The 57,671-nt window shown below is 41.9% G+C and carries 59 protein-coding genes, 4 tRNA genes and 1 other annotated feature (1 of these 64 cut by a window edge); of the genes, 47 read left to right on the top strand and 16 right to left on the bottom strand.

Going from position 1 to position 57,671, the window contains the following annotated elements:
- From mnmG to V7L95_RS07215, 6 genes are all read left to right on the top strand, one after another.
- Positions 1–727, top strand: partial view of a tRNA uridine-5-carboxymethylaminomethyl(34) synthesis enzyme MnmG gene (gene mnmG / locus V7L95_RS07240; RefSeq protein WP_017359869.1) — the final stretch only. Its footprint begins 1,160 nt before the window's first position; the window shows 727 of its 1,887 coding nt (coding positions 1,161–1,887); the start codon falls outside the window, past its left edge; the stop codon is at positions 725–727.
- Between the two features lie 13 nt (positions 728–740).
- The gene (gene rsmG / locus V7L95_RS07235) at positions 741–1,460 is read left to right on the top strand and encodes a 16S rRNA (guanine(527)-N(7))-methyltransferase RsmG (protein ID WP_007497477.1); all 720 of its coding nucleotides are present in this window, start codon (positions 741–743) and stop codon (positions 1,458–1,460) included.
- Positions 1,461–1,565: 105 nt separating this feature from the next.
- Positions 1,566–2,441 carry a nucleoid occlusion protein gene (gene noc, locus V7L95_RS07230; RefSeq protein ID WP_024718432.1) on the top strand — a complete coding sequence of 292 codons (876 nt, stop codon included), beginning with the start codon at positions 1,566–1,568 and terminating at the stop codon, positions 2,439–2,441.
- 128 nt (positions 2,442–2,569) lie between these two features.
- Entirely contained in the window at positions 2,570–3,406 is an 837-nt protein-coding gene (locus tag V7L95_RS07225) for a YiiX/YebB-like N1pC/P60 family cysteine hydrolase (RefSeq protein ID WP_156061472.1), read from the top strand.
- A 238-nt stretch (positions 3,407–3,644) separates the two neighbouring features.
- Positions 3,645–4,406, top strand: coding sequence for a sporulation initiation inhibitor protein Soj (soj, locus tag V7L95_RS07220; RefSeq protein ID WP_008360890.1), 762 nt, complete (start codon positions 3,645–3,647; stop codon positions 4,404–4,406).
- Positions 4,399–5,253: a ParB/RepB/Spo0J family partition protein gene (locus V7L95_RS07215; protein ID WP_048001991.1), complete on the top strand. Its 855-nt coding sequence runs from the start codon at positions 4,399–4,401 to the stop codon at positions 5,251–5,253. The genes soj and V7L95_RS07215 overlap by 8 nt, the downstream gene beginning before the upstream one ends.
- Positions 5,254–5,278: 25 nt before the next feature.
- Here V7L95_RS07215 and yyaC read toward each other — a convergent pair whose 3' ends face one another.
- Positions 5,279–5,905 carry a spore protease YyaC gene (gene yyaC / locus V7L95_RS07210; protein WP_025208343.1) on the bottom strand — a complete coding sequence of 209 codons (627 nt, stop codon included), beginning with the start codon at positions 5,903–5,905 and terminating at the stop codon, positions 5,279–5,281.
- A 72-nt stretch (positions 5,906–5,977) separates the two neighbouring features.
- Between yyaC and V7L95_RS07205 the strand changes: the two genes are divergently transcribed.
- A complete protein-coding gene (locus V7L95_RS07205; RefSeq protein WP_080589171.1) occupies positions 5,978–7,033 on the top strand; it encodes a hypothetical protein in 1,056 nt (351 codons plus the stop codon).
- 25 nt (positions 7,034–7,058) lie between these two features.
- Here V7L95_RS07205 and V7L95_RS07200 read toward each other — a convergent pair whose 3' ends face one another.
- Together V7L95_RS07200 and V7L95_RS07195 are read right to left on the bottom strand one after the other, a co-directional pair.
- Positions 7,059–7,469: a hypothetical protein gene (locus tag V7L95_RS07200; protein ID WP_041092136.1), complete on the bottom strand. Its 411-nt coding sequence runs from the start codon at positions 7,467–7,469 to the stop codon at positions 7,059–7,061.
- Positions 7,470–7,484: 15 nt separating this feature from the next.
- Complete coding sequence (locus tag V7L95_RS07195; RefSeq protein WP_035704112.1) at positions 7,485–8,804, bottom strand: phage hydrolase; 1,320 nt, start codon at positions 8,802–8,804, stop codon at positions 7,485–7,487.
- Positions 8,805–9,098: 294 nt separating this feature from the next.
- Between V7L95_RS07195 and V7L95_RS07190 the strand changes: the two genes are divergently transcribed.
- The 10 genes from V7L95_RS07190 to wrbA all read left to right on the top strand — a co-directional run bounded on the left by V7L95_RS07190 (position 9,099) and on the right by wrbA (position 17,005).
- Entirely contained in the window at positions 9,099–9,305 is a 207-nt protein-coding gene (locus tag V7L95_RS07190) for a DUF951 domain-containing protein (RefSeq protein WP_008347561.1), read from the top strand.
- A 215-nt stretch (positions 9,306–9,520) separates the two neighbouring features.
- Positions 9,521–10,621, top strand: coding sequence for a redox-regulated ATPase YchF (gene ychF, locus V7L95_RS07185; protein WP_007497458.1), 1,101 nt, complete (start codon positions 9,521–9,523; stop codon positions 10,619–10,621).
- Positions 10,622–10,729: 108 nt separating this feature from the next.
- Positions 10,730–11,017, top strand: coding sequence for a 30S ribosomal protein S6 (gene rpsF, locus V7L95_RS07180; RefSeq protein WP_008347557.1), 288 nt, complete (start codon positions 10,730–10,732; stop codon positions 11,015–11,017).
- 36 nt (positions 11,018–11,053) lie between these two features.
- On the top strand, positions 11,054–11,596 hold the full coding sequence (gene ssbA / locus V7L95_RS07175) for a single-stranded DNA-binding protein SsbA (protein WP_007497456.1): 543 nt from the start codon (positions 11,054–11,056) through the stop codon (positions 11,594–11,596).
- Positions 11,597–11,637: 41 nt separating this feature from the next.
- The gene (gene rpsR, locus V7L95_RS07170; RefSeq protein WP_008347556.1) at positions 11,638–11,877 is read left to right on the top strand and encodes a 30S ribosomal protein S18; all 240 of its coding nucleotides are present in this window, start codon (positions 11,638–11,640) and stop codon (positions 11,875–11,877) included.
- Between the two features lie 199 nt (positions 11,878–12,076).
- A complete protein-coding gene (locus tag V7L95_RS07165; protein WP_025208340.1) occupies positions 12,077–13,042 on the top strand; it encodes an ABC transporter ATP-binding protein in 966 nt (321 codons plus the stop codon).
- Positions 13,035–14,552, top strand: a complete 1,518-nt coding sequence (locus tag V7L95_RS07160; protein ID WP_340968666.1) for an ABC transporter permease/substrate-binding protein — start codon at positions 13,035–13,037, stop codon at positions 14,550–14,552. Before V7L95_RS07165 ends, V7L95_RS07160 begins: the two co-directional genes overlap by 8 nt.
- A 211-nt stretch (positions 14,553–14,763) precedes the next feature.
- Positions 14,764–15,714, top strand: coding sequence for a ring-cleaving dioxygenase (locus tag V7L95_RS07155; RefSeq protein ID WP_017359878.1), 951 nt, complete (start codon positions 14,764–14,766; stop codon positions 15,712–15,714).
- The gene (locus V7L95_RS07150) at positions 15,711–16,322 is read left to right on the top strand and encodes an alpha/beta hydrolase (RefSeq protein ID WP_050826815.1); all 612 of its coding nucleotides are present in this window, start codon (positions 15,711–15,713) and stop codon (positions 16,320–16,322) included. The genes V7L95_RS07155 and V7L95_RS07150 overlap by 4 nt, the downstream gene beginning before the upstream one ends.
- Before the next feature lie 59 nt (positions 16,323–16,381).
- Positions 16,382–17,005: an NAD(P)H:quinone oxidoreductase gene (gene wrbA, locus V7L95_RS07145; RefSeq protein WP_045034926.1), complete on the top strand. Its 624-nt coding sequence runs from the start codon at positions 16,382–16,384 to the stop codon at positions 17,003–17,005.
- 48 nt (positions 17,006–17,053) lie between these two features.
- Here the strand turns inward: wrbA and katX are convergent, their stop codons facing one another.
- Positions 17,054–18,643, bottom strand: coding sequence for a catalase KatX (gene katX / locus V7L95_RS07140; RefSeq protein ID WP_340968661.1), 1,590 nt, complete (start codon positions 18,641–18,643; stop codon positions 17,054–17,056).
- Between the two features lie 106 nt (positions 18,644–18,749).
- On the opposite strand from katX, the gene V7L95_RS07135 reads away from it, so the two are divergent.
- From V7L95_RS07135 to V7L95_RS07125, 3 genes are all read left to right on the top strand, one after another.
- On the top strand, positions 18,750–19,409 hold the full coding sequence (locus tag V7L95_RS07135; protein ID WP_017368458.1) for a hypothetical protein: 660 nt from the start codon (positions 18,750–18,752) through the stop codon (positions 19,407–19,409).
- Between the two features lie 149 nt (positions 19,410–19,558).
- Positions 19,559–20,053 carry an RNA polymerase sigma factor gene (locus V7L95_RS07130; protein ID WP_035704097.1) on the top strand — a complete coding sequence of 165 codons (495 nt, stop codon included), beginning with the start codon at positions 19,559–19,561 and terminating at the stop codon, positions 20,051–20,053.
- Positions 20,054–20,911: a DUF3298 and DUF4163 domain-containing protein gene (locus V7L95_RS07125; protein ID WP_156061482.1), complete on the top strand. Its 858-nt coding sequence runs from the start codon at positions 20,054–20,056 to the stop codon at positions 20,909–20,911.
- Between the two features lie 44 nt (positions 20,912–20,955).
- Here V7L95_RS07125 and V7L95_RS07120 read toward each other — a convergent pair whose 3' ends face one another.
- Positions 20,956–21,885, bottom strand: coding sequence for a manganese-dependent inorganic pyrophosphatase (locus V7L95_RS07120; protein ID WP_340968653.1), 930 nt, complete (start codon positions 21,883–21,885; stop codon positions 20,956–20,958).
- Between the two features lie 303 nt (positions 21,886–22,188).
- Here V7L95_RS07120 and V7L95_RS07115 point away from each other — a divergent pair, with 303 nt between their 5' ends.
- From V7L95_RS07115 to rplI, 3 genes are read left to right on the top strand one after another with little or no spacing between them, the layout of a single operon-like run.
- A complete protein-coding gene (locus V7L95_RS07115; RefSeq protein WP_236810167.1) occupies positions 22,189–23,136 on the top strand; it encodes a YybS family protein in 948 nt (315 codons plus the stop codon).
- Between the two features lie 20 nt (positions 23,137–23,156).
- A complete protein-coding gene (locus tag V7L95_RS07110; RefSeq protein WP_017359884.1) occupies positions 23,157–25,136 on the top strand; it encodes a DHH family phosphoesterase in 1,980 nt (659 codons plus the stop codon).
- Entirely contained in the window at positions 25,133–25,582 is a 450-nt protein-coding gene (gene rplI, locus V7L95_RS07105; protein ID WP_007497423.1) for a 50S ribosomal protein L9, read from the top strand. Before V7L95_RS07110 ends, rplI begins: the two co-directional genes overlap by 4 nt.
- Before the next feature lie 40 nt (positions 25,583–25,622).
- On the opposite strand, the gene V7L95_RS07100 is transcribed toward rplI, so the two are convergent.
- From V7L95_RS07100 to V7L95_RS07070, 7 genes are all read right to left on the bottom strand, one after another.
- Positions 25,623–26,837 (bottom strand): MFS transporter, encoded by a 1,215-nt coding sequence (locus V7L95_RS07100; RefSeq protein WP_017359885.1) that lies wholly within the window; start codon positions 26,835–26,837, stop codon positions 25,623–25,625.
- Between the two features lie 22 nt (positions 26,838–26,859).
- The gene (locus V7L95_RS07095) at positions 26,860–27,003 is read right to left on the bottom strand and encodes a YycC family protein (RefSeq protein WP_008347524.1); all 144 of its coding nucleotides are present in this window, start codon (positions 27,001–27,003) and stop codon (positions 26,860–26,862) included.
- 18 nt (positions 27,004–27,021) lie between these two features.
- Positions 27,022–27,810: an alpha/beta hydrolase-fold protein gene (locus V7L95_RS07090; protein ID WP_017359886.1), complete on the bottom strand. Its 789-nt coding sequence runs from the start codon at positions 27,808–27,810 to the stop codon at positions 27,022–27,024.
- 89 nt (positions 27,811–27,899) lie between these two features.
- The gene (locus V7L95_RS07085) at positions 27,900–28,865 is read right to left on the bottom strand and encodes an iron-hydroxamate ABC transporter substrate-binding protein (protein WP_017359887.1); all 966 of its coding nucleotides are present in this window, start codon (positions 28,863–28,865) and stop codon (positions 27,900–27,902) included.
- Between the two features lie 98 nt (positions 28,866–28,963).
- The gene (locus V7L95_RS07080; protein WP_017359888.1) at positions 28,964–30,589 is read right to left on the bottom strand and encodes an AraC family transcriptional regulator; all 1,626 of its coding nucleotides are present in this window, start codon (positions 30,587–30,589) and stop codon (positions 28,964–28,966) included.
- Positions 30,590–30,798: 209 nt separating this feature from the next.
- The gene (locus V7L95_RS07075) at positions 30,799–31,680 is read right to left on the bottom strand and encodes an alpha/beta hydrolase-fold protein (RefSeq protein ID WP_206115897.1); all 882 of its coding nucleotides are present in this window, start codon (positions 31,678–31,680) and stop codon (positions 30,799–30,801) included.
- 498 nt (positions 31,681–32,178) lie between these two features.
- Positions 32,179–33,036: a hypothetical protein gene (locus V7L95_RS07070; RefSeq protein ID WP_019743428.1), complete on the bottom strand. Its 858-nt coding sequence runs from the start codon at positions 33,034–33,036 to the stop codon at positions 32,179–32,181.
- 109 nt (positions 33,037–33,145) lie between these two features.
- Here V7L95_RS07070 and V7L95_RS07065 point away from each other — a divergent pair, with 109 nt between their 5' ends.
- The 3 genes from V7L95_RS07065 (at position 33,146) to V7L95_RS07055 (ending at position 36,293) form a co-directional block, all read left to right on the top strand.
- Positions 33,146–34,102 carry a DUF4885 family protein gene (locus V7L95_RS07065; RefSeq protein ID WP_206115896.1) on the top strand — a complete coding sequence of 319 codons (957 nt, stop codon included), beginning with the start codon at positions 33,146–33,148 and terminating at the stop codon, positions 34,100–34,102.
- Positions 34,103–34,384: 282 nt separating this feature from the next.
- Positions 34,385–35,749: a replicative DNA helicase gene (gene dnaB / locus V7L95_RS07060; protein WP_003214779.1), complete on the top strand. Its 1,365-nt coding sequence runs from the start codon at positions 34,385–34,387 to the stop codon at positions 35,747–35,749.
- A 130-nt stretch (positions 35,750–35,879) separates the two neighbouring features.
- Positions 35,880–36,293, top strand: coding sequence for a VOC family protein (locus tag V7L95_RS07055; protein WP_017359894.1), 414 nt, complete (start codon positions 35,880–35,882; stop codon positions 36,291–36,293).
- 32 nt (positions 36,294–36,325) lie between these two features.
- Here the strand turns inward: V7L95_RS07055 and V7L95_RS07050 are convergent, their stop codons facing one another.
- Positions 36,326–37,531: a cytochrome P450 gene (locus V7L95_RS07050; RefSeq protein WP_017359895.1), complete on the bottom strand. Its 1,206-nt coding sequence runs from the start codon at positions 37,529–37,531 to the stop codon at positions 36,326–36,328.
- A 116-nt stretch (positions 37,532–37,647) separates the two neighbouring features.
- Between V7L95_RS07050 and V7L95_RS07045 the strand changes: the two genes are divergently transcribed.
- The 4 genes from V7L95_RS07045 to V7L95_RS07030 all read left to right on the top strand — a co-directional run bounded on the left by V7L95_RS07045 (position 37,648) and on the right by V7L95_RS07030 (position 41,253).
- A complete protein-coding gene (locus V7L95_RS07045) occupies positions 37,648–38,250 on the top strand; it encodes a TetR/AcrR family transcriptional regulator (RefSeq protein ID WP_282706817.1) in 603 nt (200 codons plus the stop codon).
- A 216-nt stretch (positions 38,251–38,466) separates the two neighbouring features.
- The gene (locus V7L95_RS07040; protein ID WP_007497400.1) at positions 38,467–39,762 is read left to right on the top strand and encodes an adenylosuccinate synthase; all 1,296 of its coding nucleotides are present in this window, start codon (positions 38,467–38,469) and stop codon (positions 39,760–39,762) included.
- Between the two features lie 132 nt (positions 39,763–39,894).
- Complete coding sequence (locus V7L95_RS07035) at positions 39,895–41,028, top strand: DUF418 domain-containing protein (RefSeq protein WP_017359897.1); 1,134 nt, start codon at positions 39,895–39,897, stop codon at positions 41,026–41,028.
- A gap of 15 nt (positions 41,029–41,043) precedes the next feature.
- Positions 41,044–41,253 carry a hypothetical protein gene (locus tag V7L95_RS07030; protein ID WP_017359898.1) on the top strand — a complete coding sequence of 70 codons (210 nt, stop codon included), beginning with the start codon at positions 41,044–41,046 and terminating at the stop codon, positions 41,251–41,253.
- Between the two features lie 230 nt (positions 41,254–41,483).
- On the opposite strand, the gene V7L95_RS07025 is transcribed toward V7L95_RS07030, so the two are convergent.
- The gene (locus tag V7L95_RS07025; protein ID WP_017359899.1) at positions 41,484–42,008 is read right to left on the bottom strand and encodes a redoxin domain-containing protein; all 525 of its coding nucleotides are present in this window, start codon (positions 42,006–42,008) and stop codon (positions 41,484–41,486) included.
- A 332-nt stretch (positions 42,009–42,340) separates the two neighbouring features.
- Between V7L95_RS07025 and V7L95_RS07020 the strand changes: the two genes are divergently transcribed.
- The 11 genes from V7L95_RS07020 (at position 42,341) to V7L95_RS06970 (ending at position 50,475) form a co-directional block, all read left to right on the top strand.
- Positions 42,341–42,416, top strand: a tRNA-Lys gene (locus tag V7L95_RS07020).
- Positions 42,417–42,422: 6 nt separating this feature from the next.
- Positions 42,423–42,494 (top strand) — tRNA-Glu (locus tag V7L95_RS07015).
- An 81-nt stretch (positions 42,495–42,575) separates the two neighbouring features.
- Positions 42,576–42,652 (top strand) — tRNA-Asp (locus tag V7L95_RS07010).
- A gap of 26 nt (positions 42,653–42,678) precedes the next feature.
- Positions 42,679–42,751, top strand: a tRNA-Phe gene (locus tag V7L95_RS07005).
- Between the two features lie 348 nt (positions 42,752–43,099).
- Positions 43,100–43,807 (top strand): response regulator YycF, encoded by a 708-nt coding sequence (gene yycF / locus V7L95_RS07000; RefSeq protein ID WP_017359978.1) that lies wholly within the window; start codon positions 43,100–43,102, stop codon positions 43,805–43,807.
- 7 nt (positions 43,808–43,814) lie between these two features.
- On the top strand, positions 43,815–45,653 hold the full coding sequence (walK, locus tag V7L95_RS06995) for a cell wall metabolism sensor histidine kinase WalK (protein WP_017359977.1): 1,839 nt from the start codon (positions 43,815–43,817) through the stop codon (positions 45,651–45,653).
- Positions 45,643–47,022 (top strand): two-component system activity regulator YycH, encoded by a 1,380-nt coding sequence (yycH, locus tag V7L95_RS06990; protein WP_340968635.1) that lies wholly within the window; start codon positions 45,643–45,645, stop codon positions 47,020–47,022. The genes walK and yycH overlap by 11 nt, the downstream gene beginning before the upstream one ends.
- Positions 47,009–47,872, top strand: a complete 864-nt coding sequence (gene yycI, locus V7L95_RS06985) for a two-component system regulatory protein YycI (protein WP_017368442.1) — start codon at positions 47,009–47,011, stop codon at positions 47,870–47,872. The genes yycH and yycI overlap by 14 nt, the downstream gene beginning before the upstream one ends.
- A 6-nt stretch (positions 47,873–47,878) precedes the next feature.
- The gene (locus tag V7L95_RS06980; RefSeq protein WP_007497388.1) at positions 47,879–48,673 is read left to right on the top strand and encodes an MBL fold metallo-hydrolase; all 795 of its coding nucleotides are present in this window, start codon (positions 47,879–47,881) and stop codon (positions 48,671–48,673) included.
- 81 nt (positions 48,674–48,754) lie between these two features.
- Entirely contained in the window at positions 48,755–49,942 is a 1,188-nt protein-coding gene (locus V7L95_RS06975; protein WP_058214371.1) for a S1C family serine protease, read from the top strand.
- Positions 49,943–50,010: 68 nt separating this feature from the next.
- Positions 50,011–50,475: a GNAT family N-acetyltransferase gene (locus tag V7L95_RS06970; RefSeq protein ID WP_058214372.1), complete on the top strand. Its 465-nt coding sequence runs from the start codon at positions 50,011–50,013 to the stop codon at positions 50,473–50,475.
- A gap of 38 nt (positions 50,476–50,513) precedes the next feature.
- On the opposite strand, the gene V7L95_RS06965 is transcribed toward V7L95_RS06970, so the two are convergent.
- Positions 50,514–51,395 (bottom strand): ABC transporter ATP-binding protein, encoded by an 882-nt coding sequence (locus V7L95_RS06965; RefSeq protein WP_206115894.1) that lies wholly within the window; start codon positions 51,393–51,395, stop codon positions 50,514–50,516.
- Entirely contained in the window at positions 51,396–52,085 is a 690-nt protein-coding gene (locus V7L95_RS06960) for an ABC transporter permease subunit (protein ID WP_008347476.1), read from the bottom strand.
- A 192-nt stretch (positions 52,086–52,277) separates the two neighbouring features.
- Positions 52,278–52,548: a binding site (T-box leader), on the top strand.
- Positions 52,549–52,659: 111 nt separating this feature from the next.
- Here V7L95_RS06960 and V7L95_RS06955 point away from each other — a divergent pair.
- The 6 genes from V7L95_RS06955 to rlmH all read left to right on the top strand — a co-directional run bounded on the left by V7L95_RS06955 (position 52,660) and on the right by rlmH (position 57,540).
- Entirely contained in the window at positions 52,660–53,520 is an 861-nt protein-coding gene (locus tag V7L95_RS06955) for an S-adenosyl-l-methionine hydroxide adenosyltransferase family protein (RefSeq protein ID WP_017368438.1), read from the top strand.
- A 14-nt stretch (positions 53,521–53,534) separates the two neighbouring features.
- Positions 53,535–54,092 (top strand): ECF-type riboflavin transporter substrate-binding protein, encoded by a 558-nt coding sequence (locus V7L95_RS06950; protein ID WP_340968626.1) that lies wholly within the window; start codon positions 53,535–53,537, stop codon positions 54,090–54,092.
- Positions 54,093–54,111: 19 nt separating this feature from the next.
- Positions 54,112–55,827, top strand: a complete 1,716-nt coding sequence (locus V7L95_RS06945) for an ABC transporter ATP-binding protein (protein ID WP_340968623.1) — start codon at positions 54,112–54,114, stop codon at positions 55,825–55,827.
- Positions 55,818–56,645: an energy-coupling factor transporter transmembrane component T gene (locus V7L95_RS06940; protein ID WP_041092085.1), complete on the top strand. Its 828-nt coding sequence runs from the start codon at positions 55,818–55,820 to the stop codon at positions 56,643–56,645. The genes V7L95_RS06945 and V7L95_RS06940 overlap by 10 nt, the downstream gene beginning before the upstream one ends.
- Positions 56,646–56,809: 164 nt before the next feature.
- Positions 56,810–56,980 carry a CxxH/CxxC protein gene (locus V7L95_RS06935; protein ID WP_008360116.1) on the top strand — a complete coding sequence of 57 codons (171 nt, stop codon included), beginning with the start codon at positions 56,810–56,812 and terminating at the stop codon, positions 56,978–56,980.
- Between the two features lie 80 nt (positions 56,981–57,060).
- The gene (gene rlmH / locus V7L95_RS06930; RefSeq protein WP_025208313.1) at positions 57,061–57,540 is read left to right on the top strand and encodes a 23S rRNA (pseudouridine(1915)-N(3))-methyltransferase RlmH; all 480 of its coding nucleotides are present in this window, start codon (positions 57,061–57,063) and stop codon (positions 57,538–57,540) included.
- Positions 57,541–57,671 lie beyond the last annotated feature (131 nt).

Here is a 57,671-nt window from a genome sequence, read left to right as displayed (position 1 = left end):
AGGTATCAATGCAGGAAGAAAAGCATTGGGTAAAGAAGAAGTCATTTTAAGCCGATCTGATGCATATATCGGTGTTCTCATTGATGATCTTGTCACGAAGGGTACAAATGAACCTTACCGTCTTTTAACTTCTCGTGCAGAGTACCGCTTACTTCTGCGTCATGACAATGCTGATTTAAGATTAACGGAACTTGGATATAACATTGGTTTAATTTCTGAAGAGAGATTCCAAGCATTCACACAGAAAAAAGAGGCTATTGAAGCAGAGAAAAAACGTTTATATTCTGTCATTATTAAACCTACAGCAGAGACACAGGAATATATCCGTTCTCTTGGTGGAAGTGAATTGAAGGACGGTATTCGCGCTAGTGATCTGATGAAGCGTCCAGAGATGAACTATGAATCTGTTGTGAAACTAGCTCCTGCTGACACACAGCTTCCTGCTGATGTGTGTGAACAGGTAGAGATTCAAATTAAATATGAAGGTTATATTGAAAAGTCGCTCCAACAAGTTGAAAAGCTGAAAAAGATGGAAAACAAAAAGATTCCGGATCGAATCGATTATGATGCCATCAAAGGGATTGCAACTGAAGCGAAGCAAAAGCTAAAAGAAGTCCGACCGCTTTCTGTTGCACAGGCTTCTCGTATTTCAGGCGTTAACCCTGCTGATATTTCTATCCTTTTAGTGTATTTGGAGCAGGGACGTATTGCGAAGATAGCAGAGTAGAAAGGATGTCGGCATGAACATTGAACAATTTACAGCAGCACTAGAGGAGAAAGGGATCACTCTTTCTCCAGTGCAGCTTGAACAATTTGAAACTTACTTCCATATGCTTGTAGAATGGAACGAGAAGATGAATTTAACGTCCATTACAGAAAAGGAAGAAGTATATTTAAAGCATTTTTATGACTCGATATCAGCAGCATTTTTTATTGATTTTCACAATGTGACAACAATTTGTGATATTGGAGCTGGTGCTGGTTTTCCAAGCATTCCTCTTAAAATTTGTTTCCCTCATCTACATGTGACCATTGTTGATTCTCTCCAGAAACGCATTACGTTTCTCAATGAGTTAGCAAAAGGGTTAAACTTACAAGATACTACTTTTTATCATGATCGTGCGGAGACCTTTGGACAACGTAAAGATCAACGTGAAAGCTATGACCTTGTCACCGCTAGAGCAGTTGCGCGCTTATCTGTCTTGAGCGAACTATGCCTGCCTCTTGTGAAAAAGGAAGGTTTGTTTGTTGCATTAAAAGCATCTGCTGCAGATGAAGAGATGCAAGCAGGAAAAAAAGCCGTTACTGTCCTCGGAGGAGAGGTTGTTGAAAAGCATTCCTTTGTTCTTCCTTTAGAAGAAAGCGAACGGAACATCATTGTCATTGAAAAGAAAAAACAAACACCAAAAAAATATCCTAGAAAACCAGGAACACCTAATAAATCGCCAATAGAGGGTTGATCATGTAAAAGGTCGGTTTTTCTTCAATATTTATGATTTTACAGAAGGAAAAAACATGAGAAAATAGAATTATAAAAAGGTAGTTTTTAAAGGTGGTGTAGGTTCATGAAGCATTCACTCTCACGCTTCTTCGGGCTTGGTGACAAAGAACATCCTGAGCGTGATACCGAAATAGAGGCAGAGATTGCTGAGCATGAAACATTAAAGGAAGAGATACAGGAGCTCCCGGTCGACACAATTATGCCTAACCGTTTTCAGCCACGCACCATTTTTTCAGAAGAAAAGATACAAGAGCTGGCCACAACCATTCATACCCATGGCATTATTCAACCGATTGTTGTTAGACCAACAGAAGAAGAAGGAAAATATGAACTGATCGCCGGCGAAAGACGTTGGAGAGCGGTACAAACTCTTCAATGGGAGAAGATCCCCGCTATTATAAAAGATTTTACTGATACGGAAACGGCATCTGTGGCATTGATTGAAAATTTGCAAAGAGAAGAGCTGTCTGCAATTGAAGAGGCTCATGCTTATGCACGTCTTTTAGAGCTTCATGATTTAACGCAAGAAGCGCTTGCTCAGCGTTTAGGTAAGGGACAATCGACTGTTGCAAACAAACTAAGACTTTTAAAGTTGCCTGAAGAGGTACAGCAAGCCATTTTGGAGAAAAAAATCTCTGAGAGGCATGCCCGTTCACTTGTACCTCTAAAGCTGCCAGAATTACAGATCACGCTGTTGCAGGAAATCATCGAAAAGCAGCTGAATGTGAAACAGACTGAAGAGCGTGTAGTGAAGATGCTTGAACAAAAAACAGATCGCAAACCGAAGCCGAAACGTAAGGCGTTTAGCCGAGATACGCGAATTGCGATGAATACCATTCGTCAGTCTCTCCACATGGTAGAAGACAGCGGACTTAAAATAAATACCGAGGAAGAAGAATTTGAGGAATATATCCAATTAACGATTCGAATTCCTAAATAGAAAGAAGCTGATGAGCATTACTCGTCAGCTTTTTTGTCTTTCTCTCCCTTCAATTCATGATATTTACTTATTATTAATTAATTGGTAAAATATGATTTTCATAGTAGAAGGGAGGTGACATGTAACCGATGAAAATGAAAAAGACTATTTTTGCTATTATCTGTTATTTACTATTCTCTTTTTCTCTTTTTTCAAATGAAACGACTGTATTTGCTGTGAGCACGTCAACGAATCATAATACTCATTCAGCGGAAGAAGAAACGATTACGAAAGAAGAACTGAGTACTCTGAAGAAACAAGGTGTGGTTTCGACAGATGTAACGGTTCAACAATTAAATCAAGAGCAAGCGTCTCAGGACGATGCGATCGATGTGATCACAGCTGATGATGATTTGGAGAACTATGGCTTACGGCAAAACAAACAGGATGAAATGGTAACAGATGAAAGGCCGAATACCATTCGCCATCTTTTTGGTAAACCGTATCCTGGAACCGATATTATGCCTCAAAAAGGGGATATATTGGTGACGAGCACTGGTGCTTTGAATGGTTTAATTGGTCATGCAGGCATCGTCATTAATGAGAAAAGCTATGCATCTATTCCTGGGTTCCGGCAGCATCCAAATATTGATTCCATTCAAAGCTGGTTTCGCTATAGTGCCAATACAAAGGTGATTCGGATTAATCATCAGGAAAAGGCAGATTTAGCTGGGGATTGGGCGCACGATTACGTGAAAGACCATCCGAAGGCTCGATATTCGATCACTATGTCTATTCAATCCTTGGACCCTACATATTGTTCAAAGATTGTATGGCAGGCTTACGCAAAAACCGGGGACGCTGTTGGACATGCGACATTTACCATTAAAGCACCCTATGGGTTTTTGAAAAAGAAGAACTATAAAACAGTGACACCTAAAGTCATTGTGAGCGAAGGCCGTAAAATTGGCGGGTTAAACTTTTGATTGTATCTCCCTCACTTTTCAGGAAAAGTGGGGGTTTTTTGTCTCGTTATTTTCTTCAAAAAGATATATTAATATATCTTCGAAGCGCATTTTTATGCATCTATCCATGTACGGAAACACAGATTCATTCACGAATTTATAATGGAGAAACAAAAAAAGCAAACGTTTCATACTTTTTTTGATAGAATAGGAAGTATGAATGAATGAGAAACTTGTTAAGTTGAAAGTGGGTGACATCGTGGGGAAAATCATAGCGATTACCAACCAGAAGGGCGGCGTTGGGAAGACGACAACTTCTGTTAATTTGGGTGCGTGTTTAGCATACATAGGAAAACGAGTGTTGTTAGTTGATATTGATCCGCAGGGAAATGCCACGAGTGGTATTGGGATTGAGAAGGCCGATGTAGAGAAGTGCGTGTACGATATTTTAGTAGACGATGCAGATGTACTTGATGTGATTAAGACGACAGAGGTCGAAAATCTTGATGTCATTCCTGCGACGATACAGCTTGCAGGGGCGGAAATTGAGCTTGTGCCTACGATCTCACGTGAAGTGAGGCTGAAAAGAGCACTTGAATCTGTGAAGCAAAATTATGATTATATGATTATTGACTGCCCGCCATCACTTGGGTTACTGACGATTAATGCGTTAACTGCATCCGATTCTGTTTTAATACCGGTTCAGTGTGAATATTATGCACTTGAAGGATTGAGTCAATTGTTGAATACGGTTCGTCTTGTGCAGAAACATCTAAATACCGACCTTGCCATTGAAGGTGTCTTACTGACAATGCTTGATGCAAGAACAAATCTTGGAATCCAAGTCATCGAAGAAGTAAAAAAATACTTTAGAGATAAAGTCTATCAGACTGTGATTCCGAGGAATGTGAGACTAAGTGAAGCGCCTAGTCATGGGAAACCTATTATCTTGTATGATCCACGTTCAAGAGGTGCAGATGTCTATTTAGACTTAGCAAAGGAAGTGGACGCGAATGGCTAAAGGTCTTGGAAAGGGTATTAATGCGCTATTTAACAATGTGGATTCCAATGAAGAAACTGTCGAAGAAATTAAGTTGAAGGATTTGCGCCCAAACCCTTATCAGCCAAGGAAAACGTTTGATGATGATGCATTGTCTGATCTCAAAGAATCAATTCAGCAGCACGGTGTTTTACAGCCGATTATTGTTCGTAAATCGATTAAAGGATATGACATTGTCGCAGGAGAACGCCGTTTCCGTGCAGCACAACAAGCTGGTTTGACAACGATTCCTGCGATCGTCAGGGAATTTTCAGAAACACTGATGAGGGAGATCGCTCTTTTAGAAAACTTACAGCGCGAGGATTTATCTCCATTAGAGGAAGCGGAAGCCTATGCCTCCTTACTAGATCACTTAAGTGTGACTCAGGAGGAATTAGCCAAGCGATTAGGCAAAAGCAGACCGCATATTGCGAACCACCTTCGTTTATTAACATTACCGGATGAAGTACAGAAGCTGATTGCAGATGGAACATTATCCATGGGACATGGACGCACGCTGCTTAGTTTGAAAAACAAAAAGAAGCTGGCGCCATTGGTAAAGAAGGTCGTGGACGAAGGATTAAATGTCCGTCAGGTTGAGAAACTTGTTCAGCAATTAAATGAAAATGTTCCACGTGAAACAAAGAAAAAAGAAGCACCAAAGGATCGCATGTTGAAAGAAAGAGAATCTTTCTTACAAAATTACTTTGGTACTTCAGTGACGATCAAGAAACAGAAGAAAAAAGGGAAAATTGAGATTGAATTTCTCTCAAATGAAGATTTAGAAAGAATCCTTGAATTGCTTTCTACGAGAGAATTATCGGAATGACCATCTTGATATGAGATGGTCTTTTTTATATTCTTCCCGTGATATTTTGAATAGGGGTGAAGAGAGAACGGCTTTTTTCTCTCGTCCAATCCATTTGATCAATGTGGGATAGACTTTCAGACAGTGTATTGGCCATAGACATCACAAGATGGAGACGTGTGTTTTGGAGAACGAAGTATTCCATAAAACCGCTCACGTTGACGATTCCATTAATATGAATATTGCCTACTTCTGGAAGCTCTTTTTGGACACCTGCACCGGGCTTTAACGGTCCTTCTCCAATTTGAAACGATCCTACACTTTTCACTCTCCCTAAACAGGCATCAACGGCTACGATAAATGGATGTTTATGAGCTTGTTCAATTTCAGCGAGCTTTTCCTTTAAATTGACCGCATGCACTGGGTCAGAGAGAGTGCCGTATACATGCAGCTTTTTTAAATCAAGACTTGAAAGCTTTGTTCCTACAAGTGGACCTAGAGAGTCACCGGTTGAGCGGTCTGTTCCTATGCAGACGATGGCAACGGGTCTTTTTCCTGCTTTCTGAAGATGCGAGAATAAAATACTTTTAAGCTGCTGAATGGCATTTGTATCCGTATGGGACACGTATTCTTTCACCCTATTTCTTAAAAAAAGACCGTTCTTGCTATTCATAGGTCTCACTTCCTTGTCATAGTAGTTAGTATCAGTATACGGAAACAAGCTTAATTCTATACCTATGAGGTGATGATTGTGTGGAAGGCTGGTTCAAGGTGGACGCTTTTAATTTTAGGAAGCTTGATAGGAGCGGGATATGCCTCCGGTCAAGAAATTTGGCAGTTTTTTGGCCTTGATAGCGGACTAGCCATTCTACTGTTTACGCTCATGTTTATGCTGTCGACCTATGTGGTGTTAAAAATCAGTTATGAGGTTCGTGCCGATCATTTTGTGCCGGTGTTAGAGCGTCTTGTAGGTCCTTGGCTGGCCAAGGTGTATGATATTTTAATTGTTCTTTATCTATTCACGACAACAACAGTCATGATTGCCGGTGGCGGGGTGACACTTGAGATGTATCATGTGCCATTTTGGGTTGGAATCGGTGCATTTTGTTTATTTTCATTTATGATTTTTTTCTGGGATGTGAAAGGTCTCTTATCTGTGAATGCTTTCATTATACCAATTTTGGTGGTGGGGCTCATCTATGCGTTTGTTTTTTATTATATGAATCATGATCATATATGGAGAATTGATTTTGGCCAGCAATACAATTGGCCTGCCAGTATCGTCTTTGCTTCTTTGAATATATTATCTGTTGTGGCGGTGCTTTCTTCAGTGGGGAAAGAAATGAAGGGGCTTGGAGAGGCCAAGGTTGCGAGTATATTAAGCGGCTTGATTTTTGGTGTCATTTCTTATGTGTATAACGAAATACTAGTTGATATTTCTGGGAGTCTTTCAGCAGAGGGGATTCCTTTGTTTACAGTATTAGAGGGGGCACCAACATCATTGTTTGTGTTTATGACCATTGTTCTTTGTTTAGCGATTTATACAACAACCGCTGCGGGATTATTTGGTTTATCCAGCCGCATGCTCTCTTTTGTACGAATGCCCCGCTGGTTCATTGTATTCATCATGCTTCTTTTGATGGCACCTTTAACCTCTCTTGGATTTGCTGATTTGATTGCTTTCTTGTATCCGATTTACAGCTTGCTCAATCTTTATTTGCTTGTCTGTTTAATGCTGTATCCGATTTTAAGTAAAAAGATATTTTTCCGTTCTAAAAATTATACTGATAAAATAAAATAAACACCTCTCTTTCAAAGAGAAGTGTTTATTTTATCCGAATGGACTCAATCGCTTCCTTGATATCGTCATATACAGGCATGTGCTGAAGACGCTGCATGCGTTCCTCTATTTCTGAGATGGCTTGTCCCTTTAAATGCTGGGATACATGCTGTTTGACAATGGTTGTCTGGTTCATCATGTCTTCTGTTTTGGATAATTGGTACTCCAAGTGCATGCGGGTATTTGCCAATTCGTCGTGAAGCCGCATTTTCAGCAATCGCTTTAAATCTTTTCGTTGTCCTTCTCTGCGCATGGCCTGAATAGCGGCAATTTCTTCAGGTGATTGAGATTGTGTTTGTGGTGCAGATTGACTTTCGAATACAGACATGGAGCGGCGGGCACTCACATTTTGCAAGAAACGCTGGGCGTCACTAGGAGGTTTATTTTGATTGATCATATGGCGACTCCTTTCTTAACGAATACCCATTTGCATCGCAAGGCGTCTATCTGCCTTGGCATAGTCATCACCCATTGTGTACATATGTCTTGAAAGGGTGGAAAGTTCTTGTTCGTAGTCTCTCAAGGTGTACAAGGCATTCAGTTGTTTTTCATGAGAATAAAAGGTTGATTGCGGCTGCTCCATCCTTACTTCCTCTAACAGTGCTTCTACATCGCTATGGGTTAATAAATCATAGTGACCGAAGCCGACAAGTCCTTTCAGTTCTTGTTTTACATGATGGACGGCATCTTTTACACTATCATCAATTCCATCTATTTTCTCAAATACAGTGTGTACTTCATGTTCAATAATACTTTGTAGATCATATGATGAATTTTTTAGTAAATGGGATTTTATGATAATTTCAAGCCCGCTTTGTGCATATGCACGGCCTGAATGGATTTCTTGTAAAAGCATCGCTGTAAAACTTGTATTGTGATCAAGCTGTTCATCTAAAATACGAGCGGTTCCATTCGAATGGAATGAATACCCATTTACTTTGAATTCTCCTGAAACGAGAGCTAAAAATGCATTTGTATCAAATGATTCGTTCCACTCTATATTCATTGATGCAAAAGCTGATCTTAAAAAGGTGTCAATTTCTCTTGGTTTATATTTTATGGATTCTTGGACCGATCCCTGCTCCCGGGGTGGTACGGTGTACTTGACTTGTCCAACTCCATGATCATGGCGATTGAGTAAACCTACATAATGATTGGGTTGAATATATTCCGTGAGAACATGGGTATATTTTCCTTCTACTGCTTTTTGCTGAATGGAAGGTGCCAGGCTGCTCCATATATTTGGGCTATCGAATGTGATGGCTTTTTTGACAGCTGGCTGTTCTGTCGCAATGTAAGCACAAACAGCACCGGCAAGCGCTTGTCCAGTGAGATAGATGGTTGCATTCGGGTGCTTCTGACAGACGTCCTCGATGTATTCCTTCCCTTTAAAAAAGACATGATCTTGTTTCCCGGCTAAGGATTTTCTTTCAATGGGGTAGGCATAATCCGTTTTTAACAATGATTGGGTAGCCGTTTGAACATCTTGTGTCGATGTCACCGTCATTTGTTTTGGCAGAGGACAGTGAAACGCGACAATGAACTCATCTGACTGTTCCTGCTGCATCGTTAAACCATATAATTGATGATCTATTTTTAGAAAATCGTTGACAGTGAGCGTATGCTGACCTACTTCTATCGTATGGTTCTGCTGGTAATTCTCTGCGTTTCCAGCGTGATCGGATATGATTTTATAATCTTTGTCGGTTAATCTATCCTTTCGATTGACCATCGTACCTGCTCCCTCACATAACATTTATGCAGATATCATAAATCAAAAAATATGGAAAAACCACAGCGTTCTACCAATAAAAACCTTTTGACCTACAGTGTTTGTGACAATATTGAAAAAAAGCGGAGTTTAAGTAACTATTGGTCACAAATAAAATGATCTAAAAGAAGGGTTTTTTCTATAAAAAAGAAAGGGATTGATACATGACAGCGGCTCTTTATTTTGTGCATTGCTCTCTATCGTCGTTTTTTTGTACAATAGATTTAATGAAGTGAGCAAGAGAGGTGAATGCTGATGGCAGACAAAGCATTTGGGTTACATGACGTCGTTGAAATGAAAAAGCCCCATCCATGTGGTGCCAATCGGTGGAAAGTCATTCGTTTGGGCATGGATATTCGTATTAAATGCGAAGGGTGCGGGCACAGCGTGATGATCCCAAGAAGAGATTTTGAACGAAAAATGAAGAAAATTCTCGTCAAGCATGAGGAGCCAACTGCTTAAGTAGGCCTCATGCTTTTTTGATGAAATTTGTCTTTTGTTCAGAGAAACAGCTGCAATTTCTCATTTTAAAGCTCCGATTTAGTCTTTTTGGTAATGTTTCTTCTATTGAAAATGCATGATGGTTAGCTTGTCTTTTCATGTAAACCTACTTATAATTGCTCTAGGTTCATATTACGCAGTATAACGAGCACGTTTCATATAGAGGAGATGAAAGAATGGCTTTAACAGCTGGTATTGTTGGCTTACCTAACGTCGGGAAGTCAACGCTATTTAATGCAATTACACAGGCTGGAGCGGAGTCTGCTAACTATCCGTTCTGTACCATTGATCCAAACGTCGGAATTGTAGAAGTTCCAGACGAGCGTTTGCAAAAACTGACAGAATTAGTGCAGCCCAAAAAGACAGTTCCGACTGCTTTCGAATTCACTGATATTGCTGGTATTGTGAAAGGTGCATCTAAAGGAGAAGGTTTAGGAAATAAATTCCTTTCTCACATTCGTCAAGTAGATGCGATCTGTCACGTGGTGAGAGCTTTTGCTGATGATAACATTACACATGTGTCAGGTAAGGTTGACCCAGTGTCAGATATTGAAACGATTAATTTAGAATTGATTTTGGCTGATCTAGAAACGGTTGAAAAGCGTTTAACTCGTGTGAGTAAGCTTGCGAAACAAAAAGATAAGGAAGCGGTAGCTGAATTTGATATTTTGGAAAAGCTGAAGGACGCATTTGAAGCTGGAAAATCTGCAAGATCGGTTGAATTTACAGATGAGCAGCAGAAGCTTGTGAAGCAGCTTCATTTACTCACGTCAAAACCTATTCTGTATGTAGCAAATGTGAGTGAGGACGAAGTAGCAGATCAGGACGGAAACGAATATGTACAGCAAATTCGTGAGTTTGCATCTGGCGAAAACGCTGAAGTCATCGTCGTTTGTGCGAAGATTGAGTCTGAAATTGCAGAGCTTGAAGGAGAAGAGAAGCAAATGTTCCTTGAAGAGCTAGGCATCAAAGAATCAGGTTTAGATCAGTTGATTAAAGCATCTTATTCACTTCTTGGCTTAGCTACGTATTTCACAGCAGGTGAGCAAGAAGTGCGCGCTTGGACATTTAAAAAAGGAATGAAGGCACCAGAATGTGCTGGAATCATTCATACGGACTTCGAGCGTGGATTTATTCGTGCTGAAACGGTTGCTTATGAAGATTTACTAGCTGGCGGAAGTATGTCTGCTGCAAAAGAAGCAGGTAAAGTTCGTTTAGAAGGTAAAGAATATATAGTGAAAGATGGAGACGTCATTCATTTCCGTTTTAACGTATAGGTTCTTGTCATAGGCCAAGTAATTTGTTATAATATACAATTGTGAGTAATATAATTTATTGCTCCTTGCCCGTATAGGGCCGCTTAGACCAAAAGGAGGTGCAATCAGATGAGAAAGTACGAAGTTATGTACATCATCCGCCCAACAGTTGACGATGAGGCTAAAAAAGCAGTTATCGACCGTTTTAATAACGTGTTAACTTCTAACGGTGCGGAGATCACTGGAACAAAGGATTGGGGTAAACGTCGTCTTGCATACGAAATCAACGATTTCCGTGAAGGCTTCTACCAAATCGTAAACGTTCAATCTGACGCTGCAGCAGTTCAAGAATTTGACCGCTTAGCTAAGATCAGTGACGATATCATTCGTCACATTGTTGTTAAAGAAGAAGAATAAATCATTGAAATATATATTTAAAGGTGGTCTTTCAATATGCTAAACCGTGTTGTATTGGTCGGAAGACTAACAAAAGACCCTGAGCTTCGCTACACGCCTAATGGTGCGGCTGTAGCCACGTTTACTCTAGCTGTGAATCGTACGTTTACGAATCAATCTGGAGAGCGTGAAGCCGATTTCATTAACTGTGTTACTTGGAGAAGACAAGCCGAGAACGTGGCTAATTTCTTGAAAAAAGGAAGTCTTGCCGGTGTAGACGGTCGCTTGCAGACAAGAAACTATGAAAACCAGCAAGGACAGCGTGTCTTCGTGACAGAAGTTCAAGCTGAAAGTGTTCAATTTCTTGAGCCTAAAAGCGGCGGTGCTGGTTCAGGTGGATACAGCGGCGGTGGCAATAGCGGAGGCCAGTATTATGGCGGTAGCCAAAATGATCAGAATCCATTTGGAAATGAACCAAGTCAAAATCCATATGGCAATCAAAACAACCAAAATCGTAATCAGGGAAATAGCTTCAATGATGACCCATTTGCGAATGATGGTAAACCGATTGACATCTCCGATGATGATTTGCCATTCTAATTGATCTGAAAAAAATGACCAAAGGAAAGGTGTGAAAACAAATGGCAGGTGGACGCAGAGGCGGTCGTGCGAAACGTCGTAAAGTATGTTTCTTTACTTCTAACGGAATCACGCACATCGATTACAAAGATGTTGATCTTCTTAGAAAGTTTGTTTCTGAGCGTGGTAAAATTTTACCTCGTCGTGTAACAGGAACTAGCGCTAAGTATCAACGTAAATTGACATTAGCGATTAAAAAATCACGTCAAATGGCATTACTTCCATACGTTACTGGTGAGTAAGTCGTTGACTTAAAAGCGAAGGGCCTTGAGCTCTTCGCTTTTTTTATTTGTCTCACTTTTATGAGAAAGTCGTTTCTGGCAGTCTAACTAGGGGAAGTATGTAAAAAGAGAGTCAACGTGACAGTTTGTTCTATACAAATACTAGGTTAATCTGTCATATTGGTATTTTAAAATATACTTGCAGTCAGGGCGTGGGAAGATGATTGAATTTAAGAATGTATCGATGCAGTTTTCTGATGACCGGTATGCCGTTCAATCTGTTGATTTGGAGATTCAGAAAGGTGAATTTTTTGTATTGATTGGACCTAGTGGGAGCGGGAAAACGACGACTTTGAAAATGATCAATCGTCTCATCTCTTCTACAGAAGGTGAGATTTACATAAAGGGTCGAACCATCAGCGATTATGATATTTATGAGCTGCGCTGGGATATTGGTTATGTGCTTCAGCAAATAGCGTTGTTCCCTCATATGACCATAGAAGAGAATATTGCTGTAGTGCCAGAGCTGAAACAATGGAAGCGGACTGAGACGAATCAGCGTGTTGATGAGTTGATGTTCATGGTGGGGCTTGAGCCTTCTACCTATCGACATCGAAAGCCAGCAGAGCTTTCAGGAGGACAGCAGCAGCGAGTCGGCGTAGCACGGGCACTTGCTGCTGATCCTGAGATTGTCCTGATGGATGAACCTTTTAGTGCGTTAGATCCACTGACGAGAGAGAAATTACAAGATGATCTGCTTGAGTTACAGCGCCGTATTCAAAAGACCATCGTTTTTGTGACACATGATATGCAGGAAGCCATGAAGCTTGGAGATCGGATATGTGTGATGAATGAAGGAAAAGTGGTGCAGGTTGGACGCCCAGAGGAATTGATTCAGCATCCAGTGAATCCATTTGTGCGGGAGTTTGTTTCAGGAGCTGCCCGTCATGTAGACCATCAAGCATTTGAGCTGACAACTATTTCTCAGCCCATGCCTCAAGATGATCTGTTAGGCGATGAGGCGGTCTCCATCCATGCGACGCTGGAAGAGGTTCTATCTCGACTGGCAGAGCATGAAGAGCTTGTTGTTGAGAAGGATGGGGAACGGATCGGGCTCATCACTCGTCAAGCGGTGATTCAGTATTTAGCCGGTACTTCTGCTGAGAGGGGCGAGACACATGAATGAATGGACTAGTGTGCTATGGGCTCGAAAAGATCAGCTCGGACACGCCTTACTTGAGCATATTCAAATTTCCTTCATTGCGTTATTTCTAGCGATTTTGATTGCCATTCCTTTAGGGATTTATTTAACGAGAGTCCCTAAGATAGCAGAGTGGATCATTGGGGTGACGGCTGTCTTGCAGACAATTCCGTCTTTGGCGCTGCTTGGACTGCTGATTCCTCTCGTTGGGATTGGTCAAGTGCCCGCAATTATCGCTCTTGTCGTCTATGCTCTGCTCCCTATTTTAAGAAACACATATACAGGCATTCGTGAGGTCGATCCGTCGCTGCGGGAAGCGGCGTTTGCTATGGGAATGAATCACCGCAAACGCTTATTAAAAGTAGAACTCCCTCTTGCTATGCCTGTGATCATGGCAGGTATCCGAACAGGGATGGTTCTTATTGTAGGGACAGCCACTCTTGCAGCTCTTATTGGGGCAGGTGGATTAGGGAGTCTGATTCTGCTTGGAATTGATCGAAATGATATGTCTTTGATCATCATTGGTGCTATTCCAGCTGCATTACTTGCGCTCTTATTTGATGTGGTCTTGCGGACACTTGAGAAAATCTCCTTTAAAAAAACCGTGATCTCTGTAACGGTCTTTGCTGTAATAGCAGGAGCAGTTGTCGCTGCCCCATTGCTGTTTCAACAAGAAAAGAAAGAGATCACCATTGGAGGGAAGCTGGGGTCAGAGCCTGAAATTTTGATCTCCATGTATAAGCTTTTAATTGAGCAGGATACAGATATCCAAGTCAATCTTAAGCCTGGTCTTGGTAAGACGTCCTTTGTTTTTCAAGCACTGCGGTCTGGTGATATTGACATCTATCCTGAATTTACAGGGACAGCGATTTCTGAATTTCTGAAAGAAACAGCGAAAAGCACGGATAAGGAAAAAGTGTATGAGCAAGCGCGCCAAGGTTTGGCGTCATCCTTTCAGCTTCAGCTTCTTCAGCCGATGGCTTATAACAATACATATGCTTTAGCCGTGCCTCAATCACTAGCGGATCAATATGATTTATCAAAGATTTCAGATCTGGGTCAAATCAAGAATCGTATACGTGCTGGCTTTACTTTAGAGTTTTCTGATCGTCAGGATGGATATTTAGGCATTCAAAAAGCTTATCAGTTTTCTTTTGACGATGTGGTCACGATGGAACCGAAACTTCGATATCGAGCCATTCAAAAAGGGAATATTCAGTTGGTCGATGCGTATTCGACAGACAGTGAATTGAGACAATACAAGTTGAAGGTGCTTGATGATGACAAGCATGTTTTCCCGCCCTATCAAGGAGCGCCCTTGCTAAGACAGGAGACATTAAAAGAGTATCCTGAGATTGAGGCCTCTCTCAACAAGCTCGCTGGTCAAATCACAGATGATGAGATGAGAGAAATGAATTACGAAGTCAATGTGAAGGGGAAAGATGCATTTCAAGTAGCCGAAGCCTATTTAAAAAAGAAAAAATTGCTTCAATAATCAAGGGGAAGCAGGTCTGCTATATACAAAGCGGCCTGCTTTTGAAAAGAAAAAAACAAAAATCATTGACATCTATTTCAAAAAAGAATATCCTTAATTCGAGATAAATATATTTTTTGATCATATATCTCGAATTCGAGATAATATAAAAGCATCAGTCAAGACATAATGAGTAGGGACATGTTACGTCATGAAGAGGAGGTCATTAGAAGTGAAGAAAACAGAAGGAATTCACCATATCACAGCAATTGTTGGTCATCCTCAGGAGAACGTTGATTTTTATGCAGGTGTTTTAGGTCTTCGTCTCGTGAAAAAGACCGTCAATTTTGATGATCCAGGCACATATCATTTATATTTTGGAAATGAAGGAGGTTCTCCAGGTACCATTATTACGTTTTTCCCTTGGCCAGGTGCACAAAAGGGACAAATTGGAGCAGGTCAAGTAGGTGTGACAACATATGTCGTACCGACCGGTGCCTTCTCTTTTTGGAAGGAACGCCTTGAGCAGTTTGACGTTTCTTATGAAATGATTGAACGCTTTGGTGAGGCCTTTCTCTCATTTGAAGATCCGCACGGTTTATTGATAGAACTTGTAGAGCGTGAAGAAGGAAAACAGAATGACTGGACATTTAATGGGGTGACACCAGAAGTAGCGATTAAAGGGTTTGGCGGAGCTGTTTTATTAACTTCACAGCCTGAGCAAACGATGCAGCTGCTAGAGCAAACGATGGGACTTGAAAAAGTCGGCACAGAAGGAGATTATGTGAGATTCCGTTCGTTTGGAGAAATCGGCAATGTGATTGATGTGAACAAGACACCTGTTGCACGAGGACGTATGGGCGTAGGTGTTGTACATCATATTGCGTGGAGAGCAACGGATGATCAGGATCAATTAGATTGGCAAAGACATGTGGCGCAAAGCGGATATCAAGTGACGCCTGTGCAAGATCGAAATTATTTCAATGCGATTTATTTTAGAGAGCTTGGCGGCATATTATTTGAGATTGCGACCGATCCTCCAGGGTTTGCACACGATGAATCTGTGGAAACGATGGGTGAAGCGTTGAAACTGCCACCGCAATATGAGGCTCAGCGTAGTCAGATTGAACAAATCGTGCTGCCGATTGAGGTAAGAGAAATCAAAGGGAAAGGAGATTCATGATGAAGCATCTTTTTCAAAAAGGAAAGAATGAACAAAAACCTGTCCTTCTCATGCTGCATGGAACTGGTGGGACAGAGCATGACTTATTGCCGCTTGCAGAAGTGGTAGACCCTGAAGCATCTGTTCTTAGTGTGAGAGGGAATGTATCAGAAAACGGCATGCCGCGTTTTTTCAGACGTTTGGCAGAGGGTGTTTTTGATGAGCAAGATTTAATTGCGCGTACAGAGGAATTATATACATTTATCGGGGAAGCAGCAGATAAGTATGGATTTGATCGTCACAATGTTGTAGCCATCGGCTATTCAAACGGGGCGAACATTGCTGGAAGTCTGTTATTCCATTACGGAGATGCGCTGAAAGGAGCGATCCTGCATCATCCTATGGTCCCAAGACGAGGGGTTTCATTACCTTCATTAGCGGGGAAACAAGTCTTTATAGCAGCTGGTGAAAATGATCCAATGTGCCGTCCTGAGGAATCTCAGGAATTGGAGCAACTGCTTCAGGAGGCGGGAGCTTCCGTAACGCTTCATTGGGAAAATCGTGGACATCAGCTAACGAGAGAAGAAGTCGATGCTGCGGCATTGTGGTATCGTCGTCAATTTAAATAAGGTGGGGAATACAGGTGGGATTTTTACAGAAGCTATTTGGACAAACCAAACAAAAGGAGATGGAACAAGTGGAAAACGTAAAACTAGCGATTATTTATTATAGTTCAACAGGTACAAACTATCAGATGGCAAAATGGGCTGAGGCTGGAGCGAAAGAAGCTGGTGCTGAAGTCAAAATTTTAAAGGTTCCTGAATTGGCACCAGAAGCAGTTGTTGCATCAAATCCAGCATGGAAAGCACATTTAGATGAAACAAAAGATGTCCCTGAGGTTCAGTTAAGTGACTTAGAGTGGGCAGATGCCATTATTTTCAGCATGCCGACACGTTTCGGTAACTTACCGGCTCAAATGAAACAATTCTTAGACACAACAGGCGGTTTATGGTTCCAAGGGAAACTAGCAAACAAAGCAGTGAGTGCGATGACATCTGCACAAAACCCAAATGGCGGACAGGAGCAGACGGTTCTGAGCCTGTATACAACGATGTTCCACTGGGGAGCCATTATTGCCGCTCCTGGCTACACGGATGATTCCCTATACGGCGCAGGGGGTAACCCTTATGGTGTGAGTGTGACTGTTGACCAAAATGGAAAGATCCAAGAGGATGCAGAAGCAGCCGCAAAACATCAGGCGAAACGTACAGTGAATGTAGCAGAATGGATCAAAAAAGGTCAAAACGCTTAATAGATGTATACAAAAAGAATGCAGCCACTCCGCTGCATTCTTTTTTCATTAATAAGGATCTGAAGAGGTGCTGTTGTTGATCGCATCATTGACAGCCTGTGCCGCGCCTGTTGATCCAATTGGTCCGCTTGGCTCCTCTTGTTTGAAGGCTTTTAAGCCATCGGCCACACGTTTTCCGTAGTCAGGATCAGCTTTTGTAAAGTTTTCGATCATTTGGTCTTGGATGTCTTTTTGGCAGGTAGCTAAGGTGTTGACTAAGTTTTTAATCAGTTCCTCACGTTCCCAATCATTGAAGCGGCGATAGGTTTCTCCCGCTTGTCCGAAATTGTTCGGGCGGTCAATGGCTTCTCGTTTGACTTCACCCTCTACAAAAGGCGTATGATCCTTTTCATCTTGCTGTGCTTCTTTTAATCCTCCGAGAATGGACGGTTCATAATTCACATGGGGGTTTTGTCCTTTTCCTTGATCCACATGATATTCCATTTGCCCATCTCGCTGATTGGTGGCAACATGCTTTTTCGGTGCATTGATCGGCAGCTGTAAATAATTTGGCCCGACACGATATCGCTGCGTATCAGAGTAAGAGAAGGTACGCCCTTGCAGCAATTTATCATCTGAGAAATCTAATCCGTCTACAAGAACCCCCGTCCCAAAGGCAACCTGTTCCACTTCTGCAAAATAATTTTCTGGATTTTTGTTTAGCACCATTCGTCCGATCGGTTTCCATGGATAGTCATCCTTGTACCAGAGCTTTGTCGGATCGAGTGGATCAAAGTCTAGATGGGGGTGGGTGTCATCTTCCATGATTTGCGCGTATACTTCCCATTCAGGATGATCCCCTTGTTCAATGGCTTCATATAAATCCTGTGTGGCATGATTAAAGTTTTCCCCTTGAATGGCTTGGGCTTGTTCTTGTGTCAGGTTGCGAATTCCTTGCTTTGGTTCAAAGTGATATTTGACCAGTACTGCTTTTCCTTCATGATTCACCCATTTATAGGCATGGACGCCAGAGCCTTGCATGTGCCGGTATGTGGCGGGAATGCCCCATGGTGAGAAGAGAAATGTCACCATATGTGTTGCTTCAGGTGATTGTGAAACGAAATCAAAAATGCGCTCGCCATCCTGACGATTTGTGACAGGATCAGGCTTAAAGGCATGAACCAAATCAGGGAATTTCAAAGCATCTCGAATAAAGAAAATTTTGAGGTTGTTCCCAACAAGATCCCAGTTGCCGTCTTCTGTATAAAATTTGATCGCAAATCCCCGTGGATCGCGTAAAGTTTCTGGTGAATGTCCGCCGTGAATAACAGAAGAGAATCGAACGAAGACAGGGGTCTTTTTTCCTTTCTCCTGAAATAATTTGGCTCTTGTATAAGTGGAAATGGGTTCGTCACCGAATGTACCGTAGGCTTCAAAGTATCCGTGTGCGCCGGCACCTCGTGCGTGAACGACACGTTCAGGGATGCGTTCACGATCAAAATGACTGATTTTCTCTAGGAAATCGTAGTTTTCAAGCGTAGTCGGTCCTCGATTCCCAACGGTTCTCATGTTTTGATTATCTGTTACCGGGTGACCTTGGCGATTCGTCAAGGTTTCTTCTGACTCTGAAGATGATGTAGGCTGTTGATCTTCTTTCAAGGTAGAATCCCTCCTTCAATATCTCCCTAACAATATGGTCATGTTGCGCCCTATTTCATACAAGGATTGATATAATGAGTGAAAACTTTTATGAGGAGCGGACCTAATGATTCGATTACACTGCCTTCACGCACATCCATCTAATATTTCTTACATTGACGACGCTTTCTATGACACAGGATTTGATCTGCATCACATCGTCGATTCAACCTTTATGGAACGAGCCAAACAAGATTCCGCATTTGATCTTGAGCAGCAGCAAACCTATGCCATCAACAGACTCATGCAAGAAGGAGAGGCTGATCTTGTTTTATTAACGTGTACACAATACATTGCGGCTTTGGGGGAGCAGCAGCACCTGTTCAAACAACCAATTGTTCCGATAGATGAGCCGTTATTTGAGCAGATTTGTGAGCGAGAGGGTCCGCTTCAGCTGGTGTTTTCAAACCCAGATACAGTAGAAGGAACGATGAAGCGACTGTCTTCATATGTAAAAGAGCGGGGAAAGCAGTTGAAGGCAGAAGTGGTTGTGCTAGAGGATGTCTTTCATCTTTGCTTGAACGGTGATATACAAGCCTATCATGAGCGAATCATGGAACAGTTAAGGCAATCTGTGAAGCAGCAGCATGGAGATATTTGTGTGATGCAGCTCTCGATGGTTCACGCTGCAAAGCAGGTGGAGCAGGAAACAGGAGTGTCCATCATTCATCCGCTATCACCACTTAAACCATTTGTTTATCAAAAAATAACGGCTTTAAAAGAGTGAACCCGTCAGGTTCGCTCTTTTTGTATAGAAACGTAAATGGGATGACATGTTAAAAAAATAATGGAGCGCAAACTATTTTTAACAGGTGCGCGTCTATCCAATGTAAGAAATAACAGATGCGCATTTAAGATAAAGGAGCTCTTTGTAAAATGAAGAAACGAAAGATTGATGATCAATTTGCGGATTACGTAATGGAGCATAAACACAGTTTTTATCGATTGTCCTATAGCTATGTCAAAAACCCAGAAGATGCGATGGATGTCGTTCAAGAGGCGATTCATAAAGCACTCAAATCTGTTCACCGATTAGAGGATGCGACCAAGATGCATAGCTGGTTTTATAAAATCGTCGTAAACGCTGCCCTCGACTTTTTACGAAAGAAGAAGCGTGTGCAAGTGACAGACGATGACACGCTTGAATTTTTATCGCAGGGTGAATCGGATGTCTATGAGGATCAAGATGTCAGACGGGCGATAGAAGATTTGCCGGAGATGTATCGGGCCATCATTATATTAAGATTCTTTGAGGATTTAAAGCTAGAGGACATTGCTCATATTCTTGGAGAAAATGAAAACACCATTAAAACAAGATTATATAAGGCGTTGCGGCTTTTAAAAGTAGAATTATCGCAGGAGGAAATATAAATGGATAAGCATTTGGAGCAATTAAAAGAGGAATATCTAGAAATCCCTATTCCCCCGGAATACGATGCTATGGTTGAACGGACATTAAAACGAAAAAACAAGAAACCTCATTTTCAGAAATGGACGATCGGACTTGTTGCTGCGGCTGCTTTATTTGTCACCACTGTAAATGTCAGTCCGCAGGCAGCAAGAGCGATTTCAGAAGTACCCGTCATTGGAGAGCTTGTGAAAGTCGTGACGTTCACAGAATTTAAAAAGAGCGATCAAGGAACAAATATTGATCTCAAAACACCACACGTTTCAGGGCTTGGGGACGGAAAATTACAAGACAACCTGAATCAAAAATATTTAGCTGAAAACAAAAAGCTGTATCAAGATTTTGAAAAGGAAACAAAGGGTTATAAAAATGGTCATTTGAGTGTAGAGAGCGGGTATGAAGTAAGAACAAATAATGATCAAATTCTTTCACTAGGTCGATACAAGGTGACGACTCAGGCTTCTGCGGCAGAGGAAATGACATATGATACGGTGGATAAGAAAAACCATGTACTCATTACATTACCAAGTCTGTTTAAAGATGACCGTTATATTGATGTGATTAGTGAAAATATTAAAGAACAAATGAAGAAACAGATGAAAGAGGATTCAAATAAGATTTATTGGATGACGAAGCAAGATACGGTTGATCCGTTTAAGAAGATTCAGCCAGATCAAAGCTTCTATATCAATTCAAAAGGCAAACTGGTGATTTCCTTCAACGAATATGATGTGGCGCCTGGTTACATGGGTGTAGTTGAATTCACGATTCCAACAAGCGTGTTAAAGGATATTCTCGTCAGCGATATGTACATTCATTAAAAGAAGAAAAAAGACTGCTGAAGATGTCAGCAGTCTTTTGATGTTTATGAAGAAAGTGCGTCTGTTAGTGCAGGCACGACTTGTTTCTTTCTTGATACGACACCTTTGAGTAAAGCAGTGTTGTTTTCAAGTGTGACATTAAATGCTTTTTCTACTTTTGCTGCTTCAGCACCAAGGGCAAGCGCAAGAGAGTCATTTTCTAGAATGTCTGTGATCACTAAAACAAATAGATCAAGACCTTTCGCTGCGATAACTTCATTGATTTTTGCTTCGATGTCAGCTTGTCTTGCTGTTACTTCAGCAATATCAACTGTATTAACTTGTGCAATTTCGACTTTGCTGTTACCTAGTGCAAATTCTTTTGCATCCAGTGTGATTAATTCTTGAACTGTTTTTTGGCTTAGGTCAGCTCCTGCTTTCAGCATATCTAAACCATATACTTCAGGGTCTACTCCTGCGATTTTTGCCAGCTCATGGGCAGCATCAACATCCTGCTGTGTGCATGTTGGGGATTTGAATAGCAAGGAATCAGAAATGATCGCAGACAAAAGCAAACCAGCGATTTCTTTTTCAATTGTGACTTGGTGCTCTTTGTACATTTTGTTTAAGATCGTTGCTGTGCAGCCAACTGGCTCAGCACGATAGTAAAGAGGTTCACTTGTTTCAAAGTTGGCAATACGGTGATGGTCAATGACCTCTGTCACTTGTACTTGATCAATATCGCTTACACTTTGTTGGAATTCGTTATGATCGACAAGAATGACTTGTTTTGTTTCGTTTGTAGCCGTTTCAATGAAACGAGGTGCTTCTTGTTTAAAGAAATCTAATGCGTATTGTGTTTCTCCATTGATTTCTCCAAGTCTGACAGCTTCTGCTTGAACGCCAATTTTGTTTTTCAGATCAGCGTAAGCGATAGCAGAGCAAATCGTGTCTGTGTCAGGGTTTTTGTGTCCGAATACGAGTGTTTTTCCCATGTGAATTCTCCTTCTAACTTTTATTGATGATGTTTCTATTCTAACAGCTTTTGACCTTGAATTCAGGGTTTATAGCTAAGAATAATCTAAAAAATTGTAACATGCTGTCTGAAAAGTTGCATGTACAAGACGATCTAAGTTGTTCCACGTGAAACGTTCTTGGAATAGCCTGCATTTTACTTGCGATTTGCGGCTATGGTAAAATAAAGGTTGGGTCAAGATATGACGGAGCGTACATCGTACGTATACATAGAAGTACACATTGAGCAAGATATAGAAAAATGATTGGATTGAGGTGAAGGTGTGAAACAAACAAAAGCGTTAGTAGAAGGCGCTATCATGATCAGTATTTTTGCGGTAATGACGCTGTTTTATTTGTATGTGCCACTTTTATCCATTATTTTCTTCATGGCTGCTCCGATTCCGATCATTCTCTATACAATCAGGCATGGCTTGAAAAAAGGAATTGCGGCTGGCGCTATTGGCATAGTGATCAGCTTTTTAATTGGGTCTATTAATGGGCTGTTAAGTGCGCCAATGTTGATTGCTGTTGGAATAGGTATGGGTGTTTTCTACAGCAGGAGGCAGCCAGGTCAGGCTATTATTACGGGTGCGCTGATCTACTTATTCAGTTTTCTCATTTACTTTGTTGTCAGTGTCCAGCTGTTTCAAGTAGATATACTGGGTGTCGCAAAGGAATCAATTGACCAAATCATGCCCATGGTAGAGAGTACCTTAAAACAATCTGGCGCTTCTGATCAGGACATAGCAAAACAACTCAAGCAGTTTAGAGAGATGCAGGATACGGCATTAAATTCTTTACCTGTAGCGCTTTTGATTTTTGTCACGCTGATGTCTTTCGTCAATCATTGGTTTGTGCGGCCGTTGATCAAACGGTTTGTTCCAGACATGCCAGCTCTTAAGAAATTTAAGGATATGCGACTGCCAAAAAGCATGGTATGGTATTATTTACTCACACTGCTTTTGATGCTGATTCAGCCGGAGAAAGCCAGCTTTTTATCGCTCGTGCAAACGAGTGCTTTTCAAATTTTATTTATACTGGTGCTTATTCAGGGCTTTTCTTTTATCTTCTATTATTGCCACGAAAAAAACATCTCAAAAGTGGTACCCATTTTTGCCGTCGTATTGACGATTCTCTTTCCGCCAATCGGTGTGATTGTGCGTATTATAGGGATTGCTGACATAGGCTTTGATTTAAGAGAAAAAGTAAAAACAAATAATTCACTCTGAATGTTGAGGAGTTGATATCAGTGCCAAGCTTCTATCGAAAACCTGTCATCAAGTATCCGATCTTCGCGTTAATTGTCCTTGCGGTGATCACAGTCCTCCTCAACCTTTATTTTAATTGGATCATAGGAGCGGTTGGTCTTTTAGTCCTTGCGGGTGTGCTCTACTTTTTAAAGTGGGCAGATACGCAGGTACAAAAAGAGATTGATTCATATATTTCAACATTATCCTATCGAGTCAAAAAGGTTGGAGAAGAAGCATTAATGGAGATGCCAATTGGTATTATGCTGTTTAATGACCAGTATTATATCGAATGGACCAATCCATTTCTCGCTTCGTGCTTCCATGAAAGCACACTTGTCGGCAGATCCTTGTATGATACATTTGAATCCATTGTGCCTCTTATTAAACAAGAGGTTGAGACAGAAAATGTGACGCTGAATGACCGGAAATTCAAAGTCATTATTAAACGGTCAGAGCGCCTTTTATATTTCTTTGATGTCACGGAACAAGTGCAGATTGAAAGACAGTATGAAAATGAACGAACGGTGTTATCTTATATCTTTTTAGACAATTATGATGATGTCACACAAGGTCTCGATGATCAGGTGCGCAGCGCGATAAATAGTGAAGTCACATCGCTGTTAAACAATTGGGCGCAAGAATATGGCATTTTCCTAAAAAGAATTTCATCTGAACGATTTATGGCGGTATTAAACGAGAGCATCTTAGCAGAGCTAGAAGCGTCGAAGTTTTCCATTTTAGACGAGGTTCGTGAGAAAACAGGGGCACATAGCGCCACGCTTACCCTTAGTATTGGAATCGGTGCGTCTGTTCCTTCTTTAAAAGAACTTGGCGCACTTGCGCAGTCGAGTCTTGACCTTGCCCTCGGACGAGGCGGGGATCAGGTAGCGATTAAACAGCCGAATGGGAAAGTGAAATTCTACGGTGGAAAAACCAATCCAATGGAAAAACGGACACGAGTACGCGCACGGGTCATTTCACATGCTTTAAAAGAAATTGTATCTGAAAGCGGTAATGTCATGATCATGGGGCATAAGTTCCCCGACATGGACTCTATCGGTGCCTCGATCGGGATTTTAAAGGTTGCTCAGGCGAATGGAAAAGAAGGTTACATCGTCATTGATGCCAACCAGATTGGGGACAGCGTTCAACGCTTAATTAGTGAAATTAAGAATTATGAAGAACTTTGGTCCCGTTTTATCACGCCTGAGGAAGCGATGGAGCTTGCAAAGGATGACACATTGCTTGTGGTCGTAGATACACATAAACCGTCCCTTGTGATGGAAGAACGACTGCTAAATAAGATTGAAAACGTCGTTGTCATTGACCACCATAGACGTGGTGAGGAATTTATTCGTGATCCTTTACTTGTCTATATGGAGCCGTATGCTTCATCTACAGCAGAACTTGTGACAGAGCTGTTAGAGTATCAGCCGAAGAAATTGCGGATTAACATGATTGAGGCCACAGCACTTCTTGCTGGGATCATCGTGGATACGAAGAGTTTCTCCCTCAGAACGGGGTCAAGAACGTTCGATGCAGCATCCTACCTTCGTGCCAAAGGGGCAGATCCTGTCCTTGTGCAAAAGTTTTTGAAAGAGACAGTCGATCATTACATCAAACGGGCAAAGCTCATTCAGCATACAGAGCTGTATCAAAATCAGGTAGCGATTGCTTCCTTGCCGTCTGACAGATCTGAGTATTATGATCAAATTACGATTGCACAGACGGCTGATTCTCTCTTGTCGATGAGTGAGGTTGAAGCATCATTTGCTGTCGCAAGGCGAGATGACGATACGGTCTGTATTAGTGCAAGATCGTTAGGGGATATCAACGTTCAAATCATTATGGAAGCATTAGATGGCGGCGGTCATTTGACTAACGCTGCGACCCAGATTTATGGTATAACCATTGAAGAAGCGGTAGAGAAGTTAAAAGCTGCCATAGACGAATATTTCGAAGGAGGGGTTCAAAGATGAAAGTCATCTTTCTAAAAGACGTAAAAGGCAAAGGGAAAAAAGGCGAAGTCAAAAATGTAGCTGACGGATACGCTCACAACTTTCTCATCAAACAAGGGTTAGCTGTTGAAGCAACTCCAACGAACCTAAGTGCATTGGAAGGGCAGAAAAACAAAGAGAAAAAGAATGCCATCCAAGAGCTTGAGCAAGCGAAACAATTAAAAGAAACACTTGAGGCGCTGACAGTGGAACTCACTGCTAAATCAGGTGAAGGCGGTCGTCTATTTGGATCGATTACAAGCAAACAAATCGCTGATAAATTGCAAAAAGAACATCAAATCAAACTCGATAAGCGTAAAATCGAGTTGAATGATGCCATCCGTGCGCTAGGATACACAAATGTACCGGTGAAGCTTCACCCAGAAGTACAAGCAACATTAAAAGTGCACGTCACAGAACAAGCATAAACAGAAAAGAACCCGTCTCCTCGTGAGGCGGGTTCTTTGTTTATGATGGATCTGAAATATAGACGCTTCGTCCAGCACGCATACCGGATATAAACATGAAAAATAGGACGATGATAAAGATGATAATGGCTGGTGTCCATGTATGTGTCACATCAAAAAGGATACCGATCATGAATGGACCAACAGCGGCTAATAAATAACCGAGTGACTGCGCCATTCCAGAGAGGGCAGCTGCTTGTTCCATATTGGTTGTTCTTAATCCGATAAATGTGAGGGCAAGACTGATACTGGCCCCTTGTCCGACGCCGATGAATAGCACAGAGATGACAAGAATAGGCGTCGACCCTCCGAGAAGGAGTCCAATCATGCCGAGTAAATACACAAGGACAAGGCCGACGACAAGCGGTCTTTGCGTTTTTAATTTTTCTGCAAAGACGGGCGTTAAGAAGGTGGATGGCAGACCAGTGAACTGCATAATAGAGAGCATCCATCCCGCTGTCGCTAAGTTCATGCCATGTGATGTTAAAATATCAGGAAACCATGCGATACTGCTGTAGAAAAGGAATGATTGCAAGCCCATAAAAAAGGTCACCTGCCATGCGACACGTGAACGCCATATTGGCTGCTCTTTGAGTGAAATGCTTTTGACAGCCGCTGTGTTCTGATGAAGAAGCTGCGGCGCCCACACCATCATCGCAAGAAGGGCAAGTCCGGCCCAGACAAGGAATGATGTATTCCAGCCGCCAGGCATCGCATGACTGAGCGGAACACTGACACCAGATGCAAGTGCAGCAAAAACGGACATCGATGTCGTATACACGCTTGTCATTAATCCAGCATGTGCAGGGAATTTATGTTTCACAAGTCCAGGTAAAAGCACATTACAAATCGCAATCCCGACGCCGACTAGCGCCGTTCCTATCATTAAAAAGGTGATGCTGCCAAATGAACGAATGACAATCCCAAAGAGCAGGACAGCAAGCCCAAGCCAAAGTGTTCGTTCATTCCCAAGACGTTTTCCGATTTTAGGTGCAATGGGAGATAGCAATGCGAATGAGAGCAGTGGTAATGTCGTGAGGAAACCAGCAAGTCCATTTGAAAGCTGTAAATCAGAACGAATGGCACCGATCACAGGACCAACAGACGTAATGGCTGGCCTCAGGTTAAAGGCAATGAGTAAAATCCCAGCAATCAGCAAAATGGTTTGCCCTGTACTGCGGGGATGAAATGTTGATTTTTCTAGTTGTTGTTCCATGAATGTAAACTCCTTTATTTCTTTAAGAACGATCTTTCTTCTGTTCAAGCTCCGCTAATTTAGCTAATAAGATGTGCTGCGGCATATGCATGATTTGCTCTAACGGTACATTGAGTGATGCAGCAAGCTTTTGTGCGGTATCGGCTGAGATTTGTAAAGGTCTCATGCGCAAATCCCTCCTCTTTCAATCTATACGTTCCAATATACCATATCGACTTTGTGACTTGCTGATAAAAAATTTGGGTTTTCTTTTATAAAACCACTTGATGGCCGATAAGAAATTTTTTTGAAATTGTTTCAGATGGTGGCCCTCTCCTTGTTCAAGGTGAAAGTGAAGCTTTCGTTCCTGCATCCCTTTCTGTAATAAAAGATCATGGAGTTGTTTGTTGAATAAAGGCATGTGCTGTTGGGCCGATGTTTTGCCTTTCCCTTCTTCACTGCCTACAGACAAATAGACAAGGTGGTCCACAGACTGAATGCTTTGTTGTTTAGCAAACGGTAGAAAATCTTGATACCAAAATGACCCAGAGATAGATGCGATATGTTGAAAAAGGGTAGGGTGCATCAATAGGGTATAAATAACAAATAGTCCACCTAATGAAGCACCTACGTGGCTATGTTCATGACCGGTCTGTTTAACTGGGTATTCTCTTTTGATATATGGAAGCAAGTCATTTGCTAAAAATGACACATATGTCTGTGCCTCACCTTTAAAGTCAGGGAATCCAGAATGCAGTGCTGATGCCTTCCAGGGTGTATATTCGTCAAGTCGATTGAAGGGGTGTATACCGACGATGATGATTGGCGAGATGGTTTTGGCTTCAATCATGCTTTCGATCTCTAGCAGGTGGGTTCTAAACAAAGAAGAGCCATCTTGTACAAAGACAGCTGGAACATCAATAGAGGTGTCTGGTGGAAGGTAAATATCAAGCTGACGCCCGTTCAATTCGTCATATAGAAACGTTCCGTTCATGTGTATTCTCTCCTTCAAGTTTTCAAGCTCCGCTGAAAAGAAGAACAAAGGACTAAAATGTTTAGCCCTTTGTCAAGATGCGCATCTTTTTAGTTGGTTTGATCTAGCCATTTGACAGCCTGATCAAGGAAGGTGGTTTTGCTTAGTGCTGTTCCTCCCTGAAGCATAGGATCAACGACATTTTCATTGATGTGTCCATTTTTCACAGCTTTTAGGCTGTTCCAAATTTTATTTCCCTCTAAGTCCTTCAATGCATTTGGATTCGATGAGTTTTCCTCTTGGGAGAATTGAACAAAGATATAATCAGGATTGAGTTCACCTAGGCGTTCCAATGAAATCATTGCTTGTGCTTTGGCTTTTTTGATATCACTTGGTGCTGTAAATCCTAAGTCCCCATATAAAGTAGAGTTGAAGTATACGTCTTCAGGGTACACGTACAGGTCGCCCTGTCTAATGCGTAAAATGACAGCTGTTTTGTTGTTGCTTTTGTCTTTCAGGGTTTCTTTCGCTTGTTTGAGATCTTTCTGATAATCAGAAATGATGCTTTTCGCTTCTTCACTTTTTCCAGTCAGTTCACCGAGTAATAAAAGGTTGCTTTCCCAGTCGGAAGAGACATGTGATACTGGGATCGTCGTTTGAACTTTATCTAGTTTTTTAATTGTTGCAGGCGGGAACTTGGTTGATCCGAGTATCACGTCTGGTTTTAGTTTTAAGATTTTTTCTAGGTTCGGTTCTGTTTTTTCCCCAATGCCTTCTGTTTTTGCTGTAATGTCTTTAAATAATTCAGGGAAAGTGCCGCCGACAGTAGAAGCACCAATAGGCTCGATACCAAGTAGTTTTGCATCTTCCATCGATTCTAGGCTTCCAGCAATGACGACTCTTTTCACTGGTGTTTTGAGTTTGTACGTTTGATCTAAATATTTGATGTTTGTTTCTGCTGCTTCAGCTGACTTGCTTTTGGTTGTGTTTGAAGCCGGTTTATTTTCTGCAGCACCACAGGCTGCTGCGGTGATCGTCATGATACAAAGGATAAGCAATGCGAACCATTTTTTCATTTGTTTTCTCCTTTAACTGATAATTGTTCTCAATTAAAGATTGTAGTAGTCATTCGTCCTTTTATCCATAGACAATGATCTGTCTAGTGATGGACTTTTTACGGAAAAAAAGATAAAAGGTCCTGAATGACTCGTTGATGACTGGCTGCTGAGTATTCACGCCAAGGGTCAGAAGCGAGTGGATAGACGGCTTGTTGCGTCACAGCCTTGAGATTTTGCCAAGCCTCCTGTTGCTTTAACTTTTGATAAAAAGCAATGGTTTTTGGTTCTTTATGCAACAAGAGGAAGATGGCATCTGGGTCTAACTGCTGTATAGATTGAATGCTGATTTTTTTTTCTATTAGCTGTCCATCATTCTGAAAAGCTGGTAGAAGGCCAATGTCATGAAAAATTACTTCTGACATGGTGCGATTGACAGATAAGTAGAGCTGATCTTGAAAGATACGAAGAGGCAGGACGGTTCTTGGTGGATGATCAATAAGGCATGCCTTTTTCGCTTGAATGACGAGTTCTTCGTAATGAAGCAGCCATTCTTCTGCTTCCCTCGTTTCGTTTAAGAACAGAGCTGTTTGTCTGAATTGAGCGCGCCAATCCAATTGTGTGAATGGAACAAAGTGAACAGGACAGATGGTTTTCAACGCTTGTTTTTCTTCCTCTGTCACATGATCATTGGCAATGATCAGCTCAGGTTGTGCTTCCTTCAATTGCTGTAAATTGGCTTCAGCGTGCTCGTTGATACGATGTGCACTCAGATGAATCGGAATTTCTTCTGCATAATGCTCAAAATCATGTGCTGTCCATTTAGGGTGAAGAGGGGCAGCATATGGGATGATATGAATGGGTGTGAGCTGACCGAGTATGGAATGGCCATAGGCAGCCATTTTCCGTTGACGGCTTTTCATATAAGCAGAAGGAGTGATACCCGTTTTTTTCTTAAAGATACGGCTAAAGTAATAGGGGTCTTGATAGCCGATGTCCTGTGCAATGTCTTTGAGTTTTGCATGACCTTTCGCCATGAACTGTTTGGCTCTAGCCAGTCTTTTCTTGGTGATATAATCAGTGACACTCACATCAAAATGCTTTTTAAATAGCTCGCTGTAATGATTGGCGCTGATACCAGCCATATGAGATAGACTTGTAAGGCTGAGAGGTTCTTCGGAATGTTGATCGATATATTGTTTTGTTTTGAAAAGGGCGTGTGTTGTGTCACAAATGTCTTCTTTATGCAGTGTGAAAAGCTGCAGGATGAGCTGTTGAAAAAGGGTTTGGCTTCTAAAAAAGCTAATGGATTCAGGTTTTTGCCATTTTGCTGTCATGTCGGACAGTAAAGAATGAATGTGTTCAATCGAGCTAATATCGATAAATTGCCATACATTCAGTAAAGATCGGGCTTGTTCAGTTGATACTTCTTCTATGCTTTGACCTTGTGGCGTGTACATCTGAAAGCGAAACAGATAGAGCTCGTGTTTTTGATGTGGCTCTGTTTTCAACATAAATGTTTCCCCAGGCATCATCGTATAGAGTGTCAGATTTTTCAATCGCCATCTTTGATCATTCAATGTAAGTAAACCGCTGCCGCTTATGTTAAAGAGGAGGCAGAAAGTATCTGAAAACTGCTGCTCCGTATGTGGAAGATCTGCATTATTTATTTTTTCAGTATATGTTAATCGATAAATGCATTGTTCAGCATTTACCTTTGTACATAATTGATGATTGTTTCCCATAAAACCACCTGATCTCTTATTAATTGATAAATATTCTCAATTGAATTGTATCAGAAAGAGCTGGAAAATGGTGTGTTTATTCTGTCAAAAAAGCACCCTGATGGAGATCAGGGTGCGTAGGGTGTAGAGAAATACTTGCATTCGTTGTCCGTCCTGCGCCTGTGATAAGGGCAATCTTTTGAGATAGATCACTATATTTCGTGTGTTCACTAGCTTTTTTTCATGTCTGTGGTTGTTAAAGGATCATCATGATAGAGTGCAAAACGAAAAGCATAATTCATCAGCACCGGCAAAACGGACGTATGTCCTTCTTCAGGGAACTCGTGATAGGCAGTATGCAAGCCGTATGACGATAAAGGCAACATACGATTTGCTAGTGAATTGGCATGATCATTCATTTGACATGGATGATGTTTTTCTAACTCACCTACACCTACAAGCAGCCTGACATCCATAGGCACCTGACGTATATAGTTGGTGAATAGGTGTTCTTTTTCTAGAAATAATTTTTTGTTCCAGTGGATAGAAGGGCTCCCTGCAATATATGTCTGATAAGCATCAGGGTGCTCAAATAGTGTGTGTAATACAAAAAGACCGCCAAGAGAATGCCCAAACAGTGTTTGACGACTTTGGTTGATCGGAAAGCGTTGTTCGATATAGGGCTTTACCGTCATTTCTAAAAAAGAAAAGAAAGTAGAAGCGCCGCCATATGTATGGTTGGAGAAGTCCTTTCTTTTCCTCCCAATGGAAGCATCAGGGGCGGTAAGAGTGAGATCATAATGCCTAAGCGGATGATAGGATTCTTCTGTTTGATAGCCAATTCCCACAATGATGGCAGGTATGATTCCTGTTTTTTCAGGTCTTCTTGACTGTAAACGAATGGCTTCGACCATTGTGCCAAAAAGCGAATTTCCATCAAGTACGTACATGACTGGAAAACCAGCCGCTGGAGGAGTAGCATTCGGTTTAAATATAAAAAGTCTGTATGGGTGTGCTGTGATATCCAGTTGCTCCGTCCCAGGTATAAAAAAGGGGCGGCTTTCTCCGAAAAGTGAATTCTCAGTACCCATTCCTTCAGGGTGTTTCAACATATATAAAAATTCCCTTCCTCAAAATGATCCTCATATGGTGATAAAAGCACACTTGTGAATATTGGTTGGATGAGAGTATTACTTGAAAACTTCAAATGAAAATGATTCTCAATTATCATGTGAGCACACCAAATAATAATAGTTATTAATTATAAAGTCAAATGTTCATAAAGTTATATAAATGTTAATTTTGCCCAATTCATTGGTGCGGCCTGCTCTGCTTCTATATTTTGCGTCGGCAGCCGGTCATCGAGAAGTTCTGCCATACCAAGCACCGTCCTTTCATACAAAAATACACTACTCTTCTTTTTAACATTTTCATTCATAACAAAATGAAATGGTCAGTCGGGGTTCTGCTAGAGAGCGTGTTGAAAGAGGAGGGGCTGTTTTAAAAGTGGCGAAATAACATATAACATCAAAAATGAGGCAATAAAAAAAGTAAGGGATGTGCCCTTACTTTTTGATCAATTGGTGTACATATCTGTTAACATCATTCACTTAAAATCCATCTGTGACATCATATTCGTAACGGATATCGGCTTTGACATTGCTCATAGTAGATCTCGCGGTAGCTTTTGCGTTGTACTTAAAGCTCCATTTTTGAGCGACTCTTAATTGATCATCCAGAGATATACGATAAGAACCACTTGTTGCAGAGGAGAAAAGTGATTGATACCAAATGTTACTATCACTAGCCATCAGTTTGTGTGTGACATTCCCTTGGTTGGGTGTTTGAGTGCTAGTTGTCGTAATGGATTTAACTACAGCGCGTTTAGGCACTGTGGAATTATTCGTTAAATCCATTGTAATGACTGAAGAGTCAACTCCTAAAAAATTTAAAGAAGAATTCCCCAAGTTCGTAGCAGTCCCTGTAAAATTGAATGTCCCATTTCCAGATTTAATACGATCTTGAATGGAAACAGTAAAATACATGTTACCGGTATATGTACCACGGGTTACTTTCACAAAATAAGTTTCTGAAGTTGAAGTCACGTCACCAGTATTTGCAAAAATAAAAGGCGTTACTGAATCAGGATTTATAACTTCGGATCCTGTCCTAGAATATTTCGAATTATACACCTCGATATTCATCCCTGTATATTGCTTATTATACGAACTTCTGACATAAACTCTTTCCCCTTTATTGATCGTAAACTGATAATACGCTTCATTTTCACCTTCAGGTAAGATTGTCGTGTCTGAACGACTGTTTTTCCAATATCCCATTGAACTTGCAGTGTTAGGACTGTTATTCCCTGTAATAGCTGCTTCCGCTGAAGTAGGTGCAAAAAAACTAGCAACAAGCGCCAATAATAATGCTGGTAATAATAAACGTTTAAAGATAGTATTTGTCATATATTAACCCTCCTTGTAATAATTACTATATCGACATTAAACTAACAAATTTTAACTGAATTGCCGATATATTTAATAATCACTATTTTCTTAAAAAAGGAGAATCAAAATGAATATTAATACGTCGTATACAGCCAGTTCTTCGAACAATTTGAACCAAATAAACTCTAAAGGTCAATCAGCTATTAAAAGTACAAACGAAGTGATGACCGAATCTGATAGACGAATGAAAATATTAGATGAAAAATACGAAAAAATAAATGAACAAAATAAACGATTCAAAGATCCTCAGAGTCATATATATGATAAGTATCGAAATCCATACTCTTCTTATTTCAGAAGTGATCTAACTAAAGTGGAGAGAGAAGCTGCTTATACGATGGAAATGAGTTGGGCAAGGAATAATAAAGGTGGACAATATGACTTCAATGATGCTATTTTCCGTAATGAAAAACGGTACGATCCTACCCAGGAAAGTGTAGAAAAGAAACTATTAAATCGTCAAAAGGTGAACGAACAACTGCAAGCTTTGTTTTCTACCAATGGTTTGAACATTCCTAAAAATGCTAATTTAACTTTTACCATTGACCCCAATCATTTTAAATTAGTGGTGAGTGGATCAACAGACGAAACCCTGGTCAAACAAATAGAGGACATATTGAATACGAGCAACAATACAAGAGAACTATTTTTTCATATTATGAAAAGTAGAAATGATGATTCGACTCAATTCACGCCGGATTCACTTGCAAAGTTCCACCTTGTCAATCAAATCAAAACGGTGACAGGCTACAACTTAAAAGATTTAAGTATTGTAAACGGTCAATTTGTAACGGAAAACGGAGCAAATATTTTTGATATCTACAAAGAAGAACTCCTGAAAAATCCATACACAGCAGAAAATGCCCGTATTGCTGCATCACATTATGGTGCACAGCTCTTTGACTTAGCCAAAAACGGATATGATTCTATTCCCGATTTGGTGTTATCTATTGGGTATGAAAACGGGTCTTTATATGACATTGGACAAAAGGTGAATTACGGAGTTAAGAAAACGATAGATTAAAAAACGCACCTGATATTTTCAATATTTGATCATGTGCGTGTTCATGCCATGTTGGAGTATCGATCACATGTGTGAACAACAGCTACAAATTCCATTAGCGATACAAAGGACTCTATAACAATTTATGTTACAGAGTCTTTTCTATTTGAAGTGTGTTGTTTCGCTGTTCAACAAAACATCGACATGGTAATTTTGACTATAGTTGATGTTTTTCACTTTTTTATTGATGAAAATGTTAAAATGATGAGTAGCGTATTTTTTTATGAAAGGACGGTGCTTGGCATGACGGAACTTCTCGATGACCGGCTGCCGCCGCAAAATATAGAAGCCGAGCAGGCCGTATTAGGTGCTGTTTTTTTAGAACCATCTGCGCTAACGCTCGCTTCTGAAGTATTAATTCCAGAGGATTTCTATAGAATGTCGCATCAAAAGATTTACAATGCGATGCTTGTACTTGGTGATAGAGGGGAACCGGTTGACCTTGTCACGGTGACATCAGAACTTGCCAATACAGACTTACTAGAAGAGGTAGGCGGGATTTCGTATTTAACCGATATTGCGAACTCTGTCCCAACTGCCGCAAACATTGAATATTATGCAAAAATCGTGGAAGAAAAATCCATTTTAAGACGTCTGATCCGTACAGCGACAACCATTGCACAAGATGGATATACGCGTGAGGATGAAGTAGAAGATCTATTGAGTGATGCTGAAAAAACCATTATGGAAGTGGCTCAGCGTAAAAACTCAGGAGCTTTCCAAAACATTAAAGACGTTCTTGTTCAGACATATGATAATATTGAACAGCTTCATAATCGAAAAGGTGATATCACTGGGATTCCAACGGGTTTCTCAGAGCTTGACCGGATGACAGCTGGCTTCCAGCGAAATGACTTGATTATTGTAGCGGCTCGTCCGTCCGTAGGGAAAACAGCCTTCGCGTTAAATATTGCCCAAAACGTCGCGACCAAGACGGATGAAAGTGTCGCCATCTTTAGTTTAGAGATGGGCGCTGAGCAGCTGGTCATGCGTATGCTTTGTGCCGAGGGAAATATCAATGCACAAAACCTAAGAACCGGTAACCTCACAGAAGAGGACTGGGGTAAGCTGACAATGGCGATGGGTTCGCTATCAAACAGTGGGATTTTCATTGATGATACACCTGGCATTAGAGTCAGTGAAATTCGCTCGAAATGCCGCCGTTTGAAGCAAGAAAACGGGCTTGGCATGATCCTGATTGACTACTTACAGCTCATCCAAGGGAGTGGACGATCAAGCGATAACCGTCAGCAAGAGGTATCTGAAATTTCTAGGGCTTTAAAGTCACTAGCAAGAGAACTTGAAGTGCCGGTCATTGCCTTATCACAGCTTTCTCGTGGGGTAGAGCAGCGTCAGGACAAACGTCCGATGATGTCTGATATTCGTGAATCAGGAAGTATTGAGCAGGATGCCGATATTGTGGCGTTCCTTTATCGTGATGATTACTATGACAAAGAATCAGAGAATAAGAACATTATTGAAATTATTATTGCGAAACAGCGTAACGGTCCAGTTGGAACGGTGTCACTGGCATTCGTAAAAGAATATAACAAATTCGTCAACTTAGAAAGAAGATTTGACGATGCGGGTGTTCCGCCCGGTGCTTAAAGCCCAGCTCAAGAAGCTGGGCTTTTTTGATCCATCTACATCGAAAGAATGACTGAAAAACAGTCGGAATGAGGAGGAGTGGTAGAAAAAGAGAGCGTATACTAAAGGGAGAGAAAAGGAGTGATGACTGATGAAGTTTCAACAATTCGAAGCCGCTCAATTACGCATCGCACGTCCGACCGTCAACATGAAAGAGGTTGTTTCTTTTTATGAAGAAGGTTTAGGGCTGAAACGAATAGGCTCATTTGATCAGCATGAAGGGTATGATGGGGTCATGCTTGGGCTTCCTCACCAGCATGTTCATCTGGAAATCACCAAACATGAAGAAGACGAAAGCTTGCCTGTTCCCCACCCAGAGCAGCTGCTTGTATTCTATATTCCGGATGAAGAAGAATTTCAGCAGATGAAAAAGAGACTGATCGCATTTGGCGGACGGCATGTCACCTCTACGAACCCGTACTGGGATCGAGGAGGCGTGACGATTGAAGATCCAGATGGATATCGAGTGGTGCTCATGAATACAGAAGGAATTACACCTGATTAAGAAAGACTCCCATCTCGTGGGAGTCCTTTTTGTTATGATCGAGGCGTGACACGGAGTTTTAGCTCTTTTAGCCCATACATACCGCTGCTTGTCATTGGGACGTAAGAGAGAAGCTCTAGTGATCCATATCGTGACTGTATGGCTTTGATGGCAGTGCATGCTTCTAGGCGAGCAAGTGGTGCGCCTAGGCAGAAATGAATGCCGTGGCCAAAGCCAATATGGGGATTAGGGTGCCGGTGTATATCGTACTCATGTGCGTTTGGAAATTGACGCTCATCCCGGTTCGCAGAAGCAAGAAAGACAATCACACTGTCTCCCTTTTTCAAGACTTTTCCTCCAAGTTCGGTGTCTTCTGTGACATACCGGACGATGGTAGGCGCAGGGGCACGAAAACGGACAGCCTCCTCCACAGCACGAGGAATGAGGTCAGGTGATTGAGCGAGCGCTTCATACGACCCCGGATTTTCTAACAAACTAAAGATCATATTGGAGATCAGGTTGGTGGTCGTTTCGTTGCCTGCTAACAGGAGAAGATTGCAGAAAGGAATTAATTCGTCTGCGGACAGCTTATCTCCATCTTCCTCCGCTTGGATTAAAAGCGAAATCAAATCCTCACTAAGGTTCTGCCGCTTCTCTTCAATGATGTCAGCAAAAAACGCCATCATGTCCGCTTCGCTTTGATCCCGTGTTTTTTGCCATTCAACGACATCTTTTTCATGTTCACTTTTAGGCATGCTGACGAGAATATCGGACCATTCTTTAAAGGATTGTTTATGTTCTGTTGGCACACCTAAAAGCTCTGCAATGACTATGACAGGAAGCGGATAGGAGATGTCTTGAACAAGATCAATCTCTTCCTTACCTTCTATTTGTGCAATGAGATCATCCATTAACTCTTGAATGCGTGGTTCCCACAATTTCATCACCCGGGGTGTAAAGGCTTTGCTCACAATGGAACGGATTCGTGTATGTTTTGGCGGGTCCATCATGACCATTGTTTTCATCAGTGAATGTTTCCGGTGGTCTTGAGGAGGTTGACTAGAAAAGGTATCTTTATCGATGGTGACGCGCTTTGCTTCTTCATAGGTGAAGACACTCCATGTTTGGCTGTGTTCATCAAAATGAACAGGGGATTCTTGACGCATTTTGGCGTACCAATCAAATGGGTGATACGGGTCCTGCTTATTTTTCCCTCTTAATAACGCTTTCTGAACGGCACTAGGTGTTGTTGTTTCCATGATCATCACTCCTTATGGGTTGTCAGATGATTCCTTTTTTTCACTGTGTTAGATTTAAAGGTAATTCATCAGGAGAAAGGATTCAACCAACAGAAAAGAGAAATCTGTTGAAGAAAATGGGAAGGGGAGAGCGGCTTGTGGCGGACTGCTACAGAGGGGATAAGCGCACAACTGAATCAAAGCAACAATTAAGAAAAGCGTTATTTCAGTTATTAAAGGAGAAGGAATGGGGGAAGATTTCTGTACAAGATTTGACGAACAAGGCAGGAATCCATCGCACCACCTTCTATCAGCATTATGAGGATAAGTTTGACTTAGCTCAGCAGGTCATGGATGAGATGTTTGATGTCATGAAAACCGCTATTTTTGCTCCTGTACATGAAAGTGAGTGGAAGAGCGATCATGCAGCATATGTGTATATTTATCGCTTTTATCAGCATTTGCAGGAACATGAAGAGGAGTATCAGATTCTCTTGAAAAGGGGAAGAGAGCTTAATATTCATCAGACGGCCAGTGCTTTTTTTGAAGAAAGTTTTACTTTGGGGCTAGAAGAAGTCACAGGTTCAACACCTGATCCACAACACGTTCCTCTCGAGATGCAGAAGCAATTTGTCATTTCTGCTTATGTTGGAACAGCTGAGTGGTGGCTGAGAAAAGGTAGACCATACTCACCCGACTTTATGGCAAGTTCGATGATTCAATTGATTGAAAATCACTGAACAAACGGAAATGAGAAAAACAGTAATTTTGATCGAAATCTCCTTGTTTAAGCGTAGAATGAGCAATTAAAGCGCTTTTCCTCACATGTAAAACGAACAAAATTTGATTTCAAGATATTAATGTTCGGATTTCACGTTGACTTTTTCATTGTCCATTGATAAAATAAATGTGTTTGAAAGAGATAACGTTTTGAAAGGTTAACGGAGGTGCACGATATGTCTTCAGTAGTCGTAGTAGGTACGCAGTGGGGTGACGAAGGGAAAGGGAAAATTACCGATTTCCTTTCAGAAAATGCAGAGGTGATTGCCCGTTATCAAGGGGGAAACAATGCAGGTCACACAATCAAATTTGATGGAGTGACTTACAAGCTACACCTCATTCCGTCCGGTATTTTTTACAAAGAGAAAACTTGTGTCATCGGTAATGGAATGGTGGTTGATCCTAAAGCGTTGGTCACTGAGCTTGCGTATCTTCACGAACGGAATGTGAGTACAGATAACCTCAGAATCAGCAATAGAGCCCATGTCATTCTGCCTTATCACTTAAAATTGGACGAGGTAGAAGAAGAGCGGAAAGGGGCTAACAAGATCGGTACGACGAAAAAAGGAATCGGACCAGCTTATATGGACAAAGCTGCCCGCGTCGGAATCCGTATCGCAGATTTATTAGATCGTGAAGTATTTGAAGAGAAGCTTGCCCGTAATCTAGAAGAGAAAAATCGTCTTTTAGAGAAAATGTACGACACAGAAGGCTTCAAAATTGAAGATATTTTAGATGAGTATTATGAATATGGTCAGCAAGTGAAAAAATATGTCGTGGACACATCTGTTGTATTGAACGATGCTCTAGATGAAGGCCGCCGTGTTCTTTTTGAAGGGGCACAAGGCGTTATGCTTGATATCGATCAAGGGACATATCCGTTCGTGACGTCATCTAACCCAGTGGCTGGAGGCGTGACGATTGGTTCTGGTGTAGGTCCTACGAAAATTCAACATGTGGTCGGCGTATCAAAAGCTTACACAACTCGTGTAGGTGATGGCCCATTCCCGACAGAACTCCATGATGAAATTGGCGATCAAATCCGTGAAGTTGGCCGTGAATACGGTACGACAACTGGCCGCCCGCGCCGTGTTGGTTGGTTTGACAGTGTTGTTGTCCGTCATGCGCGCCGTGTGAGCGGAATTACAGATTTATCTCTTAACTCCATCGATGTACTAACAGGGATTGAGAAATTGAAAATCTGTGTTGCTTATAAATTGAACGGAGAAATCACTGAAGAATTCCCAGCAAGTCTAAATGAATTAGCGAAATGTGAACCTGTCTACGAAGAAATGCCAGGTTGGACAGAGGATATTACAGGCGTGAAGAATTTAAGTGAACTGCCTGCAAATGCCCGTCATTACTTAGAGCGCATTTCACAATTAACAGGTATTCCACTTTCTATTTTCTCAGTCGGACCAGACCGTTCCCAAACGAACGTTGTCCGCAGCGTGTACCGTCCATCATTATAGACTGATCAGACACCAGTAAAATTACACATTTTACTGGTGTTTTTTTTGTTTAAATATTCCTTAATTTCTACGGAACTGACTTCCCGATATTACCAAAATATGATAACTGTATAAAAGGGAAGGAGCGTTCTAGTGAAAGAAAGAATACGATTATTAGATATTTTACGAGGTTTTGCGATATTAGGTACATTGGGTACAAACGTCTGGTTTTTTGCATACGCAGGGGATACCTTTGCGACAGATCAGATTGCGGATGAATATGAAAATGGCAGTTTTCTTGAAAGTCTTGTCTCTATGTTCGTTTATGGCAAAATGCTATCGCTGCTCACAATCATGTTTGGCGTAGGGCTAGAGCTGAAATACCAGCAGGCGAAAAGAAAAAATATGACTTGGCCGGGTACATATTTATGGATTCTTTTATTTTTATTTATTGAAGGCTTTGTCCATTTTGCGCTAGTGATGGAATATGATGTGCTCATGAGTTACGCCATCACGGGTTTGCTTGTGGCATTTATTGTCCGTGGAGGAAGTCGGCGCATCAAAAAAGGCATGATTGTCTCGGGTGTCATTCATTTGTTGGTGACGGCTTTTCTCGTTGTATTTTCTTTCTCTGAATTGGAAACTGAATCCTATGACGGGAGCAGTGAACCAACGTACGAAGAACAACTGCCGGAGACATGGATATCTCAAGTTCAAGACCGATTACAGCACTTTTTGATGTACCGAGAAGAAGCGATCTTTATTATCCCAATGAATACCTTTTTGTTTTTATTAGGTGTGCGGATGATGAGAGCTGGTGTATTTTATGCAAATGAGCGTGGGCAATCTCTGCGGAAAATATTGTTCCGAATGGGTTTGTGGATTGGACTGCCGCTGAATGCGCTCGTCTTCGTACCAAATGACATAGTAGAATTCGTGGTGCGCTATGTGTTTTCGCCATTCCTCTCTATTTTCTATATTGCTGTCGTGGCGAAGCTTCTAGCACGGACGGAGTCATGGTTCATGTGGACTTGGTTTGAATATGTAGGGAAAATGGCGCTTAGCTGCTATATCCTGCAAAATGTCATCTGCTCGATCCTTTTTTACAGCTGGGGATTGGGTCTTGGCGGCCAAATCAACGCCCCCCTTATCGTCTTGTCATGGCTGTTGATCTCCCTGCTGCAAATCGCTATTTCAGCCCTTTGCTTACACGTCTGGCGAATTGGGCCAATGGAGTATATCCGATCACGGGCACTTCGCCGTGTGACAATGAAGAAAGCATCTTAAAGGGGAATAGATACAATGTTTTTCAAAAAAACGACGAAAAGAGAACAAGCCAATGCACAAAAAGCAGCAGGATCGGCGTTTGTCTTTTATCTTCTAGCATTAGGAGGACACGCGGTGTATGCGTTTTTCCAAGATGACAGACCACCCGTCACTTTTGTGATTTTAATGACAGGTCTCCTTGTGTTTTTCACCGCAGATTGGCTATACAATAAAAAACATTCATAAAAAAAGAAGCCCTCTGACGAGAGCTTCTCAGCGTGTAGACAAACCCTCGCATTCGTTGTCAGTCCTGCGTGCCGGTGCTCACGAATGTCAAATTCGCTCCGCGCCGGTACTCGTCTTTCCTAGACTTCAAAGGTTTTCAACTACGCTGAAAAGAAGACAAAGAGATAAAATAAAGTTCATTTTATCCCTTTGTCATCAATTGAAGAAGCCCTCTGACGAGGGCTTCTTTTTTATTTTAGGCTTTTATATTGGCCTTTTAAATTTTTGCGAATGTATTGAATGATTTTGCGCAGTTCGTTGGCATGCGGTCTGCCAAATGGACTTGTTTGTCTTTGCTGATAGAGGACTTGGCCTTTTTCATTTAATAAGAAATAAGCAGGTTCTCCGTGCACCCCATGATCTTCGTATGGGGCATCTTCCCCGTGATAGAAGACTTCATAGGCTTTCAATGATGTGAGGTCTTGGTCAGACATGATGGGGAAAGAAAGTCCCTCTTTGTCTGCAAATTCTTTCAAGTCTTCAGGGTTATCCGTTGAAATCGTCATTAAATGAATATCCTTTTCTTGAAAATAGGATTGCTGTTTTTCCAGCTCTTTTAATTCCTCGACACATACTGGGCACCATGATCCTCTAAAGAAAACGATAAGGTGCCAGCTTTGATGCTCCTCTAAATGTTTGTAAAAATCAATGTGATCGCCCTGCACTGTTGGCAGTGAAAAATCGGGCATTTTATCTCCTAATTTAAATGAACTCATCCTATGCTTCCTCCTTTTTCAATCATCATGCTGTTTGTTTCTTGTATAACCAATATTGGTCGGAATCAAACGTTTCTGTGTGCTGGATTGGGCAGTAACCATTGATTGAATGAAGGCGCTTTCGGATTTAGGCGATGTAACAGAAGATATCAAATCCGACACTTTTTTTAAAAAAATGTCGAAAAACGTATTGCCATATGTAATTACTCTATGATATTATAAATCTCGTTGTTGCAAAGGTCTCTGAAACTTGTTAAGATGCGATTTTCCAGCTTTTAAAGCGATTGGTTTGACGCAATACAGCTTCTTCAGATTCACTTTTCACAAACCGAGAGCCATTAGCTCAGTTGGTAGAGCATCTGACTTTTAATCAGAGGGTCGAAGGTTCGAGTCCTTCATGGCTCACCATGTTTTGGCCCGTTGGTCAAGCGGTTAAGACACCGCCCTTTCACGGCGGTAACACGGGTTCGAATCCCGTACGGGTCATTGATTTACTTTAGCGTTAAGCTAATTTTTCCTCACTTGCTTGAAGGAGCACCACGATTGCTTTTTCGGGCAAGTTACTGAGGTCCGGTAGTTCAGTTGGTTAGAATGCCTGCCTGTCACGCAGGAGGTCGCGGGTTCGAGTCCCGTCCGGACCGCCATTTATACATATTCATCTTTTGATGATGGCTCGGTAGCTCAGTTGGTAGAGCAACGGACTGAAAATCCGTGTGTCGGCGGTTCGATTCCGTCCCGAGCCACTTCCAAACGCATCTGCAATCGCAGGTGCGTTTTTATTATGAAAAGAAGGCATAAAAAGGGAGAAGCCGGACCTAGGTAGGGCCCGGCTCCATAAGAAGAAGACGTTACATGTATATAGACGTTTGGTGATTGGAAAAGTTTCAATAAAAAAGGGAAAAGTCATCAAATTTTTTTGGGCGGAGTTCTTCTATCCAACGTTTACTAGCAAAGAAAGCCGTTATTATTTTTATCTTTGCCTCGTAAAACGTTATAATAGACAGTGAGCCTTTTTTTCATAAATGAAGAAGGCGTAATGTGACATGCAAAATGGAATGACATAGATGCTAAAAATGCAGGAGGAAATCACAATGGAAAAAAAGATTCTTGTCGTAGATGATGAAAAGCCGATTGCGGATATATTGGAATTTAACTTAAGAAAAGAGGGCTACGAGGTTCATTGTGCGTATGACGGAAATGAAGCCCTTGAAATGGTAGAAGAAATTAAGCCAGACATCATTTTGCTCGACATTATGCTGCCGAACAAAGATGGCGTTGAAGTATGCCGTGAAGTGAGAAAGAAATATGATATGCCGATTATCATGCTGACAGCAAAAGACTCTGAAATCGATAAAGTCATTGGTCTTGAGCTTGGCGCGGACGATTATGTCACAAAGCCATTCAGTACACGCGAGCTGCTTGCACGTGTAAAAGCAAATTTAAGAAGACAGACGGCTGCTCCGCAATCAGAGGAAGAATCTGAATCAAATGATATCGAGATTGGTTCACTTGTGATCTACCCAGATGCGTATGTCGTGTCTAAGCGTGACGAAACGATTGAGTTAACGCATCGTGAGTTCGAATTGCTTCATTACTTAGCGAAACATATTGGACAAGTCATGACACGTGAGCACTTATTGCAAACGGTTTGGGGCTACGATTACTTCGGAGATGTCCGTACAGTAGACGTGACAGTCCGCCGTCTTCGTGAAAAAATTGAAGACAACCCTAGCCACCCGAGCTGGATCGTGACAAGACGAGGCGTCGGCTACTATTTAAGAAACCCAGAGCAGGACTAAGATTCTTATGAGTAAAGTAGGTTTTTTTCGCTCGATTCACTTTAAATTGACCTTGATTTATGTGCTGCTGATCATTGTCGCCATGCAGATCATTGGCGTGTACTTTGTGAAGCAGCTAGAGCAGTCCTTAATTAATTCATATGATAATTCCTTGAATCAGCGAATCTACTCGTTATCGTATTACCTAGAACAAGATTCATCGAAAAGCAAGGCAGAATTAAAAGAGGATGCTCAAAAGATCTTAAACGATTTTAACAACAAAGATGAGTCTAATGAAATTTCTGAAGTCAGCTATATTGACGAAAGCAGAGAGGTCATTGCCTCTGTGAATAACGGCAGTCAAGAGATTGCCGGGAAGAAAATCACAGATCAAATCATTAGCCGTATTTTCGCGGTTGGCAAAGACTACGAGAAAAAATTCTATGACCCAGAATCGAATAAACGAGTCCGCATATCAGCGACAGCCGTGAAAAATGAGAACCAAGAAACTGTTGGTGTCATTTATGTGGTCTCATCCATGGAAAGTGTTTTTAACCAAATGCGAACGATCAACACCATTTTGGCGACGGGTACACTCATCGCACTTGGGACGACTGCTCTACTTGGTATATTCATATTCAGAACCATTACACACCCAATTTCGGATATGAGAAAGCAAGCGATCGAGCTCGCCAAAGGGAACTTTTCCAGAAAGGTCCGAAAGTATGGACATGATGAGATTGGTCAACTAGCAACGACATTTAACCATCTGACGAGAGAGCTGGAGGAAGCGCAGCTGATGACAGAGGGTGAGAGGAAAAAGCTTTCTTCTGTTATCGCCTATATGACCGATGGCGTCATTGCCACGAATCAAAACGGGGCCATTATTCTATTAAACAGCCCGGCACTAGAGCTTTTGAATGTTTCACGTGAAACAGCTCTAGAGATGCCGATCACATCCTTGCTTGGCTTAGAAGATACTCATACATTTGAAGATTTAGTCGAAAATCAAGACTCCATGCTGCTAGAAATTGAACGCGAAGATCAGTTGTCTGTTTTGCGTGTCAATTTCTCAGTCATCCAGAAAGAGCATGGGAAGATTGATGGCTTGATTGCGGTCATTTATGACGTAACTGAGCAGGAAAAAATTGATGCGGAACGTCGTGAATTCGTGGCGAACGTATCGCATGAGCTGCGCACACCGCTTACGACGATGCGAAGCTATCTTGAGGCTCTCGCTGAAGGTGCGATTGGTGATAAAGAGCTTGCGCCAAGGTTCCTCAGTGTTACGCAAAATGAAACAGAGCGCATGATTAGACTTGTGAATGACCTGCTCCAGCTGTCTAAGTTCGACAGCAAGGATTATCAATTCAATCGTGAGTGGACGAATTTTATCAGGTTTATCTCGCTCGTCATTGATCGTTTTGAAATGACGAAGGAGCAGCATGTCGATTTCATCCGCAACTTGCCGCAGCGTGAAATATATGTGGAAATTGATCAAGATAAAATCACTCAGGTGCTCGATAATATCATTTCCAATGCTATGAAATACTCGCCAGAGGGTGGACACATTACGTTCACTGTCGATTTGGATGAGGAGCAAGGTCTTGTGTTATTCAGTGTCAAAGATGAAGGAATCGGTATTCCGAAGAAGGATATGGATAAAATCTTTGAACGTTTTTATCGAGTGGATAAGGCAAGAACAAGAAAACTTGGCGGAACCGGCCTAGGTCTTGCGATTGCAAAAGAAATGGTTCAGGCTCATGGCGGAGATATTTGGGCTGACAGCATTGAAGGAAAAGGAACAACGGTAACCTTTACCCTTCCGTACAATGAAGAACAAGAGGATGATTGGGATGAAGCGTGAGACCTTTAAAACCATTATATTGACAATCCTAATTGCGATCAGTCTTGTGTTTACATGGAATATTTGGATGTTCCAGCCCGTCATGCAGGATCAGGCGGATGCCGGCACACAGGTCGTGGAAACGAAGAAGATTTCAAGCGACGAGCCTCGGAGTCTCATTGATGTCGTGAAGCCGCGTGAGATGTTCATCCATTCCAATGGAGAGCATTTCAAAGTCGATCAAAAGGAACTCTTCCAAAACTTTTGGAATGATGTAAGCCTGTGGGATGTCAAAGAGATTGCCGATGTGTCGGACCAATATTCCGAGCAGAAATTTAAGAATTTCTTCTATGGACGCGAGGGGCAAGGCAAGACATTGGATCTTGTGTTCAATGATCCGATTCCGATTGATATTTTCCAAGCGCTGTTTAAATGGCCGAATAAATCCATTGAATACAACTCATTTGACCGGATGATTGTGCCGTTCGCTCAGCCGGATAAGGCCAATAAGAAAGTCTATTTGGTTTCATACAGCAAGGAATCGGTGCTTGAGCTGACGATTGAATCTGCCAACTATCGTAATCTGATGGATAGTATTGCAGCCGCTCAAAACGAGATGCCGCGCTATGACCTATATACTTTCTCTACAAATTCAAAACGAGATTTCCTTCTGCCGCAGAAGCAAAAGCAGCTTGAAGCGAAAATGTTCTTTATCGAAACGATTAAGACAAGCAAATTCAAGGACGCTTTGTTTACAGACCCAAGTCTAGTTGGGGAGGAGTCTAATTTAAACCGGACGGTGTATACAGATGGAACGAGTCGTCTTGAAGCAAATCAAAAAGACCACCGCATCCAATATCAGCATCGTAATATCAATTCTAGTACCGTATTCCAAACGGGAGATTTGATCAAGCGAAGCGTGAAATATTTCAATGATACCGGAAGTTTTACCGATAATTATCAATACTTCGGCATTAACAGCAACCAACAGCTGTCATTTAATATGTTTATGGATGGACTGCCGATCGTCAACAGCACAAAGCATCCATTTGGTATGACATCACTTGAAGTACAATGGGCGAATGATGACATCTTGAGTTATAAGCGTCCAAACTACATTCTTGGCAACAAAGCGAGTCAGAGTGAACAGGTCAAACTGATGAATGGGACAGAGCTGAAAAACTTGATCATCAAGCAGACGAAGTATGATGATTTAGAGAAAATTGAACAGATTTTCCCTGCCTATCAAGCGGCATCCACGGCATCAGATCAGGATCAAGCGATGTTTGTCTGGCTAGAGCCGGTATGGTGTATGAAATATAACGGAAAAACCGTCATTTTAACGAATGATTTGCTGACAGAGGGGAGCGAGAATCATGGAGTGGAATAAGACCAAAACGATCTTTATCCTAGCCTTTCTCGTTCTCGATATCTTTCTAGGTTTTCAATACTTTGAAAAGCGATCGACCGATCATTTTGCGATTATCGAAAAAACAGATACGCTGGAAGAAATGAAGGCAGACGGAATCAAATATGGCAATCTATCAGATGAAGCGAAGATTGGATACCGCATTACAGCTGAGAAAAAGCAATATACGAAAAAGGATGTCGACGGATTAGCTGATCAAAAGACGAAAAGCACATTCCCGAAAACCGAGAAAGATGATCCTGTCACCCTGCTTGAAATGACCTTCAATAAACCAGTTGCATTGCCGAAAAAAGATATGAAAACAGCAGCGACCAATCTTGTGAGCCAGCGTTTGCTGGATGGCAAGAATTATAAGCTCTGGAGCATCGATGAAGAAACAGGTGAAATCGTCTTTTTCCAAACGTATAAAGGAAAATACATCTTCCAAGAAGGTCTTGATGACACCGAAACCATCGGGAAGATCACATTGGATGTGAACGATCAAAACGAGGTCGTATCGTATCGGCAGTCGATGGTGACATCGATTAATGAAGTGAGAAAAGAAACCCTTGTCCCGGCGCTTGAAACGGTGAAGGACTTATATACACAAAATATGCTGAGCCAAAACACGACAGTGAAAAAAGTGGAGCTTGGCTACTACACGCAATACCCAGGTGCAAGCACTCAAGTCATGGTTCCTGTATGGCGAGTAGAGATTGAAGGCGTGGCAGCTGGTTCAAAGAAAAAGACAGAAGAAGAATATTTGATCAATGCCATTGATGGCTCAACCCTTGATCATATAGAGAAAGAAGACAAATCTTCATTGGAGTGAGAGAACATGAGCTTGCAGTTCAGTGTACTAGCGAGCGGAAGTACGGGGAACGCTTTTTATTTAGAAACAGACGAGCATGCTTTTTTAGTAGATGCGGGCTTAAGCGGCAAACAGATGGTGGAGCTGCTTGGTCAAATCGACCGAAAGCCAGAAGACTTGGACGGAATTTTTGTCACACACGAGCACTCAGATCATATTAAAGGACTCGGTGTGATGGCAAGAAAGTACAAGCTTCCTGTCTATGCAAATGCGAAAACATGGAAGGCGATGGAGTCACATATTGGGAAAGTGGATACGGAGCAGAAATTCCACTTTGATATGGAGACGGTTCAATCATTCGGCGGTCTCGATGTTGAATCATTTGGCGTATCACATGATGCGGCAGAGCCCATGTTTTACGTATTCCATTATGGCGGGCGTAAACTTGCCCTTATGACGGATACAGGCTATGTGAGTGACCGGATGAAAGGGATTATTAAATCAGCCAATACGTTCGTATTTGAGAGCAACCATGATGTCGGCATGCTGCAAATGGGGCGCTACCCATGGAGCATTAAACGCAGAATTTTGAGCGATGTCGGACACGTATCCAATGAAGATGCAGCTCTTGCTATGACAGACGTGATTGGAGATGCCACCTCACGCATTTATTTGGCCCACTTGAGTCAAGACAACAACATGAAGGACTTAGCCCGTATGGCGGTCCAGCAGACGCTTGAAATGAAGGGCTTTGTTGTAGGGGACGGCTTTGATTTATATGATACGGACCCTAAAAAAGCAACCCCGCTTTGCGCCGTATGATTTTTACAATCGTATGATTAAGATAAGAGCTTCTTACCAACACTATATACATCATCTATTCACTGAAAGGAAGGAAACATAGTGGATTATCGCGATGTAGAGTGGAAGCCGAGACGAAGCAGAAAAGGATATTTCCTATCTGGTCTGATCGGTGTATTGGTAGGAGCTTTTTTAATGGGATTCTTTTTCCCCTATGTGTCTGGACAAAACGGCAGCCCCTTTGGCTGGCAGTCAGCTGGAGATCAGCAGGCATCAGAGGGCCCTTTAAAGACCGTCAATGTGAACGTGAATGATGCGGTCACAAAAGTGGTATCGAGTATGTCAGATACAGTTGTCGGCGTCATTAACATTCAAAAGTCGAGCTTCTGGGAAGAAGGCGGTGAAGCAGGCAGCGGGTCAGGTGTGATTTATAAAAAAAAGGGTGACACCTTTTATATCGTGACCAACCATCATGTCATCAAAGGCGCAAACCAGCTTGAAGTGAGCCTTCAGGACGGGACAAGGATCGGGGCAAATCTTGTCGGCAGTGATCAGCTGATGGATTTAGCGGTCCTCACGGTCAAAAGTGATAAGATCAAGAAAACCGCCGCCTTCGGCAATTCAGACCATGTCAAACCAGGTGAGCCTGTCATCGCCATTGGAAATCCATTAGGCCTTGAATTTGCTGGCTCCGTCACACAAGGTGTGATTTCTGGAACGGAGCGTGCGATCCCTGTTGATTCTAATGGGGACGGACAGACGGATTGGAATGCGGAAGTTTTGCAAACGGATGCCGCCATTAATCCTGGGAACAGCGGCGGAGCCTTGATTAATATGGACGGCAAAGTGATCGGCATCAATTCAATGAAGATTGCTGAGTCAGAGGTGGAAGGGATTGGGCTGTCTATTCCTGCGAATCTGGTGATCCCTGTCATAGAGGATTTAGAGCGCTATGGAGAGGTGAAGCGTCCGTACCTTGGTGTTGGGATGAAATCACTAGCAGATATTGCGAGCTATCATTGGCAGGAAACGTTAAAACTGCCATCAAAGGTCACAACTGGAGTCGTCGTGATGAGTGTCGAGCCTTTGTCTCCAGCAGGGAAAGCAGGGTTAAAAGAGCTGGATGTCGTGACGTCGTTTGACGGCAAGGAAGTACAAAATATCGTCGATCTGCGTAAATATCTTTATCAGAAGAAAGTAGGCGACAAGGTAAAGGTGCAATTTTACCGAAGCGGAAAGAAAAAATCAGTCGAGATCAAACTCTCCCAAACCGATCAGTTCGGTGGCTAGCCAGTTCCTATAAGGGACTGGCTTTTTTTATATGCCCGGCATATGATAAAGAAAAGGGGGAGATACGATTGGTCACATTACAGCCAATGTCACAAACGGATTATGACGTCTTGATAGCGGCAGCCATTAAGAGGTACGCAGGAGAAAAGGTACTCGCAGGGACATGGGATCAGGAAGAAGCGCAAAAGAACGCAGAGGAACAATTTGACCGGTTGCTTCCTGAAGGCCTTCAGACAGAGGATCATGAGTTGTGGAACATCTTACATGGAGAAGAAGCCATTGGATGGGTATGGCTTTGCTATGACCGAGATCATCCTCAGCATGAAGGATTTATTTATAATTTTATTTTGTTTGAAGCGTATCGAGGAAAAGGATTGGCAAAACAGGCCATGACGGCATTAGAAGAGCAGGCAAAGTCATTAGGTGTGAAGAAACTATCGCTGCATGTCTTTGCCCATAATCAAATCGCCCGCTCACTTTATGAGAAAACGGGATTTGCTGAGACTGGGATTTACATGAGCAAGCCTTTATAAAAAAAGAGAAGTACCGTGCAGTGAGCGTACGGTACTTTTTACGTGGACATGATGGCATCTTGCGCCGTGACTCGGTATAGATCGACTTTGCATTTCACAAACGCACGGATGATGGCTGGGACTTGAGCTTCTGAACGAATCAACAATGAGGTCTCGTCATCTCTGATCACAAGGTCTGTTCCCACACTTTGTAAGTACTGCGTGAGAACAGGCTTCACCTCATCATCAATCCATGCATGCTTGAAGGTGGCACGAATGGTTGAGGACGTGATGGTTTTCTCTTGAGGATGAGTACTTGAGGACACGATTTTTCCTTCAGATATGAAAGCTGTTTTGGTACAAATAGGCTGGGTGAACCTTGGCTCGTCTGCTGTTAAAAAGACAGTTTTTCCTTCAAATTTTAACGATTCAATCACCCGCTGGATATGTAAGATAGAATCTGCATCAATATCCGCAAAAGGCTCATCAAGTAAAATAAAGTCAGGCTGATGAGCGATGGCCTGAGCCATTCCGAGCCGCTTCTTCATCCCAGGTGTAAAGGCACCGACTTTCTCTTGATGATAACGATGTAAGCCAACAAATTCGAGTAATTCTTCATAATAGCTCGTTTTCTGGCGAGTACCCGTAATTTTCGATAAATAGGCAATATGCTCAATAGCAGTCAGCCCTTCATATAAATCTGTATATTCAGGCAGAACACCGATATGATGACGTACTTTTTTTAACGACGTCATGTTCATCATGATAAACGTGCCAGAGGTGGGGCGGGAGATCCCTGTAATGATATTAAAAAAGGTTGTCTTACCAGCACCCTTCGGTCCAATGAGGCCGAAGATATCCCCTTGATGGATATCAAGATCAATATGATTTATTGCGACTTTTGTCCGATATTTTTTTGTCAGCCCTTTTGTGTGAAGCACTTAGACATCCCTCCTCTGAAACAGTAGTGCCGTTCCAACGAGTAAGACAACAGTCAATGCGGCATTCATCAGCACATAGGTCAGCGGTTCACTCCAGCGCGCATAATAATAAGGAGTCACGTATTGGAACCAGTGAATCAACCGTTCTGAAGAAAGAACAGACATCATGCTCATGATTGGAAATAGAAAGGAAAACAACATGCCAACAAACATCGATTTCTGTGGTGTTGGAAAGAGCATGGACAAAAACAAAGCACAGGAGATGCCGACACTGATAAACGTTAATATTTTTAAGGCATCAGAGAACAGAAAACGATGTGAAATCACCATATTTAATATATATGTGGTCATAATGCAACTGAGCCAAAACAGCATCAGCCCAAGATATTTCCCGATGACAATGTTTAAACGGGTCGTTTTGCTGACGAGAAAACGAATGGTTTTCAAATGAATTTCGCGGCTCAAAATATCATGAGATAATAAAAAAATAAGGAAGAAACCAAATAACGAAATCACTAGTTCATTCCCAATGGAATAAGGGTCCTTTGCCTGTTCCCACTTCCCTTGATAAGCAGCTATAAATGGAAGACTTGATACAAAAGTAGATAAAATGAAAATAATAACAATTGTTAAGATGGATTTTGTGCTTTTGAAGAGCTGCTTAAATTCATTCATACAGATGGTCCACACACACTGTACCTCCCTTCATCTTTATTATACCGCTAGAAAAGAAAGACACCATATCTCGCTCTTTAACATTTGCTTAAATTTTATAAAAAAGAAGACTCTTCCAGAACAGTTAACTCATTTTTAAAAATGTTCAGAAAAATATCTTGATTTATTAAAAAACATCATGTATGATAGCTTTAATTCAAGATAGTTAAACAGGCAATGACGAGAGAAAGTACAATCATCAATTTTTCCACAGAGAGCTTCGGCAGCTGAAAAGAAGCAAAAATAATGATTCGAAAAATGGTCTCTGAGCCTCGTGCTGAACATATCCATGATATTAGTAGGTGACGACGAGAGTTGGTACTCGTTATCAAAACCACAGTATATGAGCCAAATTGGAGCTTTGTACTTGTAGAGGCTGTTTAGCGCGAGCAAACAGTAAATAAAGGTGGTACCACGAGACAAATACCTCGTCCTTATGATTCATAGATAAGGATGGGGTATTTTTTATTGTCCACTTTTTTTCATACAAATGTTCAAATGTTCCACGTGAAACACCACAACCATTTTTTCAAATGAAAGGGAGATTAACATGAGTGAACATGCATTGGTTTTACAATCAGATTTCGGTATTGATGATGGAGCGGTCAGCGCAATGTACGGCGTAGCCAATACAGTGAGAAGCGGCATCCGCATTTTTGATTTAACTCACAACATTCCCCAATATGACATTTGGGAAGCTTCTTATCGCTTGCTTCAGACGGTTACATATTGGCCGGAAGAAACGGTATTTGTCTCCGTTGTTGATCCAGGCGTTGGATCAGAGCGAAAGAGCCTTGTCGTCAAAACAACAAGCTCACACTACATCATCACACCTGATAATGGGACACTTACGCATGTCGCACAGGATATTGGCATCGTGGAGGCTCGGTATTTAGATGAAACCATCAACCGTCTGCCGAAGTCAGGAAAATCACATACATTCCATGGTAGAGACATTTACGCCTATACAGGCGCGAGAATTGCTTCAGGTGTGATTTCTTTTGAAGAGGTCGGGCCAAAGGCGAATATAGAGGACATTATTCACCTTCCAGTCGTACAAGCTTATGCGGAAGAAGAAGTGATCACAGGGACGATTGATATTTTAGATGTGCGGTTCGGAAACCTATGGACAAACATTCATCATACGTTATTTGAACAGCTTTCAATCAATTATGGGGATGCAATAGAAGTTACCATTGCCAACGGGCCAAAAAATGTGTATAAAAATATCATGACCTATGGACGATCTTTTGCCGATTTAAAGGTAGGCGAACCACTCGTATATGTCAATTCACTCGATCATTTAGGCGTGGCGATCAATCAAGGGTCATTTGCAAAGGCTTATAACATCGGTACAGGCACAGGCTGGCGCCTTTCGATTCGCAAAGCTCCGCGCATTATATACGAATAAGAGGAGGAAACATCATGGCAGGTAAACAACTTTCAACGAAAACTGTCGTTGCCATCGGGATTGGCGCAGCCGTCTTTGTCATTTTAGGACGCTTCGTCTCCATTCCAACTGGGATTCCGAATACACAAATTGAAACATCGTACGCGTTCCTTGCATTAATGGCCGTGCTATTTGGTCCTATTGCAGGCGCATTGATTGGATTTATTGGTCATCTCATTAAAGATGCCACCACATTTGGACCTTGGTGGAGCTGGATTATCGTTTCGGGTGTTGTTGGTTTATTGATCGGCCTCATTTCGAACCGTTTAAAAGTAGAAGAGGGCGACTTTGGCTGGAAAAAAATCACGCTCTTCAACGCCCTCCAAGCCGGCGCACAAGCATTAGGCTGGTTTGTCATTGCGCCGGTACTCGACATTGTGATCTATGCAGAACCTGCAAATAAAGTGTTCGTTCAAGGCATCGTGGCAGGAATCTCAAACATCATCACAGTTGGTGTACTAGGAACCATCATCATTGCGGCTTATGCGAAAACGAGAAGCAAAAGTGGCAGTCTATCGAAAGAAACATCATGAAGCAAGGTGGAACACATAAATGAAGAAACCGATGATTCAATTCGAACATTTCGGATTCCAATATCGCAGTCAAGCAGAACCGACATTGAAAGATATCAACCTGACCATCTATGAAGGTGAAAAAGTCCTCATCGCAGGCCCGTCTGGATCGGGAAAAAGCACACTAGCCCATTGCATCAATGGGCTAGTTCCTGCGTCTTATAAAGGTTCTATGGAAGGAAGTCTTCACATCGGCGGGAAAAATGCAGAAAAGGAGAACATTTTCTCCCTCTCACAGCTTGTCGGAACGGTGCTTCAGGACCCTGATGGACAATTCATCGGGCTGACCGTTGGAGAAGATATCGCGTTCACACTAGAAAACGATCAAGTCACACGCGAAGAAATGAAAACACGTGTCGAGAAAGCGGCAAAATTAACAGAGGTAGACGGCAAACTGGCATCATCCGTGCATGAGCTGTCAGGCGGTCAAAAACAACGTGTCGCTATCGCAGGCGTACTTGTCAACGATGTCGACATTTTGCTGTTTGATGAACCACTGGCAAGCCTTGATCCCGCAACAGGTAAAGAAGTGATCGACCTCATTGACCGTCTGCAAAAAGAAACGAAAAAAACGGTCGTGATGGTGGAACATCGATTGGAAGACGTCCTCTTCCGCCATGTCGACCGCATCATCGTTGTCAATGACGGCACGATTGCAGCGGATATGACACCAGATGAATTGCTCGCCTCAAATGTATTAGAAGCGGCATATTTACGTGAGCCTTTATATGTGAGAGCGATGAAATATGCAGGCATTCCGATTGCAGCAGGAGATCAGATCGCTGATTTACAGCATCTCACCTTAAATGACGAGGCAAAAGAGAAAATCGAGCAATGGATGGAAGCATCTGAGCCATCAGTCGAGCAGAATGAATCGCCGGATTTACTAGAAGTGCGTGAGCTGAGCTTTGATTATCCGACAAGACCAAACACGCTGAGCAACATCTCTTTTACCGTCAAAAAAGGAGAAATGATCAGCATCGCCGGTGCCAATGGCGCAGGCAAGACGACACTATCCAAGGTGCTCTGCGCATTTGAAAAGCCAACAAAAGGGACAATCCTTTTAAATGGCGATGACATCACAGGAGACACCATCAAACAGCGCTCCGAACGAATCGGTGTCGTCATGCAAAACCCAAATCAAATGATTTCGAAACAAATGATTTTTGATGAAGTCGCACTAGGTCTCGTTTTAAGAGGCGTAAAGGAAGACGACATCAAGGAACGTGTAGAGCGGGTTTTAAAAGTATGCGGGCTGTATCCATTTCGGAACTGGCCGATCTCAGCCCTCAGCTTTGGACAGAAAAAGCGCGTCACCATTGCATCCATTCTTGTGTTAGAGCCAGAAATCATCATTTTAGATGAGCCAACGGCCGGTCAAGATTTTAGACATTACACAGAGATGATGACGTTTTTAGAGCAATTAAATCAGCAGGGCGTCACGATTTTGATGATCACCCATGATATGCATCTCATGCTCGAATACACGACAAGAACCATCGTCATTTCAGATGGAGAAAAAATCGCAGATGATACACCAGCCAAAGTGCTGACAGATCAGCTGCTAGTCCAAAAGGCGAGCTTAAAAGAAACGTCGCTCTATGAACTGGCGCTAAAAGCAGACTGGCCAAATCCAAATGAACTCGTGGATCGCTTCATTGAGGTTGACAGAAAGGAACGAATGACATGGCTGTAGACATGCTGTCTTATATCGATCGCCCGTCGCCAATTCACCGGCTGACAGGGGCAACCAAACTCATTTGCTTTATCCTCTGGTCATCCGCAGCGATGCTCACGTATGATACAGGCGTATTAGTGTTTATGCTAGTTGCCAGTATCGTGTTCTTTCAACTGTCGAATGTGCGATTTCGTGATATCTCTTTCGTAGTGATTGTCTTGGCGATTTTTCTTGTGATCAACAACATCGCCATTTACATCTTTGCTCCCCAGCAAGGTGTCGCCATCTACGGAGCAAAGCACGAGCTATTTCATATTGCAGGCTGGTACAACGTCACACTTGAACAGCTTTTCTATCAATTGAACATTACACTGAAATACGTGACCGTGATGCCAGCGGCACTATTGTTTATTGTCACAACAAATCCAAGTGAATTCGCCTCATCGCTCAGCAGAATCGGGGTCAGCTACCGGATTTCGTATGCTGTAGCGATTGCTCTGCGCTATATTCCAGATATTCAGCGAGATTTTCGTACGATCGCGATTTCTCAGCAAGCAAGAGGCATTGATTTATCGAAGAATGAAAAACTGGGAAAACGAATTAAAAATGCGCTGTCGATTGTAATGCCGCTGATTTTCTCCAGCCTAGAGCGGATTGAAACGATCAGCAATGCGATGGAACTGCGCGGGTTTGGAAAGCATAAAAAGCGCACATGGTTTACGGCGAAAGACTTTCAAAAAGCAGATTATGCGGCGTTAATCTTTGTTGGAGCGGTATTGATTGTGTCGCTAGTGATTACATTTGTTAGAGGAACGAGATTTTACAATCCGTTTTGATAGAAGGAAGCCTTCACAGGAGTGGAGGCTTTTTTATTTGGTTTGTGGATAAAAGGTGTGGAAAATGGTAAAAGACTATTAACATGTGAATAAATCGGTTATATTGAACAATGAGCGAAACACTTGTGAATAACGAGACAACATATTGGAGGAATTAGAAACTTATGAACAAATCACTTTATGCTTGTGCAGAACACATAGAAACCGTATTAGACATGTACATAGATGATCACGAAACGCCGCCAGAATTCAGAAAAATCGAACATACACACAGCTTATCCACAACCTGTGAATTGTGCGATGAACCTGCAATATATATAGTGGGGAACGAATGATCGGACACAAAATACACAAATTTTATCCACAATTGTTGATAACTTATATGAATAACTTGTTCTTAAGGTGGGGATGACCTGTGAATATATCAATTATCACAGTAGGAAAATTAAAAGAGAAATATTTAAAGCAAGGCATAGCCGAATACACAAAACGGTTACAGGCATACGCAAAAATCGAGATCATTGAGCTCGCAGACGAAAAAGCACCCGAGAATCTCAGCGAGCAAGACATGAAAATCATCAAAGACAAAGAAGGCGAACGCATCCTAAGCAAAATCAACCCAGACGCCCACGTCATCGCCCTCGCCATCGAAGGAAAAATGAAAACTTCCGAAGAATTAGCCGATACAATAGATAAGCTGGCAACATACGGAAAAAGTAAGGTGTGTTTTGTCATAGGCGGATCCCTTGGGTTAAGCGATGCTGTGATGCAGCGGGCGAATGAGAAGCTGTCGTTTTCGAAGATGACGTTCCCGCATCAGTTGATGAGATTGTTGTTGGTCGAGCAGATTTATCGGGCGTTTCGGATTGTTCGGGGGGAGCCTTATCATAAGTAGATAAAATCTATTTATAACTTTTCATCTATTTGTAAACCTAAGGAAAAACTATTACCTAAAATTTATTTATTTTAGTTATTTGCTATAATTAGTATAAATATTGCTGCGAAACGGGGTTTAATAGATGAATA

Source organism: Bacillus sp. PPSBB_11 (assembly GCF_038023285.1).
In the GTDB taxonomy this organism is placed as follows: domain Bacteria; phylum Bacillota; class Bacilli; order Bacillales; family Bacillaceae; genus Bacillus; species Bacillus altitudinis.
The sequence above is the reverse complement of the archived record's forward strand: the minus strand, read 5'-3'. Positions and strand labels throughout refer to the sequence as shown.

What these genes read in the sequence shown, in the direction of transcription:
- V7L95_RS07200 (WP_041092136.1), bottom strand. Translation starts at nt 7,469, where the DNA reads ATGATCAATCAAAATAAACCTCCTAGTGACGCCCAGCGTTTCTTGCAA.
- V7L95_RS07080 (WP_017359888.1), bottom strand. Translation starts at nt 30,589, where the DNA reads ATGGGAAACAATCATCAATTATGTACAAAGGTAAATGCTGAACAATGC.
- V7L95_RS06940 (WP_041092085.1), top strand. Translation starts at nt 55,818, where the DNA reads ATGGCTGTAGACATGCTGTCTTATATCGATCGCCCGTCGCCAATTCAC.
- V7L95_RS07045 (WP_282706817.1), top strand. Translation starts at nt 37,648, where the DNA reads ATGGGAAGGGGAGAGCGGCTTGTGGCGGACTGCTACAGAGGGGATAAG.
- V7L95_RS07130 (WP_035704097.1), top strand. Translation starts at nt 19,559, where the DNA reads ATGAAGAAACGAAAGATTGATGATCAATTTGCGGATTACGTAATGGAG.
- yycH (WP_340968635.1), top strand. Translation starts at nt 45,643, where the DNA reads ATGAAGCGTGAGACCTTTAAAACCATTATATTGACAATCCTAATTGCG.
- rplI (WP_007497423.1), top strand. Translation starts at nt 25,133, where the DNA reads ATGAAAGTCATCTTTCTAAAAGACGTAAAAGGCAAAGGGAAAAAAGGC.
- ychF (WP_007497458.1), top strand. Translation starts at nt 9,521, where the DNA reads ATGGCTTTAACAGCTGGTATTGTTGGCTTACCTAACGTCGGGAAGTCA.
- V7L95_RS07160 (WP_340968666.1), top strand. Translation starts at nt 13,035, where the DNA reads ATGAATGAATGGACTAGTGTGCTATGGGCTCGAAAAGATCAGCTCGGA.
- V7L95_RS07095 (WP_008347524.1), bottom strand. Translation starts at nt 27,003, where the DNA reads ATGAGACCTTTACAAATCTCAGCCGATACCGCACAAAAGCTTGCTGCA.
- V7L95_RS07040 (WP_007497400.1), top strand. Translation starts at nt 38,467, where the DNA reads ATGTCTTCAGTAGTCGTAGTAGGTACGCAGTGGGGTGACGAAGGGAAA.
- V7L95_RS07065 (WP_206115896.1), top strand. Translation starts at nt 33,146, where the DNA reads ATGAATATTAATACGTCGTATACAGCCAGTTCTTCGAACAATTTGAAC.
- yycI (WP_017368442.1), top strand. Translation starts at nt 47,009, where the DNA reads ATGGAGTGGAATAAGACCAAAACGATCTTTATCCTAGCCTTTCTCGTT.
- V7L95_RS07025 (WP_017359899.1), bottom strand. Translation starts at nt 42,008, where the DNA reads ATGAGTTCATTTAAATTAGGAGATAAAATGCCCGATTTTTCACTGCCA.
- V7L95_RS06935 (WP_008360116.1), top strand. Translation starts at nt 56,810, where the DNA reads ATGAACAAATCACTTTATGCTTGTGCAGAACACATAGAAACCGTATTA.
- V7L95_RS07055 (WP_017359894.1), top strand. Translation starts at nt 35,880, where the DNA reads ATGAAGTTTCAACAATTCGAAGCCGCTCAATTACGCATCGCACGTCCG.
- ssbA (WP_007497456.1), top strand. Translation starts at nt 11,054, where the DNA reads ATGCTAAACCGTGTTGTATTGGTCGGAAGACTAACAAAAGACCCTGAG.
- noc (WP_024718432.1), top strand. Translation starts at nt 1,566, where the DNA reads ATGAAGCATTCACTCTCACGCTTCTTCGGGCTTGGTGACAAAGAACAT.
- rpsR (WP_008347556.1), top strand. Translation starts at nt 11,638, where the DNA reads ATGGCAGGTGGACGCAGAGGCGGTCGTGCGAAACGTCGTAAAGTATGT.
- dnaB (WP_003214779.1), top strand. Translation starts at nt 34,385, where the DNA reads ATGACGGAACTTCTCGATGACCGGCTGCCGCCGCAAAATATAGAAGCC.
- V7L95_RS07135 (WP_017368458.1), top strand. Translation starts at nt 18,750, where the DNA reads ATGATTCGATTACACTGCCTTCACGCACATCCATCTAATATTTCTTAC.
- V7L95_RS07070 (WP_019743428.1), bottom strand. Translation starts at nt 33,036, where the DNA reads ATGACAAATACTATCTTTAAACGTTTATTATTACCAGCATTATTATTG.
- walK (WP_017359977.1), top strand. Translation starts at nt 43,815, where the DNA reads ATGAGTAAAGTAGGTTTTTTTCGCTCGATTCACTTTAAATTGACCTTG.
- V7L95_RS07195 (WP_035704112.1), bottom strand. Translation starts at nt 8,804, where the DNA reads ATGGTCAATCGAAAGGATAGATTAACCGACAAAGATTATAAAATCATA.
- V7L95_RS06950 (WP_340968626.1), top strand. Translation starts at nt 53,535, where the DNA reads ATGGCAGGTAAACAACTTTCAACGAAAACTGTCGTTGCCATCGGGATT.
- V7L95_RS07205 (WP_080589171.1), top strand. Translation starts at nt 5,978, where the DNA reads ATGATTGTGTGGAAGGCTGGTTCAAGGTGGACGCTTTTAATTTTAGGA.
- V7L95_RS07100 (WP_017359885.1), bottom strand. Translation starts at nt 26,837, where the DNA reads ATGGAACAACAACTAGAAAAATCAACATTTCATCCCCGCAGTACAGGG.
- wrbA (WP_045034926.1), top strand. Translation starts at nt 16,382, where the DNA reads ATGGAACAAGTGGAAAACGTAAAACTAGCGATTATTTATTATAGTTCA.
- V7L95_RS07050 (WP_017359895.1), bottom strand. Translation starts at nt 37,531, where the DNA reads ATGGAAACAACAACACCTAGTGCCGTTCAGAAAGCGTTATTAAGAGGG.
- V7L95_RS06980 (WP_007497388.1), top strand. Translation starts at nt 47,879, where the DNA reads ATGAGCTTGCAGTTCAGTGTACTAGCGAGCGGAAGTACGGGGAACGCT.
- V7L95_RS07085 (WP_017359887.1), bottom strand. Translation starts at nt 28,865, where the DNA reads ATGAAAAAATGGTTCGCATTGCTTATCCTTTGTATCATGACGATCACC.
- V7L95_RS07225 (WP_156061472.1), top strand. Translation starts at nt 2,570, where the DNA reads ATGAAAATGAAAAAGACTATTTTTGCTATTATCTGTTATTTACTATTC.
- V7L95_RS07215 (WP_048001991.1), top strand. Translation starts at nt 4,399, where the DNA reads ATGGCTAAAGGTCTTGGAAAGGGTATTAATGCGCTATTTAACAATGTG.
- V7L95_RS07075 (WP_206115897.1), bottom strand. Translation starts at nt 31,680, where the DNA reads ATGTTGAAACACCCTGAAGGAATGGGTACTGAGAATTCACTTTTCGGA.
- V7L95_RS07030 (WP_017359898.1), top strand. Translation starts at nt 41,044, where the DNA reads ATGTTTTTCAAAAAAACGACGAAAAGAGAACAAGCCAATGCACAAAAA.
- V7L95_RS07125 (WP_156061482.1), top strand. Translation starts at nt 20,054, where the DNA reads ATGGATAAGCATTTGGAGCAATTAAAAGAGGAATATCTAGAAATCCCT.
- V7L95_RS07165 (WP_025208340.1), top strand. Translation starts at nt 12,077, where the DNA reads ATGATTGAATTTAAGAATGTATCGATGCAGTTTTCTGATGACCGGTAT.
- V7L95_RS06955 (WP_017368438.1), top strand. Translation starts at nt 52,660, where the DNA reads ATGAGTGAACATGCATTGGTTTTACAATCAGATTTCGGTATTGATGAT.
- V7L95_RS06945 (WP_340968623.1), top strand. Translation starts at nt 54,112, where the DNA reads ATGAAGAAACCGATGATTCAATTCGAACATTTCGGATTCCAATATCGC.
- yycF (WP_017359978.1), top strand. Translation starts at nt 43,100, where the DNA reads ATGGAAAAAAAGATTCTTGTCGTAGATGATGAAAAGCCGATTGCGGAT.
- rpsF (WP_008347557.1), top strand. Translation starts at nt 10,730, where the DNA reads ATGAGAAAGTACGAAGTTATGTACATCATCCGCCCAACAGTTGACGAT.
- V7L95_RS07150 (WP_050826815.1), top strand. Translation starts at nt 15,711, where the DNA reads ATGATGAAGCATCTTTTTCAAAAAGGAAAGAATGAACAAAAACCTGTC.
- V7L95_RS07190 (WP_008347561.1), top strand. Translation starts at nt 9,099, where the DNA reads ATGGCAGACAAAGCATTTGGGTTACATGACGTCGTTGAAATGAAAAAG.
- yyaC (WP_025208343.1), bottom strand. Translation starts at nt 5,905, where the DNA reads ATGAATAGCAAGAACGGTCTTTTTTTAAGAAATAGGGTGAAAGAATAC.
- V7L95_RS07090 (WP_017359886.1), bottom strand. Translation starts at nt 27,810, where the DNA reads ATGAACGGAACGTTTCTATATGACGAATTGAACGGGCGTCAGCTTGAT.
- V7L95_RS07120 (WP_340968653.1), bottom strand. Translation starts at nt 21,885, where the DNA reads ATGGGAAAAACACTCGTATTCGGACACAAAAACCCTGACACAGACACG.
- rsmG (WP_007497477.1), top strand. Translation starts at nt 741, where the DNA reads ATGAACATTGAACAATTTACAGCAGCACTAGAGGAGAAAGGGATCACT.